General features: G+C 39.9%; 42 protein-coding genes and 1 pseudogene. 16 read left to right on the top strand and 27 right to left on the bottom strand.

Annotated features, from left to right (window positions below; translation table 11 throughout):
* Nucleotides 1-75 precede the first annotated feature (75 nt).
* The 5 genes from ACM0OY_RS26830 to argC all read right to left on the bottom strand — a co-directional run bounded on the left by ACM0OY_RS26830 (nt 76) and on the right by argC (nt 7,051).
* Nucleotides 76-1,107, bottom strand: coding sequence for a hypothetical protein (locus ACM0OY_RS26830; RefSeq protein WP_414571837.1), 1,032 nt, complete (start codon nt 1,105-1,107; stop codon nt 76-78).
* Nucleotides 1,108-1,326: 219 nt separating this feature from the next.
* A complete protein-coding gene (locus ACM0OY_RS26825; protein WP_414571836.1) occupies nt 1,327-1,938 on the bottom strand; it encodes a hypothetical protein in 612 nt (203 codons plus the stop codon).
* A 490-nt stretch (nt 1,939-2,428) separates the two neighbouring features.
* Entirely contained in the window at nt 2,429-3,487 is a 1,059-nt protein-coding gene (locus tag ACM0OY_RS26820) for an ABC transporter permease (RefSeq protein WP_414571835.1), read from the bottom strand.
* 156 nt (nt 3,488-3,643) lie between these two features.
* Nucleotides 3,644-5,437, bottom strand: coding sequence for an ABC transporter substrate-binding protein (locus ACM0OY_RS26815; protein WP_414571834.1), 1,794 nt, complete (start codon nt 5,435-5,437; stop codon nt 3,644-3,646).
* Nucleotides 5,438-6,076: 639 nt separating this feature from the next.
* Complete coding sequence (argC, locus tag ACM0OY_RS26810) at nt 6,077-7,051, bottom strand: N-acetyl-gamma-glutamyl-phosphate reductase (protein ID WP_414571833.1); 975 nt, start codon at nt 7,049-7,051, stop codon at nt 6,077-6,079.
* A gap of 550 nt (nt 7,052-7,601) precedes the next feature.
* Between argC and ACM0OY_RS26805 the strand changes: the two genes are divergently transcribed.
* Nucleotides 7,602-8,864, top strand: a complete 1,263-nt coding sequence (locus ACM0OY_RS26805; protein ID WP_414571832.1) for an MFS transporter — start codon at nt 7,602-7,604, stop codon at nt 8,862-8,864.
* Between the two features lie 141 nt (nt 8,865-9,005).
* Here the strand turns inward: ACM0OY_RS26805 and glpK are convergent, their stop codons facing one another.
* Entirely contained in the window at nt 9,006-10,535 is a 1,530-nt protein-coding gene (gene glpK, locus ACM0OY_RS26800; protein ID WP_414571831.1) for a glycerol kinase GlpK, read from the bottom strand.
* Nucleotides 10,536-10,846: 311 nt separating this feature from the next.
* On the opposite strand from glpK, the gene ACM0OY_RS26795 reads away from it, so the two are divergent.
* On the top strand, nt 10,847-11,839 hold the full coding sequence (locus ACM0OY_RS26795) for a hypothetical protein (protein WP_414571830.1): 993 nt from the start codon (nt 10,847-10,849) through the stop codon (nt 11,837-11,839).
* A gap of 136 nt (nt 11,840-11,975) precedes the next feature.
* Here the strand turns inward: ACM0OY_RS26795 and ACM0OY_RS26790 are convergent, their stop codons facing one another.
* Entirely contained in the window at nt 11,976-13,148 is a 1,173-nt protein-coding gene (locus tag ACM0OY_RS26790; protein ID WP_414571829.1) for a PAS domain S-box protein, read from the bottom strand.
* Between the two features lie 1,204 nt (nt 13,149-14,352).
* On the opposite strand from ACM0OY_RS26790, the gene ACM0OY_RS26785 reads away from it, so the two are divergent.
* Both ACM0OY_RS26785 and ACM0OY_RS26780 read left to right on the top strand, forming a co-directional pair.
* Nucleotides 14,353-15,096: a hypothetical protein gene (locus ACM0OY_RS26785; RefSeq protein WP_414571828.1), complete on the top strand. Its 744-nt coding sequence runs from the start codon at nt 14,353-14,355 to the stop codon at nt 15,094-15,096.
* Between the two features lie 203 nt (nt 15,097-15,299).
* Nucleotides 15,300-15,422, top strand: coding sequence for a hypothetical protein (locus ACM0OY_RS26780; protein ID WP_414571827.1), 123 nt, complete (start codon nt 15,300-15,302; stop codon nt 15,420-15,422).
* A 382-nt stretch (nt 15,423-15,804) separates the two neighbouring features.
* On the opposite strand, the gene ACM0OY_RS26775 is transcribed toward ACM0OY_RS26780, so the two are convergent.
* From ACM0OY_RS26775 to ACM0OY_RS26765, 3 genes are read right to left on the bottom strand one after another with little or no spacing between them, the layout of a single operon-like run.
* Nucleotides 15,805-16,512, bottom strand: a complete 708-nt coding sequence (locus ACM0OY_RS26775; RefSeq protein WP_414571826.1) for an actin-binding WH2 domain-containing protein — start codon at nt 16,510-16,512, stop codon at nt 15,805-15,807.
* A 48-nt stretch (nt 16,513-16,560) separates the two neighbouring features.
* Nucleotides 16,561-17,268, bottom strand: a complete 708-nt coding sequence (locus ACM0OY_RS26770; protein WP_414571825.1) for an actin-binding WH2 domain-containing protein — start codon at nt 17,266-17,268, stop codon at nt 16,561-16,563.
* 22 nt (nt 17,269-17,290) lie between these two features.
* A complete protein-coding gene (locus tag ACM0OY_RS26765) occupies nt 17,291-18,838 on the bottom strand; it encodes an FAD-binding oxidoreductase (RefSeq protein WP_414571824.1) in 1,548 nt (515 codons plus the stop codon).
* Nucleotides 18,839-18,926: 88 nt separating this feature from the next.
* On the opposite strand from ACM0OY_RS26765, the gene ACM0OY_RS26760 reads away from it, so the two are divergent.
* Nucleotides 18,927-19,202, top strand: a complete 276-nt coding sequence (locus ACM0OY_RS26760; protein ID WP_414571823.1) for a DUF433 domain-containing protein — start codon at nt 18,927-18,929, stop codon at nt 19,200-19,202.
* 18 nt (nt 19,203-19,220) lie between these two features.
* Here the strand turns inward: ACM0OY_RS26760 and ACM0OY_RS26755 are convergent, their stop codons facing one another.
* The 3 genes from ACM0OY_RS26755 to alaS all read right to left on the bottom strand — a co-directional run bounded on the left by ACM0OY_RS26755 (nt 19,221) and on the right by alaS (nt 23,300).
* On the bottom strand, nt 19,221-19,604 hold the full coding sequence (locus tag ACM0OY_RS26755; RefSeq protein ID WP_414571822.1) for a type II toxin-antitoxin system VapC family toxin: 384 nt from the start codon (nt 19,602-19,604) through the stop codon (nt 19,221-19,223).
* Complete coding sequence (locus ACM0OY_RS26750) at nt 19,601-19,840, bottom strand: type II toxin-antitoxin system Phd/YefM family antitoxin (RefSeq protein ID WP_414571821.1); 240 nt, start codon at nt 19,838-19,840, stop codon at nt 19,601-19,603. The genes ACM0OY_RS26755 and ACM0OY_RS26750 overlap by 4 nt, the downstream gene beginning before the upstream one ends.
* An 817-nt stretch (nt 19,841-20,657) precedes the next feature.
* Nucleotides 20,658-23,300: an alanine--tRNA ligase gene (gene alaS, locus ACM0OY_RS26745; protein WP_414571839.1), complete on the bottom strand. Its 2,643-nt coding sequence runs from the start codon at nt 23,298-23,300 to the stop codon at nt 20,658-20,660.
* Between the two features lie 363 nt (nt 23,301-23,663).
* On the opposite strand from alaS, the gene ACM0OY_RS26740 reads away from it, so the two are divergent.
* Both ACM0OY_RS26740 and ACM0OY_RS26735 read left to right on the top strand, forming a co-directional pair.
* Nucleotides 23,664-23,864 carry a heavy-metal-associated domain-containing protein gene (locus tag ACM0OY_RS26740; RefSeq protein WP_414571820.1) on the top strand — a complete coding sequence of 67 codons (201 nt, stop codon included), beginning with the start codon at nt 23,664-23,666 and terminating at the stop codon, nt 23,862-23,864.
* Between the two features lie 1,302 nt (nt 23,865-25,166).
* Nucleotides 25,167-26,192, top strand: coding sequence for a diguanylate cyclase (locus tag ACM0OY_RS26735; protein WP_414571819.1), 1,026 nt, complete (start codon nt 25,167-25,169; stop codon nt 26,190-26,192).
* Between the two features lie 274 nt (nt 26,193-26,466).
* On the opposite strand, the gene ACM0OY_RS26730 is transcribed toward ACM0OY_RS26735, so the two are convergent.
* Entirely contained in the window at nt 26,467-27,150 is a 684-nt protein-coding gene (locus tag ACM0OY_RS26730; protein ID WP_414571818.1) for an ATP-dependent Zn protease, read from the bottom strand.
* Nucleotides 27,151-27,571: 421 nt separating this feature from the next.
* Between ACM0OY_RS26730 and ACM0OY_RS26725 the strand changes: the two genes are divergently transcribed.
* Both ACM0OY_RS26725 and ACM0OY_RS26720 read left to right on the top strand, forming a co-directional pair.
* Nucleotides 27,572-27,787, top strand: a complete 216-nt coding sequence (locus tag ACM0OY_RS26725) for a DUF2945 domain-containing protein (protein ID WP_414571817.1) — start codon at nt 27,572-27,574, stop codon at nt 27,785-27,787.
* A 9-nt stretch (nt 27,788-27,796) separates the two neighbouring features.
* Entirely contained in the window at nt 27,797-28,123 is a 327-nt protein-coding gene (locus ACM0OY_RS26720) for a DUF3140 domain-containing protein (protein ID WP_414571816.1), read from the top strand.
* Nucleotides 28,124-28,443: 320 nt separating this feature from the next.
* Here ACM0OY_RS26720 and ACM0OY_RS26715 read toward each other — a convergent pair whose 3' ends face one another.
* Both ACM0OY_RS26715 and ACM0OY_RS26710 read right to left on the bottom strand, forming a co-directional pair.
* Nucleotides 28,444-29,280 carry a CheR family methyltransferase gene (locus ACM0OY_RS26715; RefSeq protein WP_414571815.1) on the bottom strand — a complete coding sequence of 279 codons (837 nt, stop codon included), beginning with the start codon at nt 29,278-29,280 and terminating at the stop codon, nt 28,444-28,446.
* Entirely contained in the window at nt 29,280-30,341 is a 1,062-nt protein-coding gene (locus tag ACM0OY_RS26710) for a protein-glutamate methylesterase/protein-glutamine glutaminase (RefSeq protein WP_414571814.1), read from the bottom strand. The genes ACM0OY_RS26715 and ACM0OY_RS26710 overlap by 1 nt, the downstream gene beginning before the upstream one ends.
* Before the next feature lie 171 nt (nt 30,342-30,512).
* Between ACM0OY_RS26710 and ACM0OY_RS26705 the strand changes: the two genes are divergently transcribed.
* Both ACM0OY_RS26705 and ACM0OY_RS26700 read left to right on the top strand, forming a co-directional pair.
* Nucleotides 30,513-30,992 carry a GNAT family N-acetyltransferase gene (locus ACM0OY_RS26705; RefSeq protein WP_414571813.1) on the top strand — a complete coding sequence of 160 codons (480 nt, stop codon included), beginning with the start codon at nt 30,513-30,515 and terminating at the stop codon, nt 30,990-30,992.
* 41 nt (nt 30,993-31,033) lie between these two features.
* Nucleotides 31,034-31,237: a hypothetical protein gene (locus ACM0OY_RS26700; RefSeq protein WP_414571812.1), complete on the top strand. Its 204-nt coding sequence runs from the start codon at nt 31,034-31,036 to the stop codon at nt 31,235-31,237.
* A 144-nt stretch (nt 31,238-31,381) separates the two neighbouring features.
* On the opposite strand, the gene ACM0OY_RS26695 is transcribed toward ACM0OY_RS26700, so the two are convergent.
* Genes ACM0OY_RS26695 through ACM0OY_RS26685 form a run of 3 tightly spaced genes read right to left on the bottom strand, consistent with a single transcriptional unit; the run spans nt 31,382 to nt 35,356 of the window.
* Entirely contained in the window at nt 31,382-32,686 is a 1,305-nt protein-coding gene (locus ACM0OY_RS26695; protein WP_414571811.1) for a methyl-accepting chemotaxis protein, read from the bottom strand.
* Nucleotides 32,687-32,703: 17 nt separating this feature from the next.
* A complete protein-coding gene (locus tag ACM0OY_RS26690) occupies nt 32,704-33,174 on the bottom strand; it encodes a chemotaxis protein CheW (protein WP_414571810.1) in 471 nt (156 codons plus the stop codon).
* Nucleotides 33,167-35,356 (bottom strand): chemotaxis protein CheW, encoded by a 2,190-nt coding sequence (locus ACM0OY_RS26685; RefSeq protein WP_414571809.1) that lies wholly within the window; start codon nt 35,354-35,356, stop codon nt 33,167-33,169. Before ACM0OY_RS26685 ends, ACM0OY_RS26690 begins: the two co-directional genes overlap by 8 nt.
* 164 nt (nt 35,357-35,520) lie before the next feature.
* On the opposite strand from ACM0OY_RS26685, the gene ACM0OY_RS26680 reads away from it, so the two are divergent.
* The 3 genes from ACM0OY_RS26680 (at nt 35,521) to ACM0OY_RS26670 (ending at nt 38,254) form a co-directional block, all read left to right on the top strand.
* A complete protein-coding gene (locus tag ACM0OY_RS26680; protein WP_414571808.1) occupies nt 35,521-35,886 on the top strand; it encodes a response regulator in 366 nt (121 codons plus the stop codon).
* A gap of 6 nt (nt 35,887-35,892) precedes the next feature.
* Entirely contained in the window at nt 35,893-36,498 is a 606-nt protein-coding gene (locus tag ACM0OY_RS26675; protein ID WP_414571807.1) for a chemotaxis protein CheX, read from the top strand.
* Nucleotides 36,499-36,637: 139 nt separating this feature from the next.
* Nucleotides 36,638-38,254 (top strand): ATP-binding protein, encoded by a 1,617-nt coding sequence (locus ACM0OY_RS26670; RefSeq protein ID WP_414571806.1) that lies wholly within the window; start codon nt 36,638-36,640, stop codon nt 38,252-38,254.
* A gap of 15 nt (nt 38,255-38,269) precedes the next feature.
* Here ACM0OY_RS26670 and ACM0OY_RS26665 read toward each other — a convergent pair whose 3' ends face one another.
* Both ACM0OY_RS26665 and ACM0OY_RS26660 read right to left on the bottom strand, forming a co-directional pair.
* Nucleotides 38,270-39,352, bottom strand: coding sequence for a hypothetical protein (locus tag ACM0OY_RS26665; protein ID WP_414571805.1), 1,083 nt, complete (start codon nt 39,350-39,352; stop codon nt 38,270-38,272).
* 42 nt (nt 39,353-39,394) lie between these two features.
* A complete protein-coding gene (locus tag ACM0OY_RS26660; RefSeq protein ID WP_414571804.1) occupies nt 39,395-40,837 on the bottom strand; it encodes a dynamin family protein in 1,443 nt (480 codons plus the stop codon).
* 143 nt (nt 40,838-40,980) lie between these two features.
* On the opposite strand from ACM0OY_RS26660, the pseudogene ACM0OY_RS26655 reads away from it, so the two are divergent.
* Both ACM0OY_RS26655 and ACM0OY_RS26650 read left to right on the top strand, forming a co-directional pair.
* Nucleotides 40,981-42,237: pseudogene (locus ACM0OY_RS26655) on the top strand (hypothetical protein); the annotation flags it as partial.
* Nucleotides 42,220-42,711, top strand: coding sequence for a GUN4 domain-containing protein (locus ACM0OY_RS26650; RefSeq protein WP_414571838.1), 492 nt, complete (start codon nt 42,220-42,222; stop codon nt 42,709-42,711). The pseudogene ACM0OY_RS26655 and the gene ACM0OY_RS26650, both read left to right, overlap by 18 nt.
* A 108-nt stretch (nt 42,712-42,819) precedes the next feature.
* Here ACM0OY_RS26650 and purU read toward each other — a convergent pair whose 3' ends face one another.
* From purU to ACM0OY_RS26620, 6 genes are all read right to left on the bottom strand, one after another.
* Complete coding sequence (gene purU / locus ACM0OY_RS26645; protein ID WP_414571803.1) at nt 42,820-43,674, bottom strand: formyltetrahydrofolate deformylase; 855 nt, start codon at nt 43,672-43,674, stop codon at nt 42,820-42,822.
* A gap of 180 nt (nt 43,675-43,854) precedes the next feature.
* Nucleotides 43,855-44,481, bottom strand: coding sequence for a DUF4340 domain-containing protein (locus ACM0OY_RS26640; protein ID WP_414571802.1), 627 nt, complete (start codon nt 44,479-44,481; stop codon nt 43,855-43,857).
* Between the two features lie 83 nt (nt 44,482-44,564).
* Nucleotides 44,565-46,301 carry a GldG family protein gene (locus tag ACM0OY_RS26635; RefSeq protein ID WP_414571801.1) on the bottom strand — a complete coding sequence of 579 codons (1,737 nt, stop codon included), beginning with the start codon at nt 46,299-46,301 and terminating at the stop codon, nt 44,565-44,567.
* Nucleotides 46,302-46,345: 44 nt separating this feature from the next.
* Nucleotides 46,346-46,720 (bottom strand): four helix bundle protein, encoded by a 375-nt coding sequence (locus tag ACM0OY_RS26630; RefSeq protein WP_414571800.1) that lies wholly within the window; start codon nt 46,718-46,720, stop codon nt 46,346-46,348.
* 129 nt (nt 46,721-46,849) lie between these two features.
* Nucleotides 46,850-47,659, bottom strand: coding sequence for an ABC transporter permease (locus tag ACM0OY_RS26625; protein ID WP_414571799.1), 810 nt, complete (start codon nt 47,657-47,659; stop codon nt 46,850-46,852).
* Nucleotides 47,660-48,646, bottom strand: coding sequence for an ABC transporter ATP-binding protein (locus ACM0OY_RS26620; protein WP_414571798.1), 987 nt, complete (start codon nt 48,644-48,646; stop codon nt 47,660-47,662).
* Between the last annotated feature and the right edge of the window lie 212 nt (nt 48,647-48,858).

Raw genomic sequence — 48,858 nt, 5'->3', positions numbered from 1 at the left:
TCCTAGCTTCCATGCTTTCAAAATGTCCTAACCTGTGTGACTACGGCTATATATTCCTGCTTTCATATCAACACTTCAAGACAATATGAGTCGGTTAAATGTTTGAATACTTGATACATCAAAATCTTCTGTTAACACAAGAAAATCTTGACCTATTCTACCTATAAGGGAGTCAATTAGGTTATTAACATTAGTCTTGATTCCCTGCGAAAATAAATTTAAATTGCTGGTGTCGTTGACGTTTCCAATAGTTGTGTTGCCGCTATCCACTACCCAATTACCATTACCAATAATTGTGTTTCCACTGGTAAAAACCCAGTTACCATTCCCAATAATTGTGTTATTACTACCAAAATCCCAGTTGCCGTTCCCAATGCTTGCGTTGTCACTGCCGAAGTGCCAATTGCCATTTCCTAAGGTTGTGTTATCAGTACCGAAGTGCCAATTGCCATTTCCTAGTGTTGCGTTATTACTTCCATCGTCCCAATACCAGTTGCCATTACCAAGGGTTGTGTTATCGCTTCCAAATAACCAGTTGCCATTACCAATGGTTGTGTTGTCATTATTAAAGTTCCAGTTGCCATTGCCGATGGTTGCGCTATCATCGCCATAATCAGAGTTAAAATTACCAATGGTTGCGTTATTATTACCAAAGTTTGTATTACCATTACCAACAGGTGCATTGTCCTCATTAAACGGTGGATTACCAGCATTAGATGTATTTCCACTGTTACTAAAAGGTATATTATTACCAAGGACTTCTCTTAAGGCATCGAAAGGCGATCGCTCAAGCGGATTTCCACCATTTAAAATGGGATTGCCACCGCTTACAAACGGATTAGTACCTCCTGCCAATGTATTGTCAATGTCCTCAAAAAAATTGTTACCTAGAATTAACTTCAAACGATCGAAAATTAATTGCTGAAGCTTAGTGCCAGCATCGCCAGTAAAGGGGTTGATACCGTCACCTGGAATAGTTCCGTCACCATTATTTACAAACGGATTGTTACCACTTGTAAACAGGCTATCTTCAGCATATAAACTGCCATTAGCAGCACAGGAACTACTGTTATACAGGTTGCTACTACCACCTGGATTAATTGTCATAAACTCTCCTATTTTTTATGCTAATTATCAGTTTATTCAACCCAAAATTTATTTCATTAAAGGCTTTTATCATCTTGATTATGGCCTCAAGCCTTTAATATTAAAAAGTTTCAGTGCATAACATCGCTGATTAGCATAGTATGTACTGAAAAATTATTATTGTTTATTTCCTTGTTTATGATCTACTGATTTATTCAAGGATGATAATTATTGTCGTAATTAAGCGAACGGAATTTGTCCACCGCCAAATGATGGTATTTGCCCACTATTCCCACCACCAAATGATGGAATTTGGCTAGGATCAAATGATGGAATTTGTCCACCATTCCCACCACCAAATGATGGAATTTGGCTAGGATCAAACGATGGAATTTGCCCACCATTACCACCACCAAACGATGGGATTTGGCTAGGATCAAATGATGGGCTTTGTCCATCACCCAGTTCTTCGTCCAGCCTTGAGTTAATCTGTTTGTCGATAGTAGCTCTCAAACTAAACCCGTCTGGTATTTCAGTTGTGCTGATAGTAGTGCTTTGGCTACCAACACCGGTCAAAGGGTCTCTAGTGCCGCCGGAGGCGGATGGATTTACACCGCCTGCAAAAATGTTCCAAAAGTTGTCACCAGCAAAAGGATTGCCATTATAAGGTAGATTATTGCCGCTCCCACCCAATGGATTACCGCTATTCTCTCCATTACCAACACCACTGAATAGATTAGAGAATTCTTCATCACTGAGAACTTCACTCAAGCGACCAAAGGGTGAATTTCTTAATGGATTGTCCCCACCAGTAGAGGAGTTGCTGCTATCACTATTAACTAAATCTGCCATCAGAGCTAATCCTCCTAAATTATTAGCATAAAAATCTTCATAGCGTACAGGAATCTGACTTTAATCTTGCTAAGTTTAGTAAGAATCAAAAGTTTATCAGCAAGCTTTCAATCAAAGTTATTGTTTCAAAAATTTAATGGAATTCACACAGCTATATGAAAGAAAAATTTAAGTTTCTTCCATGATTCTTGTGTTAGCACAATAGTTAGTAGCTCTGGAATTGTTTATCTTGTCAAAACCTAGATAATCAATTTTTAACTAATGCTACTCACATTTACAATCTATGTGATTTAAGTGATAGGGGCAATGAAAAATGTTTTGATAGATTTACCAAACTTGTAGATATTTCTATACGATAAATGAGAAGAATTCGCTAAAAAATTTGTATAATAAAATTAAAATTTTGTTAAACTATGATATTTGTATAAAAAATATTTTGAGAAATTTGTCAAATTTTTAGATATTTATTGTCAAATTTTTAGATCCCTAATTAATCTGCCTTGGTTCCAGGTTCCATGACTTTTATCCGCTGTTCTACCGCCAGACTGATGGCAATAAATAGTACGCTTAATCCCTGAATCGCATAAACTACAGTCACCGGCACTCCTGCACTACGTTGCATTACATTGGCACCACTACGAAGTGCAGCGAAAAATAGGGAAGTCAGCACTACACCGAAAACACTACCACGACTTAAAAAAGCGATCGCAATTGCATCAAATCCATAACCTGGCGAAACTTGCTCAAATAGGCGATATTTCAACCCCATGACTTCAGTTCCACCGGCTAACCCAGCTAAACCACCCGCTAACGCCATCACCAGCATAATGGTGCGTTGTACGGAAATACCAGCATAACGAGCAGCGTTTGGGTTAAATCCCACGGCCGCAATTTGGTATCCTAAAGGCGATCGCACTAACAATACCCACAAAATTCCTGCTGCAATTAACGCCAGCAAAATCCCCACATGGGCAAGACTCCCCGGTAAAATAATCGGTAACTGAGCAGATTTAGCAATTAACGGCGAATAAGGACTAGGCGCCGCCGGTGCTTTCAGAGGATTTTGCACCAAATAGCTAACTAAATTTACTGCAATATAATTCAACAACAACGTAGTGATTACCTCATTCACTCCCCGCACTGCTTTGAGGTAACCAGGAATCCAACCCCAAAGTGCACCCAAGAGAAATCCTGCTAACAACGCCAGCGGGATGTGAATTAAACTCGGTAATCCTTGCACATATAACCCAATCAAAGTACTTCCCAAAGCACCCAAATAAATTTGTCCTTCGCCACCGATATTAAATTGACCGGCACGCAACGCCACCAATACACCTAAACTGGTGAATAATAACGGCGTCATTTTGGTAAGAGTATTGCCCAATCCAAAGTAGGTAGAAAGGGATTCTTGAAATAAAGCTGCGTATGCCACGATGGGGTTTGCGCCAGCCAGCAAAATCAGGATTGCACCGACAAGCAAGGCAGATGCGATCGCGATCGATGGCGATAAGATTGGTAACAAGCGTTGAGTGGGATTTCTTGTAATCATGATGTTCCGCCACACTCCAATAACAATACCTTAGACTTCTTGCACAAGTGACGAAAAGGCTAAGCTTCAGAAGGGAAAAGGTAAGGAGTAAAACCAGATTTCTCACAAGACCTGAGAAAAGAGGGGTCATTGAGCAATTAAGACTGTTTACCCAGTTCAAGAGCCAGTATCTATGATTTGCCATTCGTCGATGTTCCATAACACAGAGGCTAAACTAGAGTATTTGATAGGATCGATGCGATTCCGGACTGCATTAAAAGATATGGGATTCACTAAAAAAAATACTGGTAGCTGTTCGGCAACTATTTCTTGAAATCTGCCATAAATCGCCCGGCGCTTTTGCTCATCTAGTTCTTGAACTCCCGCGTTGAATAGACTATCAATTTCTTGTTCCCAATCAGAAACGACCCATCCTTGTATTGGAGATGCACCTGGTTGCGGTCCTTGGTTGAATTGATGAAAAGAGCCACGACTAGACCAAAATAGATACAGGAGGTGAGGTTCTAAATCTGCACCACTAGTACCAAATGCTCCTACGTAACAATCCCAATCACGCCGAGATAGCAGCCTTTGTAACACAACATTAAAGTTAATTACCTGCAAATTTGCTTTAATTCCAATCTGGCTGAGGTCTTGTTGGATTTGAACAGCTGCATCTATCCTCGATCGGTCTTCAGATTTCACTAACAGTTCAAATTCAACCCGATTCCCATCTTTATCCAGCAGTTCTTTTTGGGAATTGTATTTGAAACCTGCTGCTTTCAGTATTTGCCTAGCCCGATTGGGATTGTAATCGTAAACTTTTAACCCCGATCGCAAAGATAAATAATAAGGACTTTGAACACCAATTGGTGAATGTTGAACTTCGCCTAATCCTCGATAGATATTAGTTTTAATGGTGTTGCGGTCAATGGCATAGGCCACCGCTTGTCTAAAAGCCAAATTATTAAACCACCGCGATTTGATTGGGTCTACAAAAGGTTTTCCTTGAGCATTACGCGCTTGATTGAGATTGAATCCGACAAAGGAAAAACCATTAGTAGGTCCGCCGTTATAAATAGTATATTTTCCGCGCTTTTCTCCTCGCTTCAACAACCCAAAATCTGATGGTGTTACATTTATACTATCTAATTCCCCAGAACGAAATCTCAATAATTGATTGTCAGTCGAAGAAATAATTTGCCAGATGATGCGTTCAATATAAGGTTGAGAATTCCCTTGTGCGTCTTTGCGCCAATAATAAGGGTTGCGTCGGAATATTACTCGTTCGGAAGGAGTATAGCTTTCAATTTTATAAGGCCCATTACAGATAATTTTTTGCACATCTGTATTAGTTCCCCACATATACATAAATTGAGGATTGCCTTGAGCATCATTAGAGAACACAGAGGAACGCAAAGCATGGGCAGGTAAAATTACTAATCTTTCTGTATATCTCAAAAAAGGGGCAAAAGGTGCTGGTAAAGTAAACTCAACTGTGAGTTGATCGAGCTTTTTTACTGATGGAAAAGCTTCTGTATTTGCAATCCGAAGTAAATCTTTATATGTATTGGGAATTTTTGGATTTAAATAAATGTCTCGATAGCTAAAGACAACATCATCTGCTGTTAGTGGTTCACCATCTGACCACCTGAGGTTTTTTCTGAGGCTAAAAGTAATACGTTTTCGATCTGGTGAGATTGACCAAGATTCTGCTAGTGCTGGTTCCAACTTAGCAGTCACCGGATTTTCATCGACTAATCCTTTATAGATGAAGGAAAAAACACTATAGGGAGAGTCATTAATGGCATAGTTAAAAGTAGCTGGTTCATTCAGAGAAACTAGAACTAGTTGAGATACTTGAGCTGCTTTAGTTTGAAACTTGCTTGGCTGACAACCGACGATAATTAAAAAACAAGCGAACACTAAGGCAATTAACCGCTTTGGATGTCGAAGAATATGGAATAGCATCAGGGATCGGGTTAATAGGACTAAACACATAGCTGACTATATTTAATATTATGGGTTTAGTCCGCTTCCAATCGGATAATATTGCCAAATCAACCTCAGATTGGTTTATTAATATTTTCAAAAAAACACCTGCCAAACTTTCTAGAAAGTTTGGCAGGTGGACATTTAAAACCTCTAGGTATTTAAAAAGGCAACAAAGTCCTGAATCTGTTTGATAAACCCTTGATTGAATCGGTTCAAAAGCGCAATCAAGGATTTGAACACTATGTAATTGAGTTACTCCAAGAACTCAAAGAAAAAGCAAAATAATCCCAATGGGTATGGGGAAGAGGCAGAGCATAGGTGTCAACTTAACGTGAAAGCCTAGCCTGATAAGCATTTGAACATTTGTCGATGTACCACCTAGATTTTCGATCCCCCCTAACCCCCCTTTTTAAGAGGGGGGAACTAGAATCTTGTGCCCCCTTTTTAAGGGGGTTGGGGGATCTAAAACGAGGTAAAATTGCGTGTTTGAGCTTAAGTTCACACCAATGGAGGCAGAGGGGCAAGGAGAAGAGGGCAAAAGGGAGAATGAAAAATTACCTCTTTCCCCTCTGCTCCCTGCTCTCGTGCCTTCAGAACCTCCCCACTCCCCAATCGTCATGACAATCCCAACTCTTCTGGAAAGCCCAACATGATATTGAGATTTTGGACTGCGGCTCCGGATGCGCCTTTGCCTAAGTTGTCAAGACGAGCAACTAGCAGCGCTTCTTTGGTAGCGTCATTGGCGAAGACAAAAACCTGAACAAAGTTGGTGTCGTTCATTGCTTTGGCATCTAGAAATGTTCCGTCTCTGAGCAGCGTCGGTTCTCCCAATGGTGCAACTTGGACAAACTTTTCACTTTGGTAGTAATCAGCGATCGCTTCATAGATTACCTCACCTGATGGTGGATTGTCCAAAATCCCTAACGGCAAAGGCACTTGTACTAACATCCCCTGCTCAAAATCCCCCACTGAGGGTACAAACAGCGGCGGCGATGCTAACCCCGAAAAGTAATGCATTTCCTTAACGTGCTTATGCCCAAACTGCAAACCATAGATGCCATAGGGATAAAGCGACTCTCCCCCGGCTTGCTGTTGGTGGAAAGTATCGTACTTTTGAATCAGATTCTTGCCGCCACCAGAGTAACCTGACACTGCATTCACGGTGATGGGAAAGTCAGTCTTTAAAATTCCTTTGACAATCAACGGACGAATACAAGCCAAAAATCCCGTAGGATAACAACCGGGATTACTCACAAACTGGGCGCTGGCGATTTTGTCTCGCTGTCCTGGATTGATTTCGGGAAAGCCGTATACCCAACCTTCAGCTGTGCGATGGGCACTACTGGCATCAAGAATTTTAACGTTATTATTAATGACTAAGCTTACAGCTTCACGGGCGGCGTCATCAGGCAGGCAGAGAATGACAACATCCACGGCATTAAGCAGTTTAGCTCGCTCAGTTGCATCTTTTCGTTTAGATGCGTCAATGCTAACTAACTCGATGTCATCCCGTTGGTTGAGGCGTGAGTAAATTTGTAAGCCTGTGGTTCCTGATTCTCCATCAATGAAAATCTTTGGTTTAGTAGTCATACGCTCACCATCTTAACTTTATATATCATCTGGTATTTTCAAACAGCTATAGTAATCCGCTTTGATTTTTGAACTTAGTTGGCTTAGCAGGCAATAGGCAACAGCAAAGAAGGCTTTTTGAGCTGAGGCGAGTTTTTTCACGCAATCAAATAAGAGCGCTATATCAGTTATTAAAGTTTAAGACGGGGATTTAGACCCCAAATCAAACTTACCATGCAATAGTTGTGGAAAACTCTGATTTCCAACTGTTTACTGTTCATTTTCTAGATAATCTTCACAAGGCTTTAAATCTCTCTTACTTTATCCATAAATCTGCGTCAGCGCCGTTTACAGTATTTATTCCTATTTGTTGAAGCGTAAATTGCCAAAAAAATATTGCAGAACCATAGTTAGAAATTTTTGACAAAAAATATTTTCCAACTGTGATTTAAGTGCGGCATCTGGGAACAATTGATGGAATTCAGGTTTTGTTCGGTACTTAACACTTACTAAGTGCCTAAAAAAGAACATCAACCTGTTGAAAATGCTGCCCAAATTTCCGCATATAAAAATGCTTAATTCTAAAATTCAAAAAGACCTTCGTCATAACTTTACTGTCAATGTTATTGAAAGTGGATTTTTTGGTTTAGGGACTGGTTTTGCATCGTATATCACGATTATTCCTCTATTTGTTAGCGGTTTGACCGATTCTGCATTGCTCATCGGTCTGATACCAGCTATTCCGCGTTTAGGTTGGCAACTACCTCAGCTCTTAACTGCTGATAAAGTAGCTCGACTACACTATTACAAATCAACTGTAATGTGGCTGACAATTCACCAAAAACTTCCTTTTTTGGGATTAGCCCTGGTTGCTTTGTTACAGCTACAACTCAATAGCCAAACTATCTTAGAGTTAACATTTGCCATACTCATTTGGCAGGGGCTGGGCACTGGACTTGGTGCTACTGCTTGGCAAAGCATGGTTGCTAAAATTGTTCCCTCCGGAAAGCTGGGCATTTTTTACGGTGCCTTAGGGGCGTCTGCTAATTTGATGAGCATTTGTGGTGCCTTGATAGCTGGTTTATTGCTCAAGCAAATTGCCCAACCATTTAATTTTGCTCTCTGTTTTTTGTGTGCCAGTTTTGCAATGGCTTTCTCTTGGTTTTTTATGTCTAGGACGCGGGAACCAGTAAGCAACCCATCATCTCACATTGAAAGTAGACGTGAATTTTGGGGCAGTCTGAGTGTGATTCTTCGGGGAGATAAGAATTTCCGGTACTTTGTGATTGCACGTATGCTTTCACAATTAGCACTGATGCCACTGCCCTTCTATACACTCTATGCCGTACATCAATATGGGATGGGAGAAGCATCAGTTGGGTTAATTACTGGTGTGCTGATGCTAACGCAAACTATTGCTGGACTGGTTTTGGGTTGGATAGGCGATCGCTGGGGTAACAAGTTAGCTTTGCAGATTGGTTGTATTGCCTGTGCGCTCAGTTCGGCTGTAGCTGGGCTAGCACCAAATGTAAACTGGTTTTACTTGGTGTTTATCGGAGCGGGAATAGGTTCGATGGGTCTGCAAAATATTGCTGCGGTAATGACTTTAGAGTTTGGTAACGATCGGCAACGACCAGCCTATATTGGTCTTGGCAATACCCTTGTGGCCCCTGCCACTATCATTGCTCCCATATTCGGTGGATGGATAGTAGACAATATTGACTATCAAACTACCTTCTGGGCGGCAGCTATCGGTGGATTACTGACAGCATTGATTTTGCACGTAGGAGTACGCGATCCACGCTATCTGGAAGAAAATTTTACTAGCCGCTAATATGGGGGTTTCCACATGGGAGAGGTACAGAAAAATAGATCCTCGTAGGGGCCCACAGCTGTGCGCCCCTACCCATGTACCTCATTCAAATGAGAATTGCTATAATTCTGAATTCTGACTCCTGAATTCTGCTGTCAGCATCTAATCCATCCAAGCGAGAGTACGTTTCACTGCTTTTTGCCAAGTAGCAAAATTCGATAAATCGCCCTTTGGCTCAAACACGCGCTCAATCTGCCGTTGCTGCACTAATGCTTCATAGTTATCCCAAAATCCCACGACTAAACCTGCTGCGAATGCTGCACCCTGAACGGTAGTATCACGCATGATCGGACGTTCAATTGGAATACCTAAGACATCCGCCTGAAATTGCATCAAAAAATTATTCTCGCAAGCACCACCATCTACAGTTAATCGCCCAACTGGGTTACTGCTAGATGCATTTATCGCTTGCACTACCTCCACAACTTGGTAAGCGATCGCCTCCAAGACGGCGCGTACTAAATGCTCTGGTTTGACGCTGGCGGTAATGCCGAAAAAGGCTCCCCTCGCGCTCATATCCCAATAAGGTGCTCCCAGTCCACTAAATGCAGGTACAAAATATACACCACCATTATCTGTGACTCGATTTGCCATTGCTTCAGTTTCAGCCGCACTTTTAATCAGCTTCAAGCTATCCCGCAACCATTGGATACAAGCGCCACTAGTAAACATACTGCCTTCTAAGGCATAGCCAATATCGAAAGTTCCGCTTGGAGTCTTTTGTGTCCACGCCACTGTGGAAATCAGTTTTTCGGGCGTAGGCGCAGCCCGTCCTAGACATCGCACAATTTGAGAACCAGTGTGAGCTACCAAAAAGCTACCAGTACCGTAAGTGCATTTCATCAAACCAGGCCGATGGCAGCCATGACCAAACAAAGCAGCTTGCTGATCTCCCAAAATCGCAGTGATGGGAATTTCTGCACCCAACAAATTAGCATCTGTAACTCCGAATACTCCTAAACTAGGCTGAATCTGGGGCAGAATCTGAGCCGGAATTTGGAGCATCTCTAAGAGAGTTTCATCCCACTCACAGGTTTTGAGATTCATTAACATTGTGCGGCTGGCGTTGCTGTGGTCGGTAGCATGGACTTTTGCGCCCGTAAGTTTCCACAGCACCCAAGTATCAATAGTGCCTGCCAAGACATTACTGAGGTCAACATCTGTAAACTTGTCTAATAGCCATCTAAGCTTAGTAGCAGAAAAGTAGGCATCGATGATTAATCCGGTGCGATCGTAAATTTCTGGGGCATAGCCTTCCTGTTGTAACTTCTGACATAGTGGAGCAGTACGCCGATCTTGCCAAACGATCGCTCTATGGAGTGGTTTACCTGTAGTTTTGTCCCAAATCAAACAGGTTTCACGTTGCACAGTTAACCCCAACGCGGCGATCGCTGATGGAGTAATTTTGGCATTGGCAATTGCCGTTCCCATCACCCAACACGTATCCTGCCAGATTTCTTCAGGGTCATGTTCTAACCATCCCGGCTGCGGATAATACTGAGTGAGTTCTTTGTATGCCTGTCCGACAATCTTACCTTGGGCGTTAAACACAAAAGCGCGGTTGCCAGTAGTACCTAAGTCTAGTGCCAAGATGTAGCCCGATGATGGAGTTGTGCTGCCAACTGTGTCCATAAATAGCTGCTTTTAATGATGCCGATCGATATCCGTCAAATCAGATATACATTATTTTGTGTCCACCCGATCAAGTAACTCTACTCTCTACATAGATACCGAATTGACCTTACCCCTACTTTCGTCGAAATTAAATACAAAAAATTGAATTTCTAATCAAAAAAATATGGAAATAGAAACTAAGCAATTGTAGTAATACAACAAGCCTAAATTATTTGTGAACACCTCACATTTCTCTTCCTTTCCTCTATGCGCCTCTGCGTGAGAGTTCACACTCAAAATAGGATAACTTTCTTTAAGGTTCCATCAAAATGAAATTACAAAAATACAACAAATTTGCAACTTTACTAAGCGTAGGATGGATGTTATCTAATTTTGCTGCTGCTTATGCCGCTGATAACTTGCAAATAGCAGATACCTGGAGTAACAATACCAGAAATCCAAATCTTCTGAATCTTGCAGCCAATCCCATACCCCAACCAAAACTAGTTTTTATCGGCACAGAACCATATACAGCCTCAGGCAAAAATTTTCAAAGATATAAATTATCAGTAGCAAACTGGAATGCATTTCCTAACAACTTATTTGCAAAAGCGCCAAATTTACCTCCTTGTGGACAAAACAATAATTCTTCTAGAACTTGGGTAAATATTTATAATGGTCAAACCAACCAAAGGATTTATGGTTTCTGTGCATTTTCTTCTGCTGAAAATTTAAGTTCTCTTTGGTTTGCGGTTGAACAAGGTGAAACACCTCCCCAATCGGTATATATCATTTTAAAAGATAGAAGAACAAACAAAGAATATCGTTCTAACCTCCTGTCATTAACACCAGAGACACAAGCAGTTAAAGAAGACTGTATCGCTTTCAATCCTAATAATACTAGTGTTAATCAAGTGAGCGATCGCTGGAAAATAGTTGAGAACGGCAATCACTGGATGTTTGACTTTGGTAATAAAAAAGATGAAGCGACACGTGCTTTCAAAATTATCAATCACTATGGCATAAACAAATCCTGTTTTGTTGGACGACCACAACCATCCTTGCAATATTTACTGGTAAATAATAGCGCTCCTTCTGGTTCGATACAAGGCGAAGATTGTGTGTCTTTTAATCCTGCCACCACAACTGTTAATCGAATCAATAATAGCTGGAAAATTGTAGACGGTAGTCACTGGATGTTTGATTTTGGTAATAATAAATCTGAAGCAACAACATCATTAGCAATTATCAAAAAATATAACTTTACCCATTCTTGCTTTGTTGGCAGACCCGATCCCAGTTTTACGTACCTGCGCCGATAAAATCACATTCTAGGTTTATAAGCTAATACAATTTAGATAAACCCAAAAGACTCATGTATAGACGCGATAAATCGCGTCTAATTTCATTGCATCATACCAATAGTTTTGTAGTGCCAATTAGCAAAAATATTAATAATTAATCTAAATTTTTCAAAATAATGTGTTTTTTTAAATCAAAATCAATTACACCTTGTTCTTGTAATTTGCCTATTAATCGTGTAATTGTCACCCTCGTAGTACAACAAGCACTAGCAATATCTTCATGAGTTAAACGAACACTTAAGCGAGTTCCTTGCGGTACAGTTTCACCGATTTCTCGTTTCAAAAGTTGTAATAGATAGTGTAAACGTTCTTGTACCCGTCGTCTTCCAGAAATGACTAAAAAAGATTCTGTTTGTTGTAACCGCTGATTAATTTTTGGTAAAAGAGTATGACTCAGAGTTGGGGAAGCTGCTACTTCTGCTGCGTAAATTGACACCAACTCAACATCAGAAAGGGCTACTGCTTGGTAAACGTTTAGAGAAGTCAAACTACTACCAAAAACCATTTCTGCTGTTGCCAATCCTAATAGTACTTCTTCCCCTGTTTCACAGTAAGTACTTAGCTTGACTAAACCTTGACAAACATACCAAATTACTAATGGATTGAGAAGAATAGTTTCTCCTTTAGAATATTTATGCACGGGATGACTGGGAAACAAGTCGCTGCTATTATTCTTGACTACTGCTGATTCTAAAGGCTGACGTTGAGAAATATTACGTACCATCCAGCGCAAATAAGTTGGCTTTCCCTGCGAATTACGGACAACAAGCACCGTCAAAGCTGCATCAAACAATTCGCCGTGACTTTGTTGTAAACGTATTAATAACTCTTTACCTCCGACTGATTGAGATAGTTGGATAAGTTCATGGCGAACCTGTTGACGTTCTTCTAGAGGGACAAAATTAATCATTGGTTTGCCCACCAGAAAATGCTTGGAAACATTAAATAACCTAGCTGCTGTGTAATTAGCTTCTTGAATAATACCTTCTGTATTAGTCACTAAATAGCCGTCTGGTGCCAACTCGAATAAATCTTGGTAGTGTTGGCGTTCTGCTTCTAGCCAATTCCGTGTTTGTATTAGTTCCTCGTTTTGTTGATACAGTTCTTCTGCTGCTAACTGCACTATTTTTGAGGTGTTATAGAGTTCTTTAAAAGCCTGTGGCAGAAGATCTGGTGGAATCCAAGGCAAGACACTAGCAGTTTGGTATAAATCTGCTAAACGCTTGTGCAATACTTCTGCGCGTTGGATAAATTTTTCTATGTTCACCTTAAATTCCCACTACTTACTTGCAGAGGTCGAGCAAAAAAATCTACTAGATAAAGATTTTGATAATTGCAGCATTTATGATTTTGTTGAGTGATAAATTTAAGTTTCATCCAGCTGCAATTGTTGTTCAATGAGATTTATGAGAAAACCTTTAATAAAGGTTTTGGACAATTTATGTCTTAAAATACTAGAGTTCAGTCAGTTTTTGAAATGACACATTTGAAAATTAGGTATAGACATTCAATGTAAATTAAATCTAAAAATATTTAGCGATCGCTAAATATTTTTAGTTTTACCAAGCATAAACTTTTAAACCTATACCTTATCGCATTTTACTAAGTATTACTTCTACCTTTGGTAGGAAAATTCTGTAAACTCAGTTAAATAGTAATTTGTGAATAACCTGATTAGCCAGTCAAAATTATAGCTAGAAGATAAACTAGAACAGAAAATACACTAGGAAAACGTGGATTTTAAACCTTAAGTTATCACTGCTGTTGAATGCGCCTTGTTACTCCTTGAATTATTGGATCTTAATGATAATTGTTTCGATTATTACCAAACTTCCATCACAAGAATCAAGCCACTACTACCAAAGATATATAATCTCAGTTAAGTTTATTTGTGTTCATAGATACGTTTTAGATTAATAAACCCTCAATAGATATGGCTGTTATACAGGTAAACTAAGACTACTGAGGACAAGCAATAGTCGAACTACTATATCTTCAATGAGAAAATAGATTTTATGACTTCACAAAAATTTGTATAGAAAAACACATATAAATTTAACAAATATTCGCCTCTTTAGTTAGAGGATAAATGAACTACTAAACTGGTGTAATTTAACAATGCGTAACAGCTTATCAACGCGCAAGTTATTAGGAGTGATAGATGAGATGTAAATAGTATCAAATCTCGTCACTCCTTTTTATCTTTTTTATTACTCTCATCATATAAAAATTAGAAACCTTGATTTTGAGAAATTTGTATAAATCTAGTACCGCCGTGAATTAAAAATTCAAAATTAATGCAGCGTAAGCGTTTCGTTGATTTGGAATGGTCTGTTTATTTCCGCCGACCTCTAGTAGTAAGATCCCGCAGGCTAACCCAACATCAAAAATAGCTGATTTTGTTAGGGGTTACTAATTACGGAAACTTTGTGATATGGTGTCCTTTTGGACATTTTAACCACAGAAGTTCAATGAGTTATCGCCGTAAATTGCCCAAATATCTGGCATTTTTGTTTTTATCAGTAGTATTAGGTGCTGATTTACCAATTCTTCCAGTTATTGCCCAAACTACTATACAGTCATCTATTGGTAAAGGTGTGACCTTTACATGCAATGACAGTGAGACAACTATCAAAAATAAAAATGGTCCCAGAGTGAGTTTTGGGCAAACAAACATCTACATTGGTTATCAGCAAGTATCATCTCTAAACAAAGACCCTCGCATCATTAGTTTTCAAAATGGTGTGAAAAAATGGTGCCGTAGTGATTACGAAACAACTAATGATGATGGTACAGGCTACGGACTAATTTGGGACGGAGGAAATGTTTTGTATGGCGTTTTTTCATCCACTGGTAGCCAGCCTGGTAATGATTTTCGACGTTTTGCTACTGGTCGTTGGCTAAATAGTTATGGAAGCGGTGGCGGCGCTAAAGTGGCAATCATAGCAAAAATTAATCCAGAAAATGGTAGCGTTTACTATGCCACATTTTTGACTGCGAAAAAGGCTAATGATGGCAAAACTAACTCTTTAGTTGTCACCGGATTATCATGGAATGGTATCAATTTGACTGTGAACGCAGATTCATGGTGGACTCCGCGTCGCGCTAATACAAATCCTATGACTTGTTCTGGTTCATCACCTTATAAGTATACAGGCATATTCACTGGAGATTTAACAAAGGTAAACTCAGCTTCAGCAGTTAACTGTAGTTAAAATATAGGACTATGGTTTGATTTTTGAAATTCTTTGTATGGGGAGGGAATGGGGAATCAGGCTTTTGAAGTTGAGGGCGAGTTTTTTAATCAAATCATAGTCCTATAATTGAAATAATTTTTTAGCGATCGCACTGCATAAAACTTGTATAAGATTTTACAATAAATTAACCAGCTTGATGTTTGGCAGGTAAAAAGACAATTATGAAAATACGAACCGCCTTCTCTACGAGAGGCTTCCGCCAACGCGCAGCGTCTCGTAGAGAAGAACGCAAAGTACGCAAAGGAATAAGATTTTTAGAAAGTTCTTCTGTAAGTGCTAACTAGTTTTCTGGAATTCGCAATCTCGGTGTTGTAGTAATTATCAGAACAACGAACAACTAATATATAACTTCTATAACTAACCTTTGGGTAATATAGCCCACCAAAAACCCGGTCATAACGACTGGGTTTTTGGTTTGAAGATGGTGGCGCTGTTTTTTGAAAACCGAATTCCCAATCCCTAATCCCTAGTCCCCAGTCCCTTTTCTACCGATAAATAAAGACGGGTTGCAACCCGTCTAAATAGCTTGAAAGTGCAAATACACCTTGTATAGTATTGAAATTAACACATTTATTTTTGTAATAGTTGCCAATTTGCCAAGTTATAAAAAGAACAGAGGTTAAATTGCAGCTTGTTAAGCTTTCTACTACAAATTTTGGCGTTACATTAACGGAAACCTAAAATTTCGGAAATCGCGGCTATTATATCAAGATAAAAGTTCCCTTTCACGGCTCGAAATAATTCAAATTTAGAGTCAGGGGCACCAAAAAACGGTCTAAAAAACCATCCTAATTGCATACCGACAAAGGCATAAAGCAATAACCAAAATCTTAAAATCGTGGTACGGGTTGTTTTGCCCACTTCATCTTGTTGAGAAAGTAATTGTATTCCCTCATAAAGAAATTTCACGCCAAAGATGCCTGTGATGCCAAATATTGCTACATTCAACAGTTTGAAAAATTGATAAGAATCAGGGGTAGTGATCAGAAAAAATAGTGTGACTGGTGCGAAGCTGAATAAAAGTACACTAATCACTGATACAGATGTGAGCAAGACAACAAAATGCTGTTGAATACTACTCCGAGAACCAAACAAAACATTAAAAAAGAACAAGGTTGGAAAACAAATTATCAGTGTTAATAAATAAAATGCGGGGAGTTTGATAGCACTGGATAATGCTTGTGCCCAACCGTGGGATGCACCGATAATTGCTCCATAAATGGCAAAGCAAATTGAACTAGATACGAACAGAGAACTGATTTTATTTTCTAATCTTATCCCCAGACGAATTTCTTCTAAAAAGGACTGGCGATCGCGTAGTAAATTCACCAATACATTAAATTGTTTAACGCCGCGAGATTGCTTTTCCAACATAATGCTTTTCTGGTTGATATTTGGTATGGTTACTAATCACGTTATTATCTAATTACGAATTCCCAACAAGTAGCTAATAGCTTGAATCACGCTGAGATAAAAATTACCTTCCCTTTCGCGGAACAATTGAAACGCAGAATCAGGTGTGCCAAAAAATGGTCTGAGAGTCCATCCTAGCTGACTACCGACAAAAGCATAAAGAAATAACCAAAATTGTAAAATTTTCTGGCGTGTTTTGCTACCTTCATTATCCTGTTCTAAAACTAAATTCGTGGCTTGATATAACGAGGAAATACCAATAAATCCAGTCAGCGCAAAAATCAAGACATTTAAGAGAATTAAAAATTGGTAGTTATTGGTAGTTAGCAAGAAAAAGAGGGTAATTGGTGCAAAGCTAAATAAAAGTACACTAGTCACTGAAACGGCGGTCAATACTAATGCTAAATGCTGTCCAAAAGTCCGCTTTGAACCAAAAATAACGTTAGCAAAATACAAAGTTGGGATACAAATCAGCAGTGTAATTAAATAAAGGGCTGGGAGTTTTATCGCAGAAGATAAAGCTTGCATCCAGCTATGATATGCACCGATGATTCCGCCATAAATGGCGAGGAATAAGGAACTACAAACTAGTAGAGAAATGATTTTATTTGGTAATCTTGTACCTTGGCGGACTTCCTCTAAAAATCCTTGGCGATCGCGCAGAAAACCAATTAGTACTGCAAAGTATTTGATTCCTACAGATTCCCGTTCCATCATATTATCCTCACACACATATTATCTAAGTTTCATCTGAGTAGTCACCACCAGAGCCGTACTTCCAAGCATCAATCAAACGATGCCAATAATATTGTTGTTCGCTTGGTTGATTCTTCATCCATGTTTCTAACATTGGACTGAACTTAAATAAGGCAGTATAAACACCTAAATTAAGGTAATGCACCATCCAATCTAACAAACTTGGTAAACCTACTTGGGGAATTATTTGAATAACTAATTCTGGATGAGAAAAATTAGTTTTTAACAGTGTTTGCGTCAGTGCCCAAAATTGTACTATATCTTGTAAAAATGGCTTCAGTACTGGCGTACCTAACTGTTGCATTTCTTCAAACACTGCTGAGAGTAGTTGGTTAATTCGATCTGGGGGAATTTTTTGATTTACACCAACACTCATCGCTTTTTGAAATAACCAAGTAGCAGTCAAACTTGGCTGATACGGTTGCAGCAGTGACAGCGCTTTTGCAGATAACTGTTCAGTTTGGAGTGCTTCATCAATGCCAAATGTTAAACGCTTCAGGTGACGCACCATCGCACCAAAACCACCAAAACTCAAGGGCGATTGGTTACCACTGCTATCTCCCACTGGTAGAATGCGATTCCAAGGAGTTTTGAGGGGACTTTGGCGATAGCTGGGAAAGAAGCCAAACAACGCCCGTTGAAATTTCAGCTGACTCAATTGGACACCCTGATATTCTGGCAGGAGACGCAGATATTCCTCAAAGAAAGTTGCCAAACTGAAGCGTTGGGGATGTGCATCCATGTAGGTAAACAAGTAAGTAGTTCTACCGTCTCTAGCTGGGAACGCTTCCCAGAAGTACTGACACTGATTTTGCAAAGATGTAAATGATAACAACAAATCCCCTGAGTTATTTTCCGGAAAACCTTGGGCGCAAGTTCCTACAACTAAGCAAAGGGCGTCTGGTTTTTTTCCTTGACGTGCTTGTTGGGTGATGGGAGAAAAATGCCCCATCGCGTCGATTAATAGCCTAGTTTTAAATTGGTTATTTACCATCACCCCATCTGGATGCACCACGGCTTCTTTAAAAGGTGTGTTTTCTAACAGCTTTCCACCAGCATTGAGAAATCGCGTTTTTAATGTAGCCAGTAGATATACTGGATCTACGCCGATATTCAAAACATCTTCTACCCAAATTTCCGTACCACCGTGAAAGCCTACTCGTGCCGGGTTATATTGAGTGGCGATCGCAGTTTCTAATTCCTCCTCTGTCAGTAAGTTCAATTCCACAAACACATCTAATTCTTTACGAGAAATATTCCACTCTTGTTCTCTCCCCCGCAGAATTCCTCGTTCCATCAACGCCACCCGCAGCCCCTTGGTAGCTAAAGCCGAACCAATTAAAATGCCCAAGGTGCCACCGCAGATAAGCACATCGGAGTCTGCAACGCCCAAAGGCTGCTGACTTTCTGTAACTAGCGTTGGTATAGGTGCAGTGTTTTCTCTGAGGGATGTTAAAATGCGATCGCTTTGACGCAACCCGCCTAAAACATCGCCTGGTAGTTGGGAAAGAATTTCTTCAGTTAAAGACATTTTGAAAACTAAACTCTATATTCCCAAGCTACCTGAGAATTGTGAATTTAAACTAAATTATATGTATGGCGTTCTAATAGACTAATACATGTCTCAAAAAATTGAAAGATATTTGATTCAAAAAACCGCAGGAGTTTGCGGAGGTAATGCACGCATCCGTGATACTCGCATTGCTGTTTGGACTTTAGTTTCTTTTCGTCAACAAGGAGCTTCTGAAGAAGAATTATTGAGAAATTATCCGGCGTTAACACTGGAAGATTTAGAAGCAGCTTGGTCTTATTATGAAGAACATCCAGAGGAAATCGACCTAGTTATAGCTGACGACTCTTCAATTGCGATCGCTCTTAGTTGTAGATTGGGTTAAGTCACAGCATCGCCTATTTTAAATGACGTTAACTGAGTAAGCGCGGATTTTTGCATCGACTGTTGTAATAGTTAAACTGTGATGCAAAGCTTGACAGATAAGCATTCTATCAAAAGGGTCATTATGCAATAATGGTAAATTTGCAAGTTGAGTAACACTGCCTTCATCAAGGTTAAGATTAGTAATTTGATGGCGATCGCGTTGTTTGGGAAGATAAATTTCAGGAGACTCTAGTAATGGGAGTTTACCTAATTTATATTTAACAATACACTCCCATATTGAGACAACACTAAGATAAATTTCGTTATCTGGATCGCGAATAATATCTCGAATATTTGTTGATAGCTGATTATCACCACTGATAAACCATAAAAATATATGGGTGTCTAAGAGAATTTTCATCCGCCCTCAAATGCATTTAGAATCTCTTCAGGCAAAGGTGCATCAAAATCATCAGGCACCGTAAATTCTCCTGCACACAAACCAAATGGGCGTTGCTGTTTGTTGGTAGTTGTAATTGGTTTTAATTCAGCAATTGGCTTATCTGCTTGGACAATGACAAAGCTTTCACCTGCCTCAACTTGATTCAGGTATTTCAAAGGATCTCGTTGGATCTCATCAACTGTGACTTTTTGCATCTGAGTATTTCAGCGTGATGGTTTGGAGATAATACATTGTCTAATTTAATTGTAGTGCGATGTCTGATAACAAGCTGCTTTGCAGGAGGTTGAGTGAAGCGATCGCACTACCCAACAATTAATTTTAGTGGAATCATGACTAGTATACATTTCAGTATAATTTCAGTGATTTTTTCAATACAAATCGTATAAAATATTGCTTGTAATTATATCAAGTAATAAACTCCGGTTTGATTAATGAAAGTATTTTAGGGTAAAAAGCTTGTTCTACAAAGAGTTGAGCCGCAACATGCTTTCAAAATTCAAATTAGATTTTTACATTTAATTGATATATACATAGAGTCAAAAATTTCCAACATTCAATAAGTATTAACTCAAGAGTCAAAATGGAATCATTTGATAGTAATTCTCAAAAAGAAGCCAGGAATTTTCTTGAAGATATCATAGAAAAACTGCAAGCTCAGCACGTTTGCAGCATCTGTTCCCGTAGGGCAACGTGAGGAAGCTATATCAAGGAGAATTACGCATATTGAGGAGTTTTTACAAACTCTGACCGTAGAAAATAAATTAGTACCCCAATTCAGGAAGTTTCATGATTACTGGTTAGTAGATAATATTGTGAGTGATTGGACTTCAGACGGAGTGTCTGCTTTATCACTTTTGACAGCCTGAATTTCAATTACCGGGTTGATTGAAGGAACAGAGGAACCCAATAATTGATTATTAATTTTGGGTTTCAAATACTAAGTTTATTTTTCGTCAGTTACCCATACAAGAAATAATTCAAAGGCAGGCATCTTGCCTGCCCTACAAGAAATTAACCCAACCCAGTAATTAACTCAGATTTCGCCTGTACCAATGCCTCTGGCAACTTACTCGCATCTCTACCGCCGGCTTGGGCTAAGTTTGGTCTACCACCGCCGCCGCCGCCGCAGATTTTAGCGATCGCTCCCACAAATTTACCAGCTTGCAGTCCTTTTTTGTTAACTTCTGGACTAAAGGCCGCAACTATACTGACTTTTCCAGCTTCGGGAACAGAACCCAGTACCACCGCACCATTACCGATTTTTTGCAATAAGCGTTCGGCTGCGGTTTTCAATGATTCTGCGTCAACGTCTTCTAATTGGGCGACGATAATTTTAAAATCGCCGACAGATTCTGCTGTTTGTAGTAAGCTGTCAGATTTAGCGATCGCCAGTTGTCCTTTCAAAGATTCTAGTTGCTTTTCGGCTGTTCGCAGTTCGGTTTGCAGACTTGTGATTCTATCCGGTAATTCTTCGGGTTTAACTTTAAAGCGATCGCTCAAATCTTTAACTACTTTATCCCGCACGTTGAGATAATCCAGTATCGCTGGACCGGAAACAGCTTCAATGCGCCGCACCCCAGAAGCAACTCCAGCTTCGGAAATTATCTTAAAGACGCCAATCTCAGCAGTATTACTGACATGTGTGCCACCGCACAGTTCCATTGATACGCTCGGAAAGTCGATTACTCGCACTTCTTCACCGTATTTTTCACCGAACATAGCAACGGCACCCCTAGCTTTGGCTTCTGCTAAAGGTAATACTTCCACCTTCGCGCTATGTGCTTCAGCAATCCAAGTGTTTACCTGTTCTTCAATTTGTTGGACTTCCTCTGCTGTCAAGGCACGGGGACAGTTGAAGTCAAAGCGCAATCTGTCAAAGGAAACCAGAGAACCAGCTTGCGAAATGCCATCATCGACAATTTTCTTCAACGCCGCTTGTAGTAGGTGCGTTGCGGTATGGTTAGCTTGGGCGCGACGCCGACAAGTCGCATCGATTTGGGCAGTTACACCATCTCCTACACGGATTGTACCGCGTTCGATGCGTCCGAAGTGAACGAAGAAATCAGATTCTTTCTTCACGTCTTCTACGCGAATCACGATGCCATCACCGGAGACATAACCGCGATCGCCAATTTGTCCCCCTGACTCTGCATAAAATGGCGTTTTGTCAAGAACAATTTGTACTTCTGTTCCCGCTTCTGCTTCCTCTTGGGAAACACCTTCTACCAAAATCGCTTCGACTTTTGCCGTCGTCGTCGGTTGGGTGTAGCCTAAGAACTGTGTGGCGTGGATGTGTTCTGCTAATTTGTCGAGGGAACCTTGGACAGTTAAATCGATGGTTTCGTGTGCTGCTTTGGCGCGTTCCACCTGCTTTTGCATTTCGGCATCAAAGCCCACTTCATCCACTGTCAAATGATTTTCTTCGGCGATTTCTTGTGTAAGTTCTAAGGGAAAACCGTAGGTGTCATATAAAGTAAAGGCACTTTCACCACTAATAGAGGTTTTGCCTTGCTGTTTTAGTTCTTGGATAATTTCTTCTAGGAGTTTTTCTCCTCTATCCAGAGTTCTCAAGAAATTAGATTCTTCGCGTTGCAACTCAGCTTTAATTGCTGCTTCCCGTTGCCGCACATTGGGGTAAGCTGATTCTGAAAGAGCGATCGCAGTTTCCGCAATTTGGGTAGTAAATTCACCAGAAATCCCAATTAATCGCCCATGACGCACCACACGCCGAATTAACCGCCGCAATACATAACCCCGACCGACATTGGAGGCGCGGATTTCATCGGCAATCATGTGGATTACAGAACGAATGTGATCGCCAATAACTTTTAGGGAAACTTTGGTTTTCTCATCACTGCTGTGGTAATCAATGCCAGCAATTTGGGCTGCTGTTTGGATAATTGGGAAAATCAGGTCAGTTTCGTAGTTATTCGGCACTTCTTGGAGAATTTGCGCTATTCGTTCCAAACCCATGCCGGTATCGATGTTCTTGTTTTGCAGTGGCGTTAAATTGCCAGTAGCATCACGGTTATATTGCATGAAGACGAGATTATAGAACTCGATAAACCGCGTATCGTCTTCTAAATCTATATTTTCGTCGCCGCGTTCTGGGTGGAAGTCGTAATAAATCTCGGAACAAGGGCCACAAGGGCCTGTGGGGCCAGATGCCCAAAAGTTATCGTCTTCGCCCAAGCGCTTAACTCTCGCTTCTGGCACACCGATTTGATCCCGCCAGATAGCGAAAGCTTCATCATCATCCCTAAAAACGCTGACGACGAGATTTTTTGGAGATAAGCCAAAGACTTGTGTACTAATTTCCCAACCCCAAGCGATCGCTTGTTCTTTAAAATAATCACCAAAGCTGAAATTACCTAACATTTCAAAGAACGTCTGATGGCGTTTGGTGCGTCCGACGTTTTCAATGTCGTTGGTGCGGATACACTTTTGGGAAGTCGTAGCCCGTTTAAATTCTGGTGTGCGCTGTCCCAGGAATATCGGCTTAAATGGTAGCATCCCCGCGATCGTCAGCAGCACGGTTGGGTCTTCTGGCACGAGGGAGGCACTTGGCAGAATTTGGTGACCCCGTTGGGCATAGAAGTCAAGAAATGTTTTGCGAATTTCGTTACCGCTTAGGTGTTGGGGATTTGAGGACATGGGAGTTTTTAACTTTCTTTGAACTTTTGACTTATGCTTACCTGCACTAGTACAGCATGGCGGAAATAGAGCAACCATACTCTACTCTAAGCCGTTAAGTGGCTATAAAATCCATCATAAGCCTGCCCTATAAGCTTTTTGACTTTTGCCTTTTTCTACTAAGTGTATTTCCATAAGCAGCTTTATATATTTTTGCATTTTCTTCTATATTGCTGCCAGCCATCTGTGTGAGCTAGGAAGATTAATGCAGCGATTGTGATGGTTTTAGGCTATTACCTGACTCTGGTAGGATGTGCGATCGCTAGGCACTGGTTTATCCTAATCCTTAAGAAATAATTGAGAAAATCCATATTGAGGTAAAAAATGGCACTAAAACTGAAAGTATCAAATATTGCTTGTGAAGGATGTGCAGAAACAATTACTGAATCAATCCATGTTATGGAACCTGATGCCAAGGTGGATGTCGATATTAACGCTAAAACCGTTACCGTGGAATCCGCAGCATCTGAAGAATCAATCAAGCAGGTAATTGTTGCTGCTGGTTATACCGTTGAAGGTTACTAAATCCGATTTTCGTTTGTTACAAAAGTTGACATTTTAATATTTTAGGCTACGCTAACAAAATCTTTTTCTTTAATTTCCGTTCCTTTCGGGAGCGGAGTTCAACTAATTTCCCCACATTAGGGGTAGATTTTGACATCCGTTTTTTTATTTAGTCTTTTTGTACATCAATAGTATTTGTTGCAAATAAAAAATGTGAATCTAAGTATACAAACACGAAAAACCTAAGTAGGAAAAATTTTTTTGCTGCTAACACAACTTAAATAGTGAATTTATTGCCTTAAGAGTCCGCTCTGTAATTTGAGGTTACATCAGTTGCTGCAAAAGTTCCTCCTAGACGAGGTAGTTTTGCAGTATATGATTCACCTTTTTCCTAATCTGCGATGGAAGGTTTGTACCACTGTGAAGTCAAAAGTCAAAAGTATTATGCAATAGGCTTTTTAGGCATTTTAAATGGTTGCTCTATTTAGACCGTGGCCTACTAGTAGAGGTCGGCGGAAATAAACAGACCATTCTAAATCAACGAAACGCTTACGCTGCATTAATTTTGAATTTTGAATTTACGGCGCTATTAGTCTCTAAGAGAAAAGGCTCAGATGGTAGAAAAATAAATAGGTCAAATCAAACAGACCTAACCTCCGAACCCGCTTACTGAAGCTTTCAGTGCGAGTCAAAGCCTGTTGTGTTTAAGGAGCGAGGTTTAAACAGAGGTATGACATTTTATTTACTTGAGTTTGTTAATATTTTTCATATTTATCAGACTTCGGTTTTTACGGTTAAATTAAAAAATTTATAAAAATTTCATTTTTTAATTTGTCAGCAATTTTGCTGGCAAATCTAATGATGATTAAAAATTATTTATTCTCGTAATTACCTCAGTAAATAACGTCTAAGAAACTACAGCAATGCTTTATATACGGTTCTAAAATATTCAGTATTTTTACTGTTTTAAAAATATTCTGTAAGGAAGACATTAGTGATTATAAAAGTAAGTTTCAGCAATCGTACTAATAAATTAGAAAGTCTTAAGAGGAGATTAAAATTGAGAGTTATTTTTAAATTTAGCGTTAAAAAATTATATAGCAACAAACATAAATGAACCGAAAGCATTATTAAAAAGTAAAAAACTCAAATCAAAAACAAAACTCCCTGAAATAAAGTTATGGTCTGGGAAGCGTTGTTACTTATTATTTACTTTAGTTTTTGAATTTTTACTTTTGCCCGATTCGGTAAATTTATTATTAGACAACACGAACAAAAAGTTTTACTTTAATCTCCTGAAAGTTTAAATCCTGTACAAAAGCAATGAATATTTCCATTTTGGTTTTTGGAAATAATAACTTTCGCAACACGCTTCCAGATCAGATACGCTATGCGATCGCTTTTAATGTAGAAGTTATGGACAATTTAAATCAGGCGGTGTCCCACATTCAAACGACACCCCCTGATATCATACTTGTGCAGGCTAGTCTAGATGGCAGTATGGAATTGTGCAGTTGGTTGAAAGACCAGACAAAGCTATCGTGGATCTACTGTATTCTGTTTGAAGATCGTCTCCAACAGTTAACTGATAGAAAAAAATATGGTTGGCACAGGGAATTAGAAATGACTGCTGCAATGTTAAAGCAAGGAGCTGATGCTTATATTTGGCATCTGATTGATGAAACAACAGAGCATAACTTGGCAGAACTGACCGCCAATCATGGGCTAATACTTGCTCAATTAACTGTTGGGTTGCGGAAAGTGCAAAAATACCGAGATTTGATTCGGACTAATGATTTATTATCAGCGATCGCCTTAGCCGACTCATTAACAGAATTAAATAATCGCCGTGCTTTAGAATGGGATTTACCCAGGCAAATTAAAAAAGCTAGAACTCAGAAAACTTCCCTAAGTTTAATTATTTTGGATGTAGATCATTTTAAAAAAGTTAACGATACTTACGGGCATTTAGTTGGCGATCGCCTTTTGCAGCTATTGTGTCAGCGTCTACGAAACAATCTGCGTTTTCAAGATACTGCATTTCGCTATGGCGGTGAAGAATTTGTGATTCTTCTGGCTAACACTACCGGTGACGAAGCACTAATTGTAGCCCGTCGCCTCAATCGTGTAGTCAGCGAGGAACCATTTGCACTCAGCAATAAACAGACAATTAATATCACCATCAGTTTGGGTACAGCCTCTCTAGAAGCTGACGATGACGAACAAGGAGAAAGTCTGCTCAATCGTGCCGATCAATGCTTACTACAGGCTAAAACTAGTGGGCGTAATCGGGTTATTGACTCTAAGTATTTATCTCGCATTCCACATTTAAAAGCTGTTTCTTCCTAAAAATGCGAATGGGGCATTGGGAGTGCTGAGCAAAGCCGGAGACGCAGGAGTACAGACGCGATTAACCCAAGTCTTTCCAAGAGTTAACGTGAGTTCGACAGATTCCGAATAACCCCTCTCCAAACCTCTAAGAGAAGCGGAGAGAGGCTTAAAAACCCTAATTTTTCGTGCCCAACTCAGGATATTAAAGCCTCTCTCCGAGACGGCGAGGGGTTGGGGAGAGGTTCATTGAACTCATGTAGAGTTAGGAATTCTCTCCTTTGCCCCTGTGCCCCTACTCCCCACTCCCCACTACCAACTTTTCCCGACAATCTTCTACCGAACTGCGTTCTCGCATAGCATTAACTAAAACTTCATAGCTAGACCAATTTTCTTCCAGTAGGGTTTTTGCTTGCAGCGCATGAAACCGCATTTTTTGTTGATAAACTGATTCAGAAAAACCTAAAATTGTCAAGACTTTTATTAACTTATTTTTATCATCAGCTCCACCCTCGGCATTATTAAAAACTAGGGTTTCCGCAGCAATACCCGCCATCCAAACAGTGCAGTAGCGGTCTAGCATCTGGGCACTGATTTTACCTACTTCTAATTGAGATGCTAATTCACTATCATCAAAGGTAACGCCGCCTTGTCCAGCTTGCCCTTGCTTCCAGGCTTCCCAAGCACTGAGGGTATAGCCGATAACAGGAATACCCAACAGCTGAGCAACTAAGAAATGTCCTGCTTCGTGGTGGATAATGCGATCGCGGTGTTCGCTCTTAAAACCAGCAATCCAATCTAAAAAGATAGTACCGCCCTTACCCTGTAAACTAAAACTGTCAAAAGTCGCTATTCCCAAAATAGCGAAGGTAGCAAGCGCCGGTACTGCTGGCGATAAGTTGAAGAATGGCCCCAGCAGTACCGATAGCGTCATGAGAAAGATAGATATTGCAACTAAATTTAGGCTAGTCTGGCTCATTGAAAGTTTTCTGAGAATCTGCTTAATCTGTCTTCATTATCACTATAAGTGAAGAATTTTTACAAAAAATAGATACTTTGCATAAAAACAATCAACAAACCTGATTTCTTATTAGCAGTTTAAAACTATTTATCAAATTCAATAACAAGCTTGCTGAGTTAATTAACTATGTTTTAGCTAGTTAGTTTACTTATTATTTTGCTTACTTTCAACTGTAAGAGACAATTAACCTTTATATATTGCCTATTGCCTCACTCTATAAGTAAATTTAAAAGTCAAATAGGAGTGGTATATTTGTTTGGTAGCCAAAAGATATAGCTTAATCACAGATGTTTTATCTATCAGTAGAATGATGGCTGCTTTTGAAATTGCAGACACAATGTGACGTGAGTAAGTATAAAATATCAAAGAAAAGATGATTATGGCTGAAAAATTTAAAAAGGGCGATCGCGTTGAATGGAAAACTTCACAAGGTGAGACAACTGGTGAAGTGGTAAAGAAAGTTACCTCACCTACAGATATTAAAAAACACCATGTTGCAGCTAGTGAAGATAACCCCCAGTATATAGTCGAAAGCGATAAGACAGGAAAAGAGGCTGCTCACAAACCTGATGCTCTTGAGAAGCTAGAGGAGTAATTCTTAGCCATGAGTAAAGATACTAAATCAGTGATTGATGAATTTCGTCAAGCTGTCAATATGACACCCAAGGAACTAGAGGCTTGGCTAGATACAGATGAGTCACAAAGTGTCGGACAAAAGGATGGCGATGACGAGTCAATTGGTCATAAATCGGGGCGGCGGATTATCGAATTGTTAGAAAAAAAAGATGACTATACCGACGATGAACTTTCGCACATGAAGAAAGTTATTAGTTACATCCACCGTCATAGCGCACAGCAACCTTCGGGCGATTTGAAACACACACGCTGGTATTACTCTCTAAAGAATTGGGGACACGACCCGCTCAAGTGAAGTATCTCTATCATGTCCTATATATAGCGATTCTCCTTTAAATGCAATACCTGTAGGGGCGCACAGCTGTCATTGGTGTCAAGTTAAGGTAGAAGCTAGTCCTGGTGGCTTTTACAGACTTTTTTTGTCTGTATTGTGTCAAAGATGGAGTGATAACGAACCGCAAAGGACGCTAAGGACACAAAGGAAGAAAAGAAAGAAATGATAGAAGTTAATCAGAGCAAGGGTTTCACGTTAATTTGACACGTAAGCACAGCTGTGCGCCCCTACGAACCGCCGTATTTTACCCAATTGAGAAGCGCTATAAAAGATTTATTGATTTAAGGATTGTGCAATTGATAGCATATATGCTTGTCAAATGTAACGAGCTTGAATGATTCATCTAGGTTGATTGTGGTTTCACCACTACCAAGAAACAAGTACCCATCTGGTCTTAATTGCTGTTTTACCTTTTTTAGTAAGGCTTTCTTGGTGACAATATCAAAGTAAATTAAAACATTGCGTAAAAAGATAACATCAAATTTTGGTAAATATGGCCAAGTTTCCACAAGATTGAATTGACGAAAATCAATCATCTGACGGATTTCTTGATTGATTTGCCAGTTATTATCTAGCCTTTTAAAGTATTTATCACGAATATTTTTAGGTAGCCCACGATTAATTTCCAGTTGGTTATAATTGCCTTGGCGGGCACGGGCTAAAACTTTCGTAGAAAAATCGCTAGCAATTAGCCTTAAAGACCAATTGACAAGCACAGGAAAATGTTCCTGAATTAATATGGCAATGCTATAAGGTTCTTGTCCATTAGAGCAAGCAGCACACCAAATGTTGAGCGATCGCTCAATTTTTCGCTGTTTAACTAACTCTGGTAGCACGTATTGTTTAAGTGCTTCAAAAGGGTATCCATCGCGAAAAAATGAAGTTTCGGTGGTGACCAAAGCCTCGATTGTTTGGACGTGAAGATTATTAAACGGCTGATTTCGTAAGTAAGTAATTAAATCAGCGATCGAACTGAATCCTGCTGATTCAACAATTGGCTGTAAATGTAACTCTGCCAGATAGGTTTTATCGGCAGATAAGACAATCCCTGAATGCTTGTGAACTAATTGACGAAGATACTCAAAATCAGCGCTGCTGACATCCATAGTCTGTTTCATTACAGACCTGAAATAGAAACTTGATTGTAACCAATTCTGTGCATAATTTCATTGGCAATTTGGTTAAGCGGCAAAATTTGATTGGCAAGTCCGGCATTAATGACAAAACTAGGCATTCCCCACACCACGCTAGTAGCTTTGTCTTGTGCAAGCACCTGTCCACCCGCCTCGCGTATGCACTGACAGCCTTGTAATCCATCTTGCCCCATACCCGTGAGGATAACTGCGATTGTGCCTGCACCATAAACCTCTGCAACCGAACGGAAGAGAACATTCACTGAAGGACGACAGGAATTTTCCGGGGATGCTTGATGAGTAGCAAGGCGAACCACAGTTTTGTCGCGTTCCACAACTAGATGAAAATCTCCTGGTGCAATCCAAGCATGTCCAGGTTCTAGTATCTGTCCGGAAACCGCTTCATCCACTGGAATTTTACACTTGGCAGATAATTGCTTTGCTAGTAGTTTCGTAAACATTGGCGGCATGTGTTGGACAATTAAAATTGGCACTGATAAATCATCTGGAAGTTCTCCTAACACTACAGTCAATGCATTAGGGCCTCCAGTAGAAACACCAATTGCTACAACTTCCACTGGCTGTATATTGCTTTTAACCGGAAAAACAACAGGTTCGACAATGGCGCTTGGTGTAAAAAATCCACCAAAGAGCTTAATTTTAGGAATTAAATCTTCTTGAATATATTTATTTGTTGCTTCTACACTTCCTAAGTTACTGGGTTTTGTTGCATAATCTGAAGCACCTAAAGAAAGAGCTTCAATAGTAGCGATCGCTCCAGTGTGCGTAGAAGTGCTGAACATAATCACTGGCAAGTGTGGATAGATCTCTCGAATAGCAGACAGAGTTTGTAAACCATCCATCTCCGGCATTTCGATATCTAGGATGACGACATCGGGATTAACATGGGGTATCTTAGCCAAAGCAATGCGACCGTTAGCCGCAACTCCCACCACTTCTAGTTCCGGATCGCCAGACAAAATCTTACTGACTCGACTCCTAACAACTACTGCATCATCAACAATTAGTACGCGGATTTTTGGCATTGGGGATTGGGGGCTGGGGGCAGGGGGCAGGGAAGGCAGGTGAGTGAAGTTCTGAGGTTCACTCACGAGTATCAAAGACTCGTTCACGAATATCAAAGACTCATTAAACCTGCCTTGCAAAATTATTTTATGGTATGATAATAGACTTTAACTTGAACTTGCTCTACTGAAATGCGAATTGAACCATACGACCCCAGTCAACTTGATGCCGTCAAGAGTCTTTCGCTTCGGGCATGGGCTTCAGTCTTTGATTCGATTGAGAAAGTGATGGACTCTGACGTGTACCGCTCATTCTATCCCGACGGTTGGCGTGTAAGCCAGCTTCGTGCTGTTGAGCAAGTCTGTACGGCAGAGGGCACAAAGGTTTGGGTTGCGCTCGACTCTGGTTTGACTGTGGGCTTTGTAGCCGTGAAACTCGACTTAGAGAGTAGCTTGGGAGAAATCTACATGATAGCTGTCGATCCAGACTATCAACGTCGAGGTATTGGCACTGCTCTGATAGAATTCGCTCTTGATTGGATGAAAGTTGCTGGTATGTCTGTTGCTATGGTCGAAACCGGAGGCGATCCTGGCCATACCCCAGCACGTTGTACGTATGAAAAGCTGGGTTTGAGGCTGTTCCCGGTCGCCAGGTACTTCAAAAAGTTGTAGGCGTCCAAGGTTTAAACACTCAGCAGCTTAGACAAAAAGATGTGCAGATTAAAAAACTGGCGTTGCTCCCTTTGCGGGATGAATTGAGATTTTTCACCAAGGCTAAAGGTAGATTCTTTGCAATACTTGTCGGGTTTTGGGGAAAAGGGGAAGGGGAAAGGGGGAAAGAAAAAACCTTTAACCTTTACCCGGTTGGTGAGCTTGTCGAACCATTAACCTTTTCCCCAAATCCAATGCCGAGTTAAAAATGCACAAAGCGAGCAGTATTGAGATTCTTTGCGTCTTTGCGCGGCAGTCGCTCATGGGGGAAACCCCCTACGTACCCGTCGCTGCCTTGCCTTTGCGTGAGGCAAAAATCATCCCATCAATCAGCAACGCCAACAAACTAACTAATATTTAAACTGGTTGACGACTTTGTGCAAATCTACTGCCATGCGGGATAATTCTGTGGCTGCCTCTAATGTATTACTCGTTCCAGTGGTCGTAGTTTGAGTATTGAGTGCCACAATTCTAATATTTTTGGCAATATCTGATGTTCCTTTGGCTGCTTCGGCGATATTTCGACTAATTTCATTTGTAGTTGCTGTTTGCTCTTCAATGGCACTGGCGATGGTGTTTTGTAAGTCGTTAATTTGATTGATAATGCCAGTAATCTGAGTGATGGCTGCAACGGCATCGTTTGTATCTGTTTGAATCGCTTCAATTCGCTGGCTAATATCTTCGGTGGCATTAGCTGTTTGTTTGGCTAATTCTTTGACCTCGTTTGCTACTACTGCAAATCCTCTACCTGCATCACCGGCTCTTGCGGCTTCAATAGTAGCGTTGAGTGCTAGCAAGTTTGTTTGACCGGCGATCGCGGTAATTACTTTGATGACTTTGCCAATTTGAATACTGCTTTGAGCGAGTTTGTTAATTGTCTGGTTGGTGTGTTCGGCTGTTTTAACTGCCTCAATGGTAACTTTTGAACCTTCGGTAACAGTCTTGGCAATTTCTCGAATGCTGGCATTCATTTCTTCCACCGCGATCGCAACTGTATTGGTATTCTGACTTACCTGTTCGGCAGAGGCGGAGGCCAAAGTGGCCTGTTCGGCGGTTTGTTCGGCGTTCTGAGTCATTTCTTGGCTGACTGCGGTTAGTTCTTCTGAGGAAGAGGCCACTGCTGTAGCTACTTCTGTCATCTGTTTAATGGATGACTTCAGGCTGGTAATCATCTGATTTGCATTATTGGTGAGCTGCTTAAACTCTCCTGCATTGCTAGCCTCGATTCCCTGGGACAAATTTCCTTGGGCGACGGCAAGTGTTACCTGATTAATTTCTGTTATTTGCTCTTTTAAATTCACAGACATCTGATTCAAGTTGTCAAGCAATTCTTTCCAACTTCCGGTTGCTGCTTTCACAACTGCTTGAGAACCGAGTTTGCCTTGGACGCCAATCTCTGATGCCATGCGAGTAACTTCGCTAGCAAAGTTTTGATTGAAACTCACTAATTCATTAAAAACAGAGGCAATTTCACTCAGTTCATTATTTTCAACTGGTAAACGAACGCTAAAATCACCATTTTTTGCTGCTTGCAATCCTACTAGTAAAGCTTGTAATTGGACTTTTGTAATACCGTTATCGGTCACTTGCAGCTCTGCATTTTCCACCGAGGGAGATTTAGAGTTGTCTGTTTTTCTAGCACGATTTGTAGTCATTTTGAAATGCTCCTCAATTACTCGATAACCTGACTTTTAAAATTAACATTTAGAATTTTTTCAGTATCTAAAACTAGCAGAAACCCGTCTGAGAGCGGGTAAGCTCCTGCTAGCATCTGCCGCATTTTACCTTTTAACGTTGCCGGTGGGGGTTGAAAGGTATTTTGGGGTAACTCTAAAACATCTCCTACATCATCCACCAGTAGACTAACTATTTCATCATCAGAACATACAATGATATTAAATCCCTGGGCTACATCTACAAGTTTTGTTGTTAATTGTGTCTCTGACTGGCTAATTTCTAATCGACGCTGCAAATCGATAACAGTAATAATTTGTCCGCGTAAATTAATTAACCCACAGATATCTGGTGCTGCCAAAGGTACGGGAGTGATTGCTTGGGGGCGAATCACTTCTTGAACGTCCTGCACGTCAATGCCAAAGTAAACTCCTTTAAGAAAAAAGGTGCAAATTTTTTCTTCAGTCATGAGTAGCTAATTGCAACAAATGAGGATTAGCGATGTGAATTACAGTCTCAATGTCAAGAATTTCGGTGATTTGCCCTTGAATGACAGCACATAAAAGTACACCAGGTCTACTAGGAACGCCTTTTATGATTAGTGGTTCTTCTACAATGTCGAGAATACGGTCAACTACTAGCCCAACACTAACTTCTGAATTCCCAGAGACGATAACTATCTGGAGGGTTTCGGCTAAAGTCTGATGCTCACAGAGATGGCGATCGCTATGCAAAAATATTTGATGAAGGTCGATTATTGGCAGAATTTGACCGTAAGACTGTAAGACATCCTGATTACCCACTTTCTCGATCGCAGAAGCTAAAAACTCTTCGATTCGCAGGGCGTTCGCTAGAGGAATGCCCATACGTGCGCCTTGGGGCCCCTCAAATAGTAAAATACTTTGGCGATCGCTGTGTTGCTCTTGGCTATTTCCAGCGTTTTCGCCAAATAATTGCTTGTTGGCAATTACACCAGAGTAGTTTGCCAAACCAACAACATCAATAATTAATGCCACTGAACCATCCCCCAAAATTGTGGCTCCGGAAAATACTGATAGCGCTTTTAACTGTTTTCCTAAAGGTTTGACCACAATATCCTGGATGTCTTCGATTGTGTCTACGACCAATCCAAATTGATAGTTATCAACTTGAATAATTACAATACTCAAGGTTTGGGAGTTGGTCGCACTATTGGGCAACTGCAATACTTGATTGAGATCGACCAATGGCACAAGATGACCCCGCAAGGGATACACAGGCACATCGTAAAACATCTCAATTTTATTGAGTGCTTGTGTTTCTAGGCGTACTAGCTCTTGTAAACTCTCTTGGCCAATAGCATAGCGATTGCCGCCACTTCTCACAACCAATGCGGGAATAATTGCCAATGTCAAGGGAATCTTGATTTTAAATGTTGTTCCTTGTCCCTGCTGGCTATGAATTTCGATGGTTCCATTAATTTTTTCAATATTGCTCTTGACAATATCCATTCCCATCCCTCGCCCGGAAAGGTTAGTCACCTGTTGAGCAGTGGAGAAGCTGGGTAAGAAAATTAAGTTTATCGCTTCTAATTCGCTCATGGAGTTAGCCTGCACAGCACTGACTAAACCGAGTTGCTTGGCTCGCTCTTTGAGTTGCTTGGGATTGAGACCACGACCATCATCGCCGATTTCAATGTTTACTTTGCCGTTTTCGTGAAAGCCTCTGAGAAATAGCCGTCCGCAAGCTGGCTTTCCACAAGCAATGCGCTCATCTGGTAACTCAATCCCATGATCGATGCAGTTGCGTACTAAGTGAGTTAATGGGTCTTTAATTGTTTCAATAATATTTTTGTCTAGTTCAGTATCTCCCCCCTCCATTTCCAGCTGAACTTGTTTACCGCTAGCGATGGCTAAATCGCGTGTGAAGCGAAGGAACTTTTGCCAAATAATACTAATTGCTTGCAGCCGAGTTTTCATCACCCCTTCCTGCAATTGCGCCGTCAGTACGCTCAGTTGCTGGCAGGTAGCAGTAAAACTAGTATCCTGAAACTGGTTACTAAATTTAAGGATTTGGTTACGGGTTAAAGCGAGTTCGCCTACCAGGTTCATAACCCGATCTAATAAATTAACATTGACTCGAATATGAGAAGATTCTGATGCTGTGATGGTTGAGAGTTCAGCTTCATCATTGAGATCGACAGACTCAGCATTTGCTGTATATGTTTGTGGTAACACTTGCGTATTAACAGGCCATGGAGAAACTTCTGGTGTTTGTTGAATTCCCTGCAATTGCGTTAGAGTTGCGATTAGCGGTGAATAATCGCGATCGCCTTCATGTTTGGTAGTTTCAATTTCAGAAAGGATTTGGCGAATAGTGTCAACTGTTTGTAGTAAAGTACTAATAATATCAGGGGTTATTGCTAATCGGCGATCGCGCAGACAGGAAAGCAAATTTTCCCCAGCGTGGGCCAGCGACTCTAAATGACGAAACGGTAAAAAGCCACAGTTTCCTTTGAGGGTGTGGAGCGATCGATAAATCCGAACTAATGCTTCTCCATTGACAGATGCTTTTTCTAACTCAATAATATCTCGTTCAATTTGATTTAGATTTTCATAGCTCTCAACGAGAAACGCTTCTATATCATCATCGTCAATTTCATTTAACTCCATTGCATTAATAAACTCAAAATCTATATATCTTATGTTAATACTAATCTTATGTAAATTTTTTAAAATATACTTTTATCGAAAGATGTTAATTTGATAATTTAATTGTAGACAATGTTGGCTGAAATTGTAAAATTATATTTATTCCTTATTTGATAATCAAGCTGATGGCATTAGTTTTAATTATCGATGATGCAGCCTTCTCTCGCAGAATGATCCGTAAGTATTTGCAAGTAGATGGTTATCAGATCTTAGAAGCAACCAACGGACGTGAAGGATTAGAAATGGTTCATAATCATCAGCCAAATTGTGTGTTAGCAGATCTTCTCATGCCAGACATGAATGGGTTTGAATTTTTGGAAGCTATGCAAGCAGAAGAATTAAAAATTCCGACAATTATCATCTCAGCCGATATTCAAGAAGGCTCGCGCAACCAAAGCTATAACTTGGGAGCCGTGAACTTTATTAATAAACCTGTGAAAGAAAATGAATTGCGAAAGGCAGTTCAAGAAGTTATTAATAGAAAGGAATAAGTTTTGATGAATGTAACAACAGAAGAACTGGATGCGTTGCAAGAATTAATTAATATTGGAGTTGGTCGAGCAGCAAGTCTACTGAATGAGATGGTAGATTCTCATATTCAACTACAAACTCCATTTGTGAAAGTATTAACTCTTTCAGATGCCTATGAAGAATTAGCACCGCGATTTCGTGATGAGAGCTTGGCAACTGTAAGACTAGGCTTTACAGGTTCTTTTTATGGCACTGCTGGCTTGATTTTTCCAACTGATAGCGCCTCAACATTGGTTTCAGTGCTTACAGGCGAAGAAGCAGGATCAGCAGATTTAGATGCAGTCAAAATTAGCACCCTGAGCGAAATTGGTAACATTGTTATCAATGGGGTAATGGGTTCACTCACTAATGTGCTAAAGCAACATGTTAACTACACATTGCCCATATATTTAGAAGATACAATTGAGAATTTATTGTTGTCTTCCGATGAGAGCAATTCCAAAATTTTACTAGCACAAGCGAGATTTGCAATTGAACAATTAGAAATTATTGGAGATATTCTTTTAATCTTTTTGGTAGGTACTTTCGACGTGCTGATTAATGCAATAAATGAAGAACTGCAAATAATATAATAAAAAAAAGTAGTCAGAATTTATAATTCTGACCTCAGCTTTCAGAGTGTGTGGTTTTGCTCCTGAGTTCTGATTTTTTTAGTAAAATTCCAGTAAAATTTGCTACATATAGAAAAATATTTAAACTTGCGATCGCACAATGAACATCATCGAACAAGCTCAGGAAAAATTTAGCCTTTTAGATAAAATTCCCTTAGGAGCTTTTGTTCTACAGTCAAATTATATTGTTTTATTCTGGAACAGTTGTTTAGAGGAATGGACAAAAATTTCTCGAAGTAAAATTTTGGGAAATTCTATTTATGAATATTTTCCTCATTTGAATCAGCCTCGTTATACTAGCCGTTTGTGCCAAATTTTTGAAGGCGGGCCGCCAGCAATTTTTTCGTCTCAACTGCATAAATATATTATTCCTGTACCTTTATCAGAAGATAAATATCGCATTCAACACACAACTGTAACCACCGTACCTGCATTTGATGGGGGCGGGTTTTATGCCTTGTTTTCAATTGAAGATTTTACAGATTTAACCTTCAGAGTTCAGCAATATAAAAACCTTCGAGATCAGGCTTTAGCAATAGCAGAAGAACGCCAACGTGCCAAAGAAGTCGCTGAGACAGCAAACCGGATTAAAGATGAATTTTTAGCAATTGTTTCTCATGAACTTCGTTCTCCTTTGAGTCCGATTTTGGGTTGGGCAAAGCTACTAAAAAATCGCTCATTAAATGCAGCTACGACTGCTCGTGCCCTTGAAACCATCGAAAGAAATGCTCAATTACAAGCTCAGTTGATTGAAGACTTATTGGATATCTCTCGTATTCTCCGGGGTAAGCTAGCACTTAATTTAGAGACTGTTAATCTTGTTTTCACTATTGAAGCTGCTTTAGAGACAGTGCAATTGGCAGCAGAAGCAAAATCGATTCAAATTCATCTGCATTTGGATAGACAAATTGGGCAGATAAAAGGTGATAGCAGTCGCATTCAACAAATTATTTGGAATCTGCTTGCTAATGCAATTAAATTTACACCAGCCGGTGGACAAATCGAAGTCTATTTAGAACAGATTGATTCTCAGGTACAATTGAGAATTAGCGATACTGGTAAAGGTATTACTTCTGATTTTCTGCCACACATATTTGAATATTTTCGGCAGGCAGATAGTGGTACAAACCGAAGCTATGGTGGATTAGGGCTTGGTTTAGCGATTGTGCGCCAATTAGTTGAGTTACATGGCGGTACAGTCTCGGCAGAAAGCCTTGGAGAAGGACAAGGTGCGACATTTACAGTTTGCTTACCACTATTTCCACAAAGTCTGGAATTAGGAAGCAAAGATAGCGATGCATCACACAATCCTTATCCATTGTCTATGCTTTATGGTTCGTTAAAAGGAATACGTTTGTTAGTCGTGGATGATGATGCTGATACCCGTGAGTTTTTGGCCTTTCTATTAGAACAACAGGGAGCGATCGTCACGATTGCCGCATCAGCGAATGAAGCCCTGAATGCGATTATGCAGTCAAAGCCAGATTTGCTGTTGAGCGATTTAGGTATGCCAGAAGTTGATGGTTATACCTTGATTCGGAAAATAAGAGCAATGCCCGCCAATTTAGGAGGAGAAATTCCGGCGATCGCCCTAACTGCTTACGCCGCAGAAACCACACAAAAACAGGTTTTTGCAGCCGGATTTCAACTCTATATCTCTAAACCTGTCGAGCCTTCAAAATTGATCGCAGCGATCGCAGCACTCGTTAAGATATAACCGGAAGTAAGGCGATTAAACAATGACACATTTACTAAGAATGACTTCTAGTCCATTCTGTATCTGCTCAAGTTCTTGGCGTTTTTGGTCAATCCAGGCTTTTTCAGCTTCACGCTGTTCCAAAGTTTCGCTGTGGGCTTTTTCCTGCCGTTCGAGGAGATTTTCATAAAGTGCGATCGCTTGTGCAATTACTCGACTAGCTGATTCAACTCGTTTGTCAAAGACTGAACCAACAATTTCATTTAATTTATCAGAGAATTTCTCCATTGATTCATCAAATTTTTGAAATCCTAATTCAAAAATTTTTCCCTTTATTTGGTCTTTTAGTCCATCAAAATCTAGCATTCCAAAACCAAACGAACCCGCAATTGCAGCAGCTAAACTTGCAACAATTACGGCAATAAAACCAACTCCTGTAAATACTATTAATCCAGCAGCTAAAGCTCCACCTATTCCAACACCACCGCCAATTCCTCCCATACCCATAAAATCATCATTTATACCATTTATTGAAATTTGAAGCTGTTGACTGAAATTTGTTTGTATATGTTCGTCAAGGCTTTTAAACTGACCTTGAATTGCATCTAGTTCATACGCAATACTAGTATCTAAATACTTAAGATTTTTTTGTAAAATTACATCTTTAAGTTTCGTATTTCCCCATTCGTCTATTTCCTTTGACAAGTCTCTAATAAATTGATTTGTGTAATCTTGAATGAGTTTGTCTTGGCTCCAAACAGGACTGTGTTCAGAATGCCAGTATTGACTTTTATTAGCCATGCGATCGCCTAACCCTTCGCGCCATTCATCGAAAGATTCAGCAGCTTGTTCCAATACTTTGTCCATCGCTTCAGAAGCCAATAGACGGATTCTGACATCGCGTCCACTGGCTTCTCCTATTTTTTCTAAGATTTTCTGCTTTTCTGCTTCAGAAATTTGAATTTTTCCATCTAAAGTATCCTGCGATTGATATAGCCCATCTAAACCTTTGTCGATGACTTGATTTATTTGACTGATAGAGTGCTTAATTTTTACTATTCCACTATCAAACGTCAAAAATTTCTCAATAGACTCAGTAAAATTTTGGAAGGCTTTCAAATACTCATCTTCAGTTCCACATAAAATTGCATCTAGCGCAGCTTAAGCAGAAATAAAATGAACCCGGTTTTCACCTGTAACTATAGGATTTTGACCTTGTACAAATCTTTCGATCCTCTGTCGTACTTGCTCACGTCCCTTTTCACTACGAACTAAATCTATGAAATTTCCTACTACAAAAATATTATTAGCAGGTTCGTTTTCTTTACCATGATTTAATTGAATTCTCACATCATGGAGTAAATCGCGTTCTACCTGAGTTATAGGACGTGAAGCATTAGTTAAAAATATCACTGCATCAGTATCCTTCAGCAGTTTTTGAGTAATGGCAGTGCGGTCAGGGTGTTCGTTTAATCCTGGAGAATCTACAATTTCTACCCCGCTACTACATAACTCTAAATCAGGATGCTCAAAAACAATTTCATCAATTTCATCATGTGCTAATTCCTCGCTTAGGCATCCAAGTGCTGCATCTTCTGAAATTGTTGCTTTTAGTTGATAATCCTCAAAAGGAATTTCTTCTTCCCGCCCATCTTTATAACGACAGACTACCAGCTTTTGGGTTCCATATTTTAAAACTGTCACAGCACCACTACAGGGAATCTCTCTCACAGGTTGAATTTCTTCACCGAGTAAGGCATTTAGTAATGTTGATTTTCCTTGACTAAACTCGCCTAGCACTGATACTCGAAACCGCTGGCATTGTACTTTTTGTGAGACTTCCCCTAACTCCTCTATCAAAGTATGAGGTAAGAAGCCACGATTAGTACAGTCTTGAATTATCTGAAGTAACTGATAACAATAATTGTCTAATTGTTTACGATCTTCTTGGAATTTTTTCAATTCTCCATAAGAAACCTTTCTACGCATTTTAGTTATTTGGCGTTCTGTTTTAGCAGGTAGAGAGGCTAAGATATCGCTTGCAGCCTTAACAAATATAGTATCTAGTTCTTGGAATCGAGCAGAATTGAGTAAAAAATGCACTTCATCTAAAGCAGCAGTATCTACATTTAATTGATGATTAAATCCAGCCTCTAAAACTGCTAAATATTGTGGTTTAATATCTAAGTGTTTAGCAATTATTTCCAAATATTTTTTCTCTCCTGAATCAATTTCGCCATCAGCTGTTGACATTTCATAGCCAAAACTAATTAATAACAGCTTTTCTGATTCCGAAAGTGGAGCCGCTAATGCTAGTAAGTTGTTAACTTGCTTATAAACTTGATTCTCTTTGACTCCCTTAATCATTAAATGTGTTAACCTACGCACATCGCTTTCTGGAATGCTAAATCGATAAAGAGTTGTTAGTAAACGTTGCTTTTCTGACTCAGCTACTATGCCATCTACAAATATCACTCCTAGCAGCACTGTGACTAAATTTGCCAGAAATATCACAGGTGGTGTGAGATCCTTTTGAGTCAGTTTTTGCCCGGTAATCTGCGACAAAAGTTCAACAGTCTGAGAGCTAACTAGTGAAGTATCCATAAAATATCTGAGGCAATAAAGTTTTTCAGGCTTAGTATGCCCAGATTTAGACAAAATTAATTAATATACCGAATAAATACGGTTATCTTTACTTTTTTATACCAGTTAGGCTCAAGAAAATTAGCCTTTAGCAACCTAAAAATATGCTGTTCCAATTTGCCCCTGCAATTCAAGCTGGTATTGATGCTGGGAAATATCTACAAGTCTTTAGCAATGGAGTACCTATAAGTATGGCTAGAGATGCAGTTACCGGAGAGTTTATTGCTCATGCTATTGGTGCTACGGTCAACAACAGTCCTTTATCTCCATTGGTAGCAGCTTCTAATTTGGTCACGAGTGGAGTACAGATGTATCAAACTCAGCAAGGTTTTACAGCTGTAATCAATGGCTTGCAAACTATACAGACTAGCTTAGGTGTGCTGCAAGCAACTACAGCTTTGATTGGTGTGGGAACAGTAGCAGGTGTAGCACTAACAGCAGTAAACCTTCACCAAACAATGAAACTCAGAAAAGAAGTAGAGCAATTGAGGCTGGAAGTCAAAAATGGTTTTATTGACTTGAAACAAGCCTTAAAAGACCAAGGGGTAGAAATTAGGCAAATGATTGAGCAAGTAGCCCAAGACATCAAATTTGAGCAGCATCGCACAGCTTTAGTGAGAGCGTATGGACTATTTATTCAGGCGGTGAACCGCTTCCGTTCTGCGATGCAATTGCAAGATTTTAGCCGAAAGAACGCTGAAATTGATAGTGTCAGAGGAATGTTATATACAGCTTTAGCAGATTACAACAATCCCCTTCTACTGGAAGAAACTTGTGCAGCTGGTCAATTACGCAGACTTGAATGTGCTTGGGCAATTGAGCAAACAATTGTTGTAACTTATCAAGTACAGAATGAAGTTTCAGCAGTGAGCGATCGCCTGTCTCATCTTCAAGATAAAATCTGTAAAGATGCTCTCACTGTAATTAATCGCTGCGAATCACATGATGAGCTTGATTTTCTCTTTCCCGAAATTACCCGCATAAAAAATCATGATTTAGCAGTATTAAATTCGTGGCAAAATCATGTTAATTGGATGCAATCGCTTCCCCAATCTGAATTAAAACTTTTAACTAGCTCTGATTTTGATAATCCAGATACTCATCACTCCACAATCAATGTGGCAGAACCGCCAGAACAAATAGTATATGAGAATTTAACCGACAAGTCTCATTTTTATTCGCTTCGTGACCAGTTGTTATTTATGTTCGAGCCTGAACTCCGTAGAAACTACGAATTTTATATTAGTGAACAAGCTATAATTAGTGGTTATAAAACATTAGTGAAATCTAATTTACAGCACGCATCAGACCTAACTGTTGCTAATCTTTATTACTACTTCAATATTAGAGATGAATCTGAAAATACACCAGAAATCCCATCAAATTCATCCTTTGTAGGTTATGAGAAATTACAAGAATTACTAGCTGCTGGGAAATGGAAAGAAGCTAATGAAGAAACTAGGATAGCTATGTTGAAAGTAGCTGGACGAACTAAACAAGGTTACTTTGAAGTAGAAAATATTAAAAGCTTTCCATCTCAAGACCTTTATATTATCGATCAACTTTGGATAACTTACAGCAAAAATCACTTTGGCTTTAGTGTACAAAAACGCATCTGGCAAGATGTACATCAAGACTGGCACGAGTTTGGTATTTGTGTCAAATGGAAAGAGTTGAATGAATGGCAGGTTTTCAAATGGATATCTAAGGATGATTTAACCTTCAATCTAAAAGTATCTCAAGGACACCTCCCTGCTGTTTTTCCATGTATAACTCAATCTAGTGGATTTTCTGCTAATATTGTTTGGTCTCTTCTCTCACGTCAAGATTTATAATGATGAAATGATATAGCAATAAATAATGCCATTATTATTTATTGCTACTGTAAGTTTTTAAAATTTTAGATCTTTAGCTGAGAAAAAATAAATATTTATACCAGAGAGCTATTCAAATACTACTGTCCGATTACCATAGACTAAGACACGATTTTGCAAATGCGATCGCACTGCTCTTGCTAATACAACTCGCTCTAAATCTTTGCCTTTTCTCACCAAATCTTCAACTTCGTCACGGTGACTCACTCGCACTACATCCTGTTCAATAATTGGCCCTGCATCTAAATCAGCAGTGGCATAATGAGCAGTTGCACCAATAATTTTCACACCACGTTCAAAAGCTCGGTGATAAGGGTTTGCTCCTACAAAAGCTGGTAAAAATGAGTGATGAATATTGATAATTTGCGGAAATTGATTAATAAAATTTGCACTAACAATCTGCATATATTTCGCTAAAACAACTAAATCGATTTTGTATTCTCGGAGTAATTCTAGTTGTTGGATTTCTTGCTCTAGTTTATTTTCTTTAGTAATTGAAATATGCTTATAATCGATGCCAAATTGCTCTGCCACTACTTTTAAACTAGAATGGTTACTGATAATTAAAGGAATTTCAGCGATAAATTCTTTGGCGCGTTGTCGCCAAATCAAGTCAAATAAACAATGGTCTTGGCGACTTACCCAAATAGCAATACGGGGTAAAGTATCAGAAAAATGCAGTTCCCATTTCGCGTCTAAAGGTTGAGCGATCGCATTAAAAGCCGGTGCAATAAACTCTCGCGGTAAATTGAACCCATCTAACTGCCATTCAATGCGGGTGAGGAATAAGCCGGCAGCAAAATCTGTGTGCTGATCTGCATGGATAATATTACCACCATTAGAATAGATGAAATTGGCGAATTTTGCCACTAGTCCTCGCCGATCAAGGCAGGAAATTAGCAATGTTGCTGTCGGATTGGTCATAAATTTTTAGATTTTAGATTGGGAATAGAATTCTGGATCTGGGTTTAGTTAATTAATCTGTCGTCTTCATTTTTAAAATTGCTATAACTTAGAAAAAATAGTCATATTTTAAGTAGGGACATACAACTGTACGCCCCTATTGAAGGTTATATTAACAGACAGGAGAGCGTCTATGATTGCCTAATTGGCATTTGTCGGAGTCGGTAGAGGTAAATTGCTTGGTAAAGGTGTTGATTTAACATTATCTATGGGTTGTTTCCACTCCGATAATTCGCGATTTACGGCATTTTCAAAATCTATAGATACCAATAGTACATTTACATTGCCATCGGGTTTTGTAGCCGGGTCGGTTTGAGCATATAAAAAACGACCGTTAAAGTTATATTTTCCTAAAATTAACTGATGGCTTTGCTTATTTTTCAGGGTAATATTAATAGTTGTTTGTGGTTGATCTAGAGCAAATTCTCCAAGTTGATTTACTGGAGTTGGTAAAGTGCGATCGCTCTTACCCTTGACCAACAAATCCATCAAATAAGAAACAATAGCGTCATTTGCTGGTTCTGATATTGGAGATTTAATTAACCACTTGGAATGATTAGATTGATTGCTACGTTCCAGATTCAAAGTGAGTTTTTTTGTCTTTATTGTTAAAGCCTGCACATCATCTTCGCCAAAAGAGAAAATTTGCTGCTTTTGCTCTTTAATTTCTGCTCGCTGAGTGGCATCCTTAATTTCATAAAAATAAACAAAACTGCCTAAACCCAGTGCTAGCAGTACCAAAATTAAAGTTGTTCGTGGCAATTTCATTTTTTTGTCATTTGTTATTTATTGAGAGTAAAGATTAGGGAGTGGGGAAGCTTAATTTCCAATCGCTACTCCCCACTTGCTTTTTACCTTCGCTTCCACCAGAGAATAACCGCTGCTGCAAAGCCAATGAGGGGTAAAACTAACACAGATGACAGTGTTAAAAGATTGGCTTGGGTAGTTGTCAGGATTATCCGCCGATTTTTTGGTTCTTTGGGGCGAATAGAAAGGGGTTGTTTATCTTGTTGATTCAGCCAAGTAACTGAGTTGAGAAATACATCTCCATTTAGTTGCCTATCAAACAACCCATCGGTGGCAAAGTTAGAGCTTCCGAAAACGACTAAGCGTGACTCGATTGGTGTTTGAGATGAGGGAGAAGGTGTAGGTGCGGGGGAAGTTTTGTTTTGGGTGGTTGGTGATGGTAGGGGAGAAGGTGTAGGTGCGGGGGAAGTTTTGTTTTGGGTAGTTGGTGATGGCAGGGGAGAAGGTGTAGGTGCGGGGGAAGTTTTGTTTTGGGTGGTTGGTGATGGCAGGGGAGAAGGTGTAGAGGAAGTAGATTTGGGTGTTTGTATTCTTGTTAAGGCAACGCCTAAGGTGAGAGGTCCTTTGAGGTCTTTATCTGGATTGAATTGTAATTTTTCGCTTTCTAGGTCGCTTTCTGCCCAACTAATGGGATAGGGCTTGGTTCGCAGCAGAGGAGTGGCTTCGATACCAGTTACAGGCGTAATTTCCAGAGATCGGGCAATGGGATAAAAAGAAATATCGTTGCGGAAATCTTTGGTAATTGGATGTTGTCCGTATTCTGTCACCAAGGGCGCGGCAGGGCCAAGTCCCACGAAGTTTTCACTTGAAACATCTACTGCTAAACGATTATCTAAACGAACGCCCCACTCTTTTAGCAAGCTGTCAAGTTTGGGATCGGTATTAGGATCGATCATCAGCAGTAAGTTACCGCCTCGATTTAGATATTCTTGCAAGGCTTTGACTTCGGCTTCAAACAGTCCTCGCTTGGGACTAGCTACTATGACGACAGCGGCATCTTGAGGAACTTTCGGGTTTTCTACTAGACTCAGCGGTTCTGTTGTGTAATTTTTATCCTTTAATCCCTCAATTGCTTGGGATATTGCACCTTTAGCTGGTGAAAGTTGGCTTTCGCCATGACCTTGGAGTAAGTAAATTTTGGTTGTTGTTGAACTTGTTAGTTTTTGTAGGCGACTAGTTAATTTGATTTCTGAAAGGCGTTCATTTTGATTGATTGTTTGTACTAATTCTCTTTTTTCCCCATATTCTAGGTAAACTTCGCCATAATCTTTGGCACCAATTTTTTCTGCCAGTCCTGGTCTAAGTTGGGGATCGACATATTCAAAATTAAACTTTGAGCTTTGTCGGCGATAATTTTCTAATAATTGCAAATCTTGGGGATTCTGGTTAATATCAAACACCCAGATTTTAACTGGCTGTGGCAGGACTTTCACCAATTCCCGTGACTGAGGCGCAAGGCTGAATAATTGAGTTTCTGTTAAATCTGCTCGGAACTGGTAGCGAGTTCCTAAAAAATTAATCAATCCCAAAATTGCTAATACTGCTAGAGTTGCCACTAAAGCATTAGTTCCGGCTTGGGTAGAACGGCGCTTCCATAAATTAGTTTGGTAGCTTTGCCATATTATCCACAACCCAATAATCACAATTCCTGGAATCAGGAATGCTAGTGAAATTAGTCCCCATTGTTCAGAGATTAACCCTACTGTTAACCCCACAGTAACTAGGAACGGGCCTAGCCAAAATAGATATTTCCACAGTTTTTTCTTTGCGACTATCTTCATAATGATTTGTCATTGGTCATTGGTCATTGGTCATTGGTCATTGGTCATTGGTCATCTGGTATGTGACCAATTGAGTTTAGGTAGGAGTTTAATTTGGGTGCTAGTTCGTTAATGATTGTTTTAATTGCATTTATCTGTTCGCTAGTTAAAAGTTTACGAGTGTAAGCCCTTCTTAACCAATGTTGAGTCTCATTTAAAGAACCTCTCGCTATTTTGATAAAACGTCTATTTTCTTGGAAACTGCCTCTTCCTGAACCTTCAGCTATATTGGCACCGATACTATCTGCCGCACGGACTATTTGTTTACCAATTGTATTTTTTGCAAAAAAATTCCATCCTTCAACAATTTTCCAAATATCATCTGCTAATTGTTCTGATAATTGATAAACCCGTAATTCTTGGAAACGCTTTGTTGCCATTTATTCATTTGTCTTGCTAATTTTTGGTTCATCAATTCTCCTTCATATATTTTTACTTGTCACTGTTTTTTACCAAATCCCGAATGACTAATGACAAATGACTAATGACAAATGACTAATGACTAATAACTACTGCCTTTGAAAACGCAGTGTATCTATTGATTGAGCTGTGAGAAAGATGCCCAAAAAAATGTAACTGGCAAATAAAATCAAGGCGCTGGTATCGAAAATGCCTTGAATGAGTATGTTGTAATGTTTCAGCAATGATAGATAACTTAAGGCTTCACCTATAGGACCAGGGATAATTTTGGCAACTGTATCAAAAAATAACAGTAATAAGATGACTGCAAAGGTGAGAACAGCAGACAGAATTGTGCTGTCTGTTAATGAAGAAATAAACATTCCTAAAGATAAAATTGCCCCTGCTAGCAAGATTAAGCCAAAATGACCCACTAAGGGAGCTGAGGGCGTCATTGGTGGATTCGATCCACTGATGGCGATCGCTTCCAACAGTAGCACGGGCACAATCATTGTGATAAAAAATGTCAGCACGCCTAACAACTTACCTACAGCTACTGCCCAATTGGTGATTGGTGACGTGGCTAATAGTTCTAAAGTGCCCCGCTTACGTTCTTCGGCATAAAGTCCCATTGAGAGAATTGGCAGGACAAATAACAACAGCCCACCCATTGAATCCAAAAATGCTCGCACAAATTCGTAGGCAAAATCTATTGTTGGTATTGGTGCCCCTTGTTGTGCTTGTGCATCTATTGTCGCCGCTGCGACAAAAATGCCATTTGGCCCTACTAAAATCATCACGAAAAATAACCCGGCGACGAACCAAAATACACTGGCGATCGCATATGCCAAAGGTGATACAAAATAACTCTGTAACTCTCGGCGATAAATGGCAATAATATTACCCAGTACTACACCCATTTATGCGGCTTCTCCTTGTGTGGCTGCTTCTAAATTCTTTTCTTCTGTGGTCAGTTGCAAGAACACATCTTCTAAGGTAGCGTTAACTCGCCGCAATTCATGTAAGCCGAATCCTGCACGCACTAATGTTGCAGCAATATCCCGTCCTGGTTCTTTCCCCGGTTGGGATATCACCCGCAGGTAAGCCCGATTTGCCTGGAGTTGATGACCTCCGGCTGTGGGAATTGATTCTACCAAACTCACGCCGGCAATATTTTGTAATACTTGTTTCGCTAGGGCAGCTTCTCCTTCTATTTCGATTTCATACCCAGAGCCGCCTGTCAACTGAGTCATCAAATTTTCTGGTGTATTAGTTGCCACAACTTTACCGCCATTAATGATGGCAACGCGGCTACAAGTCATACTTACTTCTGGGAGAATGTGTGTAGAGAGAATAATTGTGTGAGTACCAGCGAGACTTTTAATTAAATTCCGCACTTCAATTATTTGCCGAGGATCGAGTCCAATCGTGGGTTCATCGAGGATGATTGCTGGAGGATCGTGGACGATCGCTTGAGCAATTCCTACCCGTTGCCGATATCCTTTAGAAAGTTTGCGAATAATTACCCGCCGCTTCTCTTGTAAATTACAGCGTTCGATGGCTGCTGTTACCTTATGATTGCGATCGCCTGCTGAAACTCCCTTTATTCGCGCCACAAAATGCAAAAATCCCTCCACCGTCATTTCTGGATATAACGGCGGTGTTTCCGGTAAATAGCCAATTTTTTGGCGTACAGCCAAGGAATTTTCATGGACATCATAACCAGCAATGCGGGCATTGCCATCGGTTGCCGGTAAATAACCAGCCAGAATCCGCATGGTTGTCGTTTTACCTGCACCATTCGGTCCTAGCAAGCCTAAAATTTCCCCTGGTTCGACGTTAAAAGTGACATCAGTAATCGCTGGGGTAGAACCGTATATTTTACTCAGATGCTCAACTTCAATCATCAGTTTAGTGGCGTTAGTGGCGGTCTAAGATTATAGGATACCTAAATAATCTTGGATTGCGATATTGGGTATGAAGGATTGGGCATCGACAAGAGGATGGGAAGATAAGGGGAAATGGGGACAAGAAAAGTAGATATAGCAGGAGGCAGGAGGCAGGAGGCAGGAGGCAGGAGGCAGGAGGTAAAAGTATTACTATTCCCAATACTGCTCGC

Origin of the sequence: Nostoc sp. CCY 9925, assembly GCF_963920935.1 — a bacterium.
In the GTDB taxonomy this organism is placed as follows: domain Bacteria; phylum Cyanobacteriota; class Cyanobacteriia; order Cyanobacteriales; family Nostocaceae; genus Nostoc.
This window is presented reverse-complemented; position numbering and strand designations above follow the sequence as displayed.

Coding starts and splice junctions, on each gene's coding strand:
- ACM0OY_RS26830 (WP_414571837.1), bottom strand. CDS start 1,107: ATGACAATTAATCCAGGTGGTAGTAGCAACCTGTATAACAGTAGTTCC.
- ACM0OY_RS26825 (WP_414571836.1), bottom strand. CDS start 1,938: ATGGCAGATTTAGTTAATAGTGATAGCAGCAACTCCTCTACTGGTGGG.
- ACM0OY_RS26820 (WP_414571835.1), bottom strand. CDS start 3,487: ATGATTACAAGAAATCCCACTCAACGCTTGTTACCAATCTTATCGCCA.
- ACM0OY_RS26815 (WP_414571834.1), bottom strand. CDS start 5,437: ATGCTATTCCATATTCTTCGACATCCAAAGCGGTTAATTGCCTTAGTG.
- argC (WP_414571833.1), bottom strand. CDS start 7,051: ATGACTACTAAACCAAAGATTTTCATTGATGGAGAATCAGGAACCACA.
- ACM0OY_RS26805 (WP_414571832.1), top strand. CDS start 7,602: ATGCTTAATTCTAAAATTCAAAAAGACCTTCGTCATAACTTTACTGTC.
- glpK (WP_414571831.1), bottom strand. CDS start 10,535: ATGGACACAGTTGGCAGCACAACTCCATCATCGGGCTACATCTTGGCA.
- ACM0OY_RS26795 (WP_414571830.1), top strand. CDS start 10,847: ATGAAATTACAAAAATACAACAAATTTGCAACTTTACTAAGCGTAGGA.
- ACM0OY_RS26785 (WP_414571828.1), top strand. CDS start 14,353: ATGAGTTATCGCCGTAAATTGCCCAAATATCTGGCATTTTTGTTTTTA.
- ACM0OY_RS26780 (WP_414571827.1), top strand. CDS start 15,300: ATGAAAATACGAACCGCCTTCTCTACGAGAGGCTTCCGCCAACGCGCA.
- ACM0OY_RS26775 (WP_414571826.1), bottom strand. CDS start 16,512: ATGTTGGAAAAGCAATCTCGCGGCGTTAAACAATTTAATGTATTGGTG.
- ACM0OY_RS26770 (WP_414571825.1), bottom strand. CDS start 17,268: ATGATGGAACGGGAATCTGTAGGAATCAAATACTTTGCAGTACTAATT.
- ACM0OY_RS26765 (WP_414571824.1), bottom strand. CDS start 18,838: ATGTCTTTAACTGAAGAAATTCTTTCCCAACTACCAGGCGATGTTTTA.
- ACM0OY_RS26760 (WP_414571823.1), top strand. CDS start 18,927: ATGTCTCAAAAAATTGAAAGATATTTGATTCAAAAAACCGCAGGAGTT.
- ACM0OY_RS26755 (WP_414571822.1), bottom strand. CDS start 19,604: ATGAAAATTCTCTTAGACACCCATATATTTTTATGGTTTATCAGTGGT.
- ACM0OY_RS26750 (WP_414571821.1), bottom strand. CDS start 19,840: ATGCAAAAAGTCACAGTTGATGAGATCCAACGAGATCCTTTGAAATAC.
- alaS (WP_414571839.1), bottom strand. CDS start 23,300: ATGTCCTCAAATCCCCAACACCTAAGCGGTAACGAAATTCGCAAAACA.
- ACM0OY_RS26740 (WP_414571820.1), top strand. CDS start 23,664: ATGGCACTAAAACTGAAAGTATCAAATATTGCTTGTGAAGGATGTGCA.
- ACM0OY_RS26735 (WP_414571819.1), top strand. CDS start 25,167: ATGAATATTTCCATTTTGGTTTTTGGAAATAATAACTTTCGCAACACG.
- ACM0OY_RS26730 (WP_414571818.1), bottom strand. CDS start 27,150: ATGAGCCAGACTAGCCTAAATTTAGTTGCAATATCTATCTTTCTCATG.
- ACM0OY_RS26725 (WP_414571817.1), top strand. CDS start 27,572: ATGGCTGAAAAATTTAAAAAGGGCGATCGCGTTGAATGGAAAACTTCA.
- ACM0OY_RS26720 (WP_414571816.1), top strand. CDS start 27,797: ATGAGTAAAGATACTAAATCAGTGATTGATGAATTTCGTCAAGCTGTC.
- ACM0OY_RS26715 (WP_414571815.1), bottom strand. CDS start 29,280: ATGAAACAGACTATGGATGTCAGCAGCGCTGATTTTGAGTATCTTCGT.
- ACM0OY_RS26710 (WP_414571814.1), bottom strand. CDS start 30,341: ATGCCAAAAATCCGCGTACTAATTGTTGATGATGCAGTAGTTGTTAGG.
- ACM0OY_RS26705 (WP_414571813.1), top strand. CDS start 30,513: ATGCGAATTGAACCATACGACCCCAGTCAACTTGATGCCGTCAAGAGT.
- ACM0OY_RS26695 (WP_414571811.1), bottom strand. CDS start 32,686: ATGACTACAAATCGTGCTAGAAAAACAGACAACTCTAAATCTCCCTCG.
- ACM0OY_RS26690 (WP_414571810.1), bottom strand. CDS start 33,174: ATGACTGAAGAAAAAATTTGCACCTTTTTTCTTAAAGGAGTTTACTTT.
- ACM0OY_RS26685 (WP_414571809.1), bottom strand. CDS start 35,356: ATGGAGTTAAATGAAATTGACGATGATGATATAGAAGCGTTTCTCGTT.
- ACM0OY_RS26680 (WP_414571808.1), top strand. CDS start 35,521: ATGGCATTAGTTTTAATTATCGATGATGCAGCCTTCTCTCGCAGAATG.
- ACM0OY_RS26675 (WP_414571807.1), top strand. CDS start 35,893: ATGAATGTAACAACAGAAGAACTGGATGCGTTGCAAGAATTAATTAAT.
- ACM0OY_RS26670 (WP_414571806.1), top strand. CDS start 36,638: ATGAACATCATCGAACAAGCTCAGGAAAAATTTAGCCTTTTAGATAAA.
- ACM0OY_RS26660 (WP_414571804.1), bottom strand. CDS start 40,837: ATGGATACTTCACTAGTTAGCTCTCAGACTGTTGAACTTTTGTCGCAG.
- purU (WP_414571803.1), bottom strand. CDS start 43,674: ATGACCAATCCGACAGCAACATTGCTAATTTCCTGCCTTGATCGGCGA.
- ACM0OY_RS26640 (WP_414571802.1), bottom strand. CDS start 44,481: ATGAAATTGCCACGAACAACTTTAATTTTGGTACTGCTAGCACTGGGT.
- ACM0OY_RS26635 (WP_414571801.1), bottom strand. CDS start 46,301: ATGAAGATAGTCGCAAAGAAAAAACTGTGGAAATATCTATTTTGGCTA.
- ACM0OY_RS26630 (WP_414571800.1), bottom strand. CDS start 46,720: ATGGCAACAAAGCGTTTCCAAGAATTACGGGTTTATCAATTATCAGAA.
- ACM0OY_RS26625 (WP_414571799.1), bottom strand. CDS start 47,659: ATGGGTGTAGTACTGGGTAATATTATTGCCATTTATCGCCGAGAGTTA.
- ACM0OY_RS26620 (WP_414571798.1), bottom strand. CDS start 48,646: ATGATTGAAGTTGAGCATCTGAGTAAAATATACGGTTCTACCCCAGCG.